Here is a 56,575-nt window from a genome sequence, read left to right on the forward strand (position 1 = left end):
AAGATCAGCAGGCATCCAACAGATCCTGCCGACACAACACCCAACTGCCAAGCCCCACAACACATTTCATTCTGAAATGATCAGTTAGGAGCAGGCGAGGTCGGCCCGCAGTCGCCCAAAGGACGGACGCCCATGAAGACCCATGAATCCGATGGAAGCCAGGGCGCGGGCGCTGCATGATTCACTGCGGAACGAAGACATGCGCAACAAGACATCTCGCTGGACGAAGACATCTCGCTAACGGCGACAAGGGGAGGCCGCTCGTGGCCCACGAGGTCGATCAGTCATTCCTGGCACTGCCACTGCGTGCCCTGGCCGACGCCGCGCTCGCACGCGCGCGGGCGCTGGGCGCCGAGCACGCGGACTTCCGGTTCGAGCGGGTGCGCAGCGCGTCCTGGCGGCTGCGGGACGCCAAGCCCGCCGGGTCGTCGGACACCACGGACCTGGGGTACGCGGTGCGGGTGGTGCACGGCGGGACCTGGGGGTTCGCGTCGGGCGTCGATCTGACGATGGACGCCGCCGCGAGGGTGGCGTCGCAGGCCGTGGCGATGGCGAAGCTGTCGGCCCAGGTGATCAAGGCGGCCGGGTCCGACGAGCGCGTGGAGCTGGCGGACGAGCCTGTGCACGCGGAGAAGACGTGGATCTCGTCGTACGACATCGACCCCTTCTCCGTGCCGGCCGAGGAGAAGGCCGGGCTGCTCACGGACTGGAGCGCGCGGCTGCTCGCGGCCGACGGGGTCAGCCATGTCGACGCCTCGCTGCTGACCGTGCACGAGAACAAGTTCTACGCCGACACCGCCGGGACCGTGACCACGCAGCAGCGCGTACGGCTGCACCCGCAGCTCACCGCCGTCGCCGTCGACGAGTCCAGCGGCGAGTTCGACTCGATGCGGACCATCGCGCCGCCGGTCGGGCGCGGCTGGGAGTACCTGCAGGGCACCGGCTGGGACTGGGAGTCCGAGCTCGGGCGGATCCCGGAGCTGCTCGCCGAGAAAATGCGGGCGCCGAGCGTCGAGGCGGGGGTGTACGACCTCGTCGTCGACCCCTCCAACCTGTGGCTGACCATCCACGAGTCCATCGGGCATGCGACGGAGCTCGATCGTGCGCTCGGCTACGAGGCCGCGTACGCCGGGACCTCCTTCGCCACCTTCGACCAGTTGGGCAAGCTGAAGTACGGCTCGGAGCGGATGAACGTCACCGGTGACCGCACCGCCCAGCACGGGCTCGCGACCATCGGGTACGACGACGAAGGGGTGGAGGGACAGTCCTGGGATCTGGTGAAGGACGGGACGCTCGTCGGCTACCAGCTGGATCGGCGCATCGCCAAGCTCACCGGCTTCGAGCGGTCCAATGGGTGTGCGTACGCCGACTCCCCCGGGCACGTGCCCGTGCAGCGCATGGCCAATGTGTCGCTGCAGCCGGATCCCGCGGGGCTCTCGACGGAGGATCTGATCGGGGGCGTGGACCGCGGCATCTATGTCGTGGGTGACCGGTCGTGGTCGATCGACATGCAGAGGTACAACTTCCAGTTCACGGGTCAGCGGTTCTTCAAGATCGAGAACGGGCGGATCACGGGCCAGCTGCGGGATGTCGCGTATCAGGCGACCACGACCGACTTCTGGGGTTCCATGGCCGCGGTGGGCGGCCCGCAGACCTATGTCCTGGGCGGTGCCTTCAACTGCGGCAAGGCCCAGCCGGGCCAGGTCGCGGCGGTCTCGCACGGCTGCCCGTCCGCCCTCTTCAAGGGTGTCAACATCCTCAACACCACGCAGGAGGCCGGTCGATGAGCTCCCGTACGAACAAGCCGCACGAGGTCGTCGAGCGCGCCCTCGAGCTCTCCCGCGCCGACGGTTGCGTCGTGATCGCCGACGAGCAATCGACTGCCAACCTGCGCTGGGCGGGCAACGCGCTGACCACGAACGGAGTCACGCGCGGGCGCACGCTGACCGTCATCGCGACCGTCGACGGCCGCGAGGGCACGGCATCCGGCGTCGTCTCGCGCGCGGCCGTGACCGCGGACGAGCTGGAGCCGCTGGTACGGGCCGCGGAGGCGGCGGCTCGCGGTGCGGGTCCCGCCGAGGACGCCCAGCCGCTGGTCACGGGCGTGCCCGAGTCCCCCGACTTCACGGATGCGCCCGCCGAGACCTCGTCCGCCGTCTTCACGGATTTCGCTCCGTCGCTCGGCGAATCGTTCGCCCGCGCGCGGGAGGGCGGGCGCGAGCTGTACGGGTTCGCCAACCATGAACTCGTCTCCAGCTATCTCGGTACGTCGACGGGGCTGCGGCTGCGGCACGACCAGCCCAACGGGACCCTGGAACTCAACGCCAAGTCGCCGGACCGTACGCGGTCGGCGTGGGCGGGGCGGTCGACGCGGGACTTCAAGGACGTCGATCCGGCGGTGCTGGACGCCGAGCTGGCCGTACGCCTCGGCTGGGCGGAGCGGCGGATCGACCTGCCCGCGGGGCGCTACGAGACGCTGCTGCCGCCGACCGCCGTCGCGGACCTGCTGATCTACCAGATGTGGTCGGCGGCGGCCCGGGACGCGGCCGAGGGCAGGACGGTCTTCAGCAAGCCCGGCGGCGGCACCCGCGTGGGCGAGAAGCTCACCGAGCTGCCGCTGTCGCTGCGCAGCGACCCGAACGAGCCGGGGCTCGAGAGCGCCCCCTTCGTGCTCACGCACTCCTCCGGCGACGACGCGTCCGTCTTCGACAACGGGCTGCCACTGTCCGCGACGGACTGGGTACGGGAGGGCACGCTGACCCATCTGTCCACCACCCGGCACAGCGCGGGCCTGACCGGGCTGCCCGTCGCACCGACGATCGGGAACCTGATCCTGGACGGTGGCGCGGACCGTTCCCTGGAGGAGATGGTCGCCGCCACCGAGCGCGGACTGCTGCTGACCTGCCTCTGGTACATCCGCGAGGTCGACCCGGCGACGCTGCTGCTGACCGGGCTGACCCGGGACGGTGTCTACCTCGTCGAGAACGGCCAGGTCGTCGGCGAGGTGAACAACTTCCGGTTCAACGAGTCGCCGGTCGACCTGCTCGGGCGGGCGACGGAAGCGGGGCGGACGGAAAAGACGCTGCCCCGTGAGTGGAGTGACTGGTTCACTAGGGCTGCGATGCCTGCGCTGCGGGTGCCGGACTTCAATATGAGCTCTGTCAGCCAGGGCGTATAACCTCGTACCTGATTCACGAGACGCTTTCGCAAGACCATCCAAGGAGATACGAGAACCGTGACGGACATCGTCGACGAGCTGAAGTGGCGGGGGCTGTTCGCCCTGTCCACTGACGAAGATGCTTTGCGCAAGGCGCTCGCGGACGGTCCCGTCACGTTCTATTGCGGCTTCGACCCGACCGCGGCCAGCCTGCACGTCGGCCACCTGGTGCAGGTCCTCACCATGCGTCGCCTCCAGCAGGCGGGCCTACGCCCGCTCGCCCTGGTCGGCGGCGCGACGGGCCAGATCGGCGACCCGCGCCCGACGGCCGAGCGCACGCTGAACGACCCGGAGACGGTCGCGAACTGGGTGACGCGCCTGCGCTCGCAGATCGAGCCGTTCCTTTCCTTCGAGGGCGAGAACGCCGCGGTCATGGTGAACAACCTCGACTGGACGGCCGGCCTGTCGGCCATCGAGTTCCTGCGGGACATCGGCAAGCACTTCCGCGTCAATAAGATGCTGACGAAGGACTCCGTGGCCCGACGCCTGGAGTCCGAGGAAGGCATCAGCTACACGGAGTTCAGCTACCAGCTGCTGCAGGGCATGGACTTCCTGGAGCTGTACCGACGCTACGGCTGCACGCTGCAGCAGGGCGGCAGCGACCAGTGGGGCAACCTCACCGCGGGCCTGGACCTGATCCACCGCCTGGAGCCGCACGCCAACGTGCACGCGCTGGCGACGCCGCTGATGACCAAGGCGGACGGCACCAAGTTCGGCAAGACCGAGGGCGGCGCCATCTGGCTCGACCCCGAGATGACGACGCCGTACGCGTTCTACCAGTTCTGGATGAACGTGGACGACCGGGACGTCTCGACGTACATGCGGATCCTGTCCTTCAAGTCCCGCGAGGAACTGGAAGAGCTGGAGAAGCAGACCGAGGAGCGCCCCCAGGCCCGCGCTGCCCAGCGCGCGCTCGCCGAGGAGCTGACGACGCTGGTGCACGGCGCCGATCAGACGGCCGCGGTGATCGCCGCGTCCAAGGCCCTCTTCGGCCAGGGCGAGCTGGCCGAGCTGGACGAGAAGACGCTGACCGCGGCCCTCTTTGAGGTGCCGCACATCCAGGTCGCCGAGCTCGGCCCGGTGGTGGACCTCTTCGCGGAGGTCGGCCTGGTGGCCAGTAAGTCGGCCGCGCGCCGCACGGTCAAGGAGGGCGGTGCGTACGTGAACAACGCGAAGGTCGCCGCCGAGGACGCGGTCCCCGCCAAGGAGGACCTGCTGCACGGGCGCTGGCTGGTGCTGCGCCGGGGCAAGAAAAACCTCGCGGCGGTGGAGGTCACAGGGGCCTAGGCACGATGAGGGGGCGGTTTCCCGCGAGGGAGGCTGCCTCCTTCGTCGTCCCTGCCCTCAGGCTCTCCGCTTGGTGCCCCGCAGCGCCATGTACGCCCTGTCACCGAGGAAGACGATGATGATCGCCGCCACGAGCTGGAAGGCATGGCGGCTCCAGTCGATTCCTCGGGTCTCGGCGACGCCGAGACCCTCGGCGATCGCGTTGCCGGCGATGGCTCCGAGGATGCCGAAGACAGTGGTCAGCCAGAGCGGGCTGTGCTGCTTGCCCGGCAGGATCGCCTTGGCCAGCAGGCCGAGTATGAATCCCACGATGATCGCCCACAACCAGCCCATGTCTGCCTCCTAGTACGGCTCTGCGTGAGCATTACGCCCAGTGTCGGCCTGCCCTCCATACGGCGCATGTCGGGCGCGGCCATACGCGGTACGACGCATCATGTCCCCCCTGACAGCAGTCGACCCGGTCTCGAAGGCGGCGCAGCCGCGGCGTAACGTGGAAGCTGTTCGGGCCTGCTTCCCTGACCGGCGTCGGACCGGGTACGGGCCGGGGAGAGGCCGACACAGGCAGGTGGTGGAACGTGATGCGGAAGCAGAGCAACAGCCAGGTCTTCCGGATCACCGGGGCCAGGCAAGGGCTCGACGAGGACGTCCGCCGCAGGCAGCGCCGCTACGTCATCTCGATGTCCGTGCGCACGGTCTCCGTGATCCTCGCCGCGACCCTCTGGAACGTCGAACGCCACGTCGCGCTCGTCGCGCTGGTCCTCGGGATCCTTCTCCCCTACATCGCCGTGGTGATCGCCAACGCCGGCCGCGAGAACGCGCCGTCGCTTCCGTCGACGTTCATCAATGTCCCCCACCCTCCCATGATCGCGCCGCCACGGCCGGACGACTCCGCGGAATCCGTCCAGGAGGACTTCGTGACCGACCCGGGGGCGCGGCTGCAGGGCGAGCCGCAGGAGCGGACCTGACCCCGATCGGGCCTTGCCCTGACCACCGAGGACCTTCGGAAAACGGAATCCAACGGCTCGCCAAGCTCAAGAAAAGCTCAGATCAATCACGTTGTTCCGGTGCCGGGCAGCAGCCCACCCGTGACATACTTCGTACGCGCTCCGCATCCCCCGTCGGAGCGACAGACCGACGCCGGGCAGCTCCCCCCGTGGCTGCTCGGCGTCGCCTTTTCCGAGCCGTCCAGGGTTGAAGAGGCGTCTAGGGTTGAGGAGTGAACTTCCCGCTCTTCCCCGATACGTCTTCCGCCCCCACCACTCCGCAGTGCTCGGCCAAGGGCTGTCGCACCGCCGCTGTGTGGGTGCTTGCCTGGAACAACCCGAAGCTGCATACGCCGGAGCGGCGCAAGACGTGGCTCGCTTGCGAGGAGCATCGCGAGCACCTGTCGAAGTTCCTGGGTGTGCGTGGGTTTTTGAAGGATGTGGTCCGGCTGGAGGAGTGGGTGGAGCCTGCGGGGTGAACTCACCCCTTGGGGGGTGCCGCCTCAGCCGCCGATCGCCGACATCGGCCTCTCCGGCTGCAGGAACGACGGGTCGTCCAGGCCCGAGCCCGCCTTCTTGCCCCACATCGCGAGGCGCCAGATGCGGGCGAGCTCCTCGTCGGGGGCGTCCGCGCGGAGTGCCGCGCGCAGGTCGGTCTCCTCGCTGGCGAACAGACACGTGCGTATCTGCCCGTCGGCCGTCAGGCGCGTGCGGTCGCAGGCCGCGCAGAACGGGCGGGTGACCGAGGCGATCACGCCGACGCGGTGCGGGCCGCCGTCCACGAGCCAGCGCTCGGCCGGGGCGGAACCCCGCTCGTCGGAGCCCTCCTCGGTGAGCTCGAAGCGGGTACGCAGTGAGGCGAGGATGTCGCCCGCGGTGACCATGCCCTCGCGCTTCCAGCCGTGCTGGGCGTCCAGGGGCATCTGCTCGATGAAGCGGAGCTCGTAGTCGTGCTCGACGGCCCAGGCGAGGAGGTCGGGGGCCTCGTCCTCGTTCAGCCCCGGCATCAGGACCGAGTTGACCTTGACCGGGTTCAGGCCTGCGTCGCGGGCGGCTTCGAGGCCCGCGATGACGTCCTTGTGGCGGTCGCGGCGGGTGAGGGTCTTGAAGGCTTCGGGGCGAAGGGTGTCCAGCGAGACGTTCACCCGGTCCAGGCCCGCCGCCTTCAGGGCGGTAGCCGTGCGCTGGAGGCCGATGCCGTTGGTGGTCAGGGACATCTGAGGGCGGGGGGTGAGCGCGGCGACCCGCTCCACGATGCCGACCAGGCCGGGGCGCAGCAGGGGCTCGCCGCCGGTGAAGCGGACCTCGGTGATACCGAGGCCGGTGACCGCGATCTCTATCAGGCGGACGATCTCGTCGTCCGTGAGCAGGTCGGGCTTGGCCAGCCACTGCAGGCCCTCTTCGGGCATGCAGTACGTGCACCTCAGATTGCACCGGTCGGTGAGCGAGACGCGCAGATCGGTGGCCACTCGGCCGTAGGTGTCGATGAGCACGTGGGCCCCCTCCCTCGATGCGGATCACTGCCAGACACGATCGAGCCTACGTGACGGGACCGACATCGAGAGCGGCCGGATCCCACGAGGTACGACGCGGCCGCGTCGTAGGGATCTACGACGCGGCCGTGAGCGGTGTCGAGTCAGTGCGCTCCGGTGCCCGTGAGGGACCGCACCTCCAGCTCGGCGTACTTGCCGGTGTCCGGTTCCTCCTTGGACAGGATCGTGCCCAGCCAGCCCAGCAGGAAGCCGACCGGGATCGAGATGATGCCCGGGTTCTCCAGCGGGAACCAGTGGAAGTCGACGTCCGGGAACATCGACGTGGCCTTGCCCGAGACCACCGGCGAGAACAGCACCAGGCCGACCGCCGTGGTCAGTCCGCCGTAGATCGACCAGAGCGCGCCCTGGGTGGTGAACCGCTTCCAGAAGAGGCTGTAGAGGATCGTCGGCAGGTTGGCGGAGGCGGCGACCGCGAAGGCGAGCGCGACCAGACCGGCCACGTTCAGGTCGCGGGCGAGGGCGCCGAGGCCGATGGAGACGATACCGATGGCGACCGTCGCGTAGCGGGCGGCGTTGACCTCTTCCTTCTCGGTGGCCTGGCCCTTCCTGATGACGTTCGCGTAGATGTCGTGTGCGAAGGAGGAGGACGAGGCCAGCGTCAGACCCGCGACGACCGCGAGGATCGTGGCGAAGGCGACCGCCGAGATGGTGGCGAGCAGGATCGCGCCCCAGGCCGAGTCGACACCGCCGAGGTGCAGCGCGAGCAGCGGGGCCGCCGTGTTGCCCGCCTTGTTGGAGGCGATGATCTCGTCCTGCGAGATGAGGGCGGCCGCTCCGAAGCCGAGCGCGATGGTCATCAGGTAGAAGCCGCCGATGATGCCGATCGCCCAGTTCACGGACTTTCGCGCGGCCTTGGCGTTCGGCACCGTGTAGAAGCGGATCAGGATGTGCGGCAGGCCCGCTGTGCCGAGGACCAGCGCGATGCCCAGCGAGATGAAGTCGATCTTCGAGGTGGTCGTGAGGCCGTACTTCAGACCCGGTTCCAGGAAGGCCGAACCCTTGCCGCTGTTCTCCGCCGCCGAGCCGAGCAGGTCGGAGATGTTGAAGTTGAACTTGAGCAGCACCAGGAAGGTGATGAGCAGGGTGCCGCCGATGAGCAGGACGGCCTTGACCATCTGGACCCAGGTGGTGCCCTTCATGCCGCCGATCGTCACGTACACGATCATCAGGATGCCGACGAGCGCCACGATGCCGACCTTGCCCGCGTCGCTGGTGATGCCGAGCAGCAGCGAGACGAGGACGCCCGCGCCCGCCATCTGGGCCAGCAGATAGAAGATCGACACGACGATCGTGGAGGTTCCGGCCGCCGTACGGACCGGGCGCTGGCGCATGCGGTACGCGAGGACGTCGCCCATCGTGTAACGGCCGGAGTTGCGCAGTGGCTCGGCGACCAGCAGCAGCGCCACCAGCCAGGCGACGAGGAAGCCGATCGAGTAGAGGAAGCCGTCGTAGCCGAAGAGGGCGATGGCGCCGGCGATGCCGAGGAAGGACGCCGCGGACATGTAGTCGCCGGAGACGGCGAGCCCGTTCTGAAAGGCGCTGAACTGGCGCCCGCCCGCGTAGAAGTCGGCCGCGTCCTTGGTCTGACGGCCCGCCCAGACGGTGATGACGAGGGTCGCGACGACGAACACCGCGAACAGGGAGATGATCAGCGGCCGGTGTTCGCTTGCTTCACCGGCCGCGAGAACGATCGAGGGGCTCATGCGCCGCCCTCCATCCGGGACTTGATGGCTTCGGCCTTGGGGTCGAGATTCGCGGCGGCGTGCCGCGAATACCACCAGGCGATGAGGAATGTGGTGAGGAACTGGGCGAGGCCCAGCACCAGGGCGACATTGATGTTGCCGAACAGCTTGGTGCCCATGAAGTCGCCCGCGTAGTTGGAGAGCAGGACGTAGAGCAGGTACCAGGCGATGAAGGCTACGGTCAGCGGAAAGGCGAAGGAGCGGTAGGAGCGGCGTAGTTCACCGAACTCCGCGCTCTCCTGCACCTCGACGAACTCCGCGGTCGAGGGGAGCTGGGGATCTGTCTTCGAGGGGGGCGGTGCGTCGGTAGCCACGGAGTCTCCTGGCGTTGCGGGTGCGGTTGCGACGGTGGACGAGGGCGAGTGGGGGTTCGCAGACCGGGACGGGTTGGGTACGGGCATGGCGTTCTGACCTCACGGCGACACGGATCACGTTGACCGGATGGCGAGGGTGTGCCCCGGGCGTGATCCAACAGGGGGCTCGATCGTGCTCGGGCTCCCTGCTCAACGTCACGGCGCCACGCATGGACCGGTTCAACTCCGGGGACTTCTTTCGGAAGTCGTCTCCGGCTTCTTGGGAAGTCATGTCCGGAAGTCGTTGCTGGCCGGCGCGGCCGGGAGATAGCTTCAGCCTGCACCACTCGTCATGCACCTGCCCGAGCACCACCTGTGTTCGGGCTCCTTTCGTTTCGGATGATGTGGAGATCCCATGGCTCATCTGCGCTCCAGACGCCGGCTCGCCCTCGCGGTGCCGGTCGTCCTGTCGCTCACCGCCTCGCTCGGTTTCCTGCCGGGCGCCGCGTCGGCCGCACCACTCACCGCGCCCGCCGCCCCGAGCGCGGACGGCCCCGATCTGGCGTACGTGGTCAACACCAAGACGGACCGTCACACGATCGGCTCAGTGGAGAAAGCGATCGCTGCGGCCGGCGGCACCGTCGTGATCTCGTACGAGAAGATCGGTGTGATCGTCGTCCACTCGGCCAACCCCGACTTCGGCCGGCAGATCCGCGCCGTGCGCGGAGTGCAGTCGGCGGGTGCGACGCGGACGGCGCCGCTGACGCCCTCGGGGACGACGGAGGAGGGCACGGCGCAGGTGCTGTCGGCCGCGCAGGCCGCCGAGGCCGCGAAGAGCGCCACCGCGGGCGAGGAGCCTCTCGAGGCCGACCAGTGGGACCTGCGCGCGATCGGCGCCGACAAGGCCGCGAAGATCAACCCGGGCAGCAGGAGCGTGACGGTCGCCGTGATCGACACCGGCGTCGACGACACCCACCCGGACATCGCCCCGAACTTCTCCCCCTCGCAGTCCGCGAACTGTGTGGGCGGCAAGGCGGACACCACGTACGGCGCCTGGCGTCCCGTGGACGCCGACCACTACCACGGCACGCATGTCGCGGGCGAGATCGCCGCGGCCCGCAACGGCGTCGGCGTCGCGGGCGTCGCGCCCGGCGTGAAGGTCTCGGGCATCACGGTGGCCGAGCCGGACGCGGGCCAGCTCTTCTTCCCGGAGAGCGTCGTCTGCGCCTTCGTGTTCGCCGCGGACCACGGCGTGGAGATCACCAACAACAGCTACTACGTGGACCCGTGGCTCTACAACTGCCTGGACGACCCCGACCAGCGGGCCATCGTCGACGCGGTGAACCGGGCCCAGCTGTACGCCCAGAAGAAGGGCGCCCTCAACGTGGCCGCGGCGGGCAACTCCAACCACGACCTCGACGCGGACGCCATCGTGGACGACTCCAGCCCCGACGACTCGACCCCCGTGACCCGGACGGTCGACCCGCACACGTGCTTCGACGTACCGACCCAGCTGCCGGGCGTCGTCACCGTGAGCGCGACCGGCGTCACGAACGCCAAGTCGTACTACTCCAGCTACGGCAAGGGTGTCATCGACGTCGCGGCACCCGGCGGCGACCGGTACAAGATCCCGGACACGCCGTCGCAGAACGGCCGCATCCTGTCCACCCTGCCGAACAACCAGTACGGCTTCCTCCAAGGTACGTCGATGGCGACGCCGCACGTCGCCGGAGTGGCCGCGCTGCTGAAGTCCAAGTACTGGTGGGCCACCCCCGCCCAACTCCAGGCGCTTCTGAAGGCCGAGGCGGACAACCCGGGTTGCCCGAGCGAGCCGTACGACGGGAACGGCGACGGTGTCGTGGACGCCACCTGCGAGGGCGGTAAGCGCCTCAACGGCTTCTACGGATCCGGGATCGTCAACGCGCTGCGGGCGGTCAAGTAACCACGGTTCAGGTAACCACGGTTCAAGTAACCACGGTTCAAGTAACCACGCTTGTCCACCCTTGAGCTTCCGCACGGCTCGTACAGCTCGTACCGCGAACGAACTGGAGAATCCATGACCGCGCCTCGTATGCGCTCCCGTCGCGCCATAGCCATTCCGCTGGGGATGGCCACCGCGACGGCTCTCGCCTTCCTGCCGAACGTCAGCGCCTCGGCAGCTCAGGCACCCGGGCAGGTCGCCACCGACGCGACCTCCCTCAGCTACATCGTCAACGTCAGCCCGGGGCACGGCACTTCTTCCTCCATCAAGAAGGCCATCACCGCAGCGGGCGGCACGATCGTGACGTCGTACGACCGGATCGGCGTGATCGTCGTCCACTCCTCGAACGCCGACTTCGCCAAGACGATCCGTGGCGTCCGCGGAGTGCAGTCTGCCGGTGCCACCCGCAACGCGCCGCTGCCCGCGCAGTCGACCACCGACGTGGGTACGCCCCAGGTGCTCAGCGCGCAGCAGGAGCAGGCCGCGAGCGCCGAAGCCGCCGCCGGGCAGGACCCGTTGGAGCCCCTGCAGTGGGATCTGCCCGCCATCAAGGCGGACAAGGCGCATGAGAAGACGCTCGGCAGCGACAAGGTCACCGTCGCCGTGATCGACACCGGCGTCGACGACACGCACCCCGACATCGCCCCGAACTTCGACCGGGACGCGTCGGTCAACTGCGTGACGGGCAAGCCGGACACGACCGACGGGGCCTGGCGTCCGAGTGCGGCGGAGAGCCCGCACGGCACGCATGTCGCGGGCGAGATCGCGGGCGCCAAGAACGGTGTCGGCATCACCGGTGTCGCGCCCGGCGTGAAGGTCGCCGGCATCAAGGTGTCCACGACGGCCGGCTACTTCTACACGGAGGCGGTCGTCTGCGGCTTCGTGTGGGCCGCCGAGCACGGCGTCGATGTCACCAACAACAGCTATTACACCGACCCCTGGTACTTCAACTGCAAGGACGACCCGGACCAGAAGGCCCTCGTCGACGCGATCACCCGCGCCTCGCAGTACGCCGAGAAGAAGGGCACGGTCAACGTCGCGGCGGCGGGCAACGAGAACTACGACCTGGCGGCCGACTCGATCACCGACCCGGTCTCCCCGAATGACGCGACACCTTCGGAGCGGGTCATCGATCCCTCCAAGTGCTATGACATCCCCACCCAGTTGCCGGGTGTGGTCACCGTGGCCGCGACGGGCGCCAAGGGCCTCAAGTCGTCGTTCTCCAACCACGGCCTGGGCGTCATCGACATCGCCGCGCCCGGCGGCGACTCGACGCGCTACCAGACCCCGGCCCCGCCCGCCACCAGCGGTCTGATCCTCGGCCCGCTCCCCGGCGGCGGGTGGGGCTACATGGCCGGTACGTCGATGGCGTCCCCGCACGTCGCCGGTGTCGCCGCGCTCATCAAGTCGACCCACCCGTACGCCCCCGCCGCCCTGGTGAAGGCGCTGCTGTACGCCGAGGCCGACGCCACGCCGTGCACCGATCCGTACGACATCGACGGCGACGGCAAGATCGACGCGGTCTGCGAGGGCACCAAGAACCGCAACGGCTTCTACGGCTGGGGCACCGCTGACGCGCTGGACGCGGTGACGAAATAACTCTCGTGCAACTCCCGTGAGGGGGTGGGGCCGGGTGATCGCCGAAGCCCGTCCCCACCCGCCATGTTGACTCAGTACACCCGGCATAGTGCTTGTATGACGCCATCAGATGCTGGTGCGGAGACGGAGTTCGTGTGGGCGGCGCTGGGCGGGGACCCCGCGCTTGTGTCCCGGGTGTCGACGGTCGCACGGACGGGCGCGCTTGACGCCCGGCTGCCCGTACGGGAGTTGGCGCGGGCGTGCGTCGGGGCGTGCGCTCTCGCGGGCGCCGAGTTGACCGCCCTTCGCTCCGGGCGGGACGTGCCCGAGGTGCGGGTCGACGACGGGGCCGTGGCCACGGCGTTCGTGAGCGAGCGGCACCTGTTGATCGATGGACGGGCGCCCGTCAACTTCGCGCCGTTGTCACGGTTCTGGCGGACCGCCGACGGCCGGGTGCGGACGCACGCGAACTATCCCCACCATCGGGCGCGGCTGCTGAGCGCGCTGGGGCTGCCCGGCGACGCGTCGGTGGACACCGTCGCCGCTCATCTCGCGGAGCGGTCCGCCGTGGACGTGGAGGACACCGTGTACGCGGCCGGTGGCCTCGCCGTCGCCCTGCGTACGGCGAAGGAGTGGGCGGCGCACGAGCAGGGCGCGGCGGTGGCGCAGAAGCCTCTGCTGACCTCGGAGCGGATCGGCGACGCGCCGGTACGCGCGCTCGCGCCGCTCGCCGGTGCCCCGCTGCTGCCCGCGGCGGGCGTCCGCGTCCTGGACCTCACGCGGGTCATCGCGGGCCCGGTCGCCACCCGCACGCTCGCCCTGCTGGGGGCCGACGTCCTGCGCGTGGACGCACCGCGGCTTCCCGAACTCCCCGACCAGCACGCCGACACCGGCTCCGGCAAGCGTTCCACCACTCTCGACCTGGCGACCGACCGGCGCGCCTTCGAGGAACTGCTCGCCGAGGCCGATGTCGTGGTCACCGGATACCGGCCCGGGGCGCTGGACCGGTTCGGGCTCACGCCTCGGGCGCTGGCCGAGCGACGGCCCGGGCTGGTGGTGGCGCAGTTGTCGGCGTGGGGCGGGTACGGGCCGTGGGCCGAGCGGCGGGGCTTCGACAGTCTGGTGCAGGTCGCCACCGGGATCGCGGAGATCGAGGGTTCGGCGGAGCGGCCGGGCGCGCTGCCCGCGCAGGCCCTCGACCACGGCACGGGGTATCTGCTCGCGGCCGCCGTGCTCCGGTCGCTCACCGCACAAGCGCAGGAGGGTGGGACACGGCTCGTGCGGCTGGCGCTGGCCCAGACGGCGGCGTGGCTGGTGAACGGGCTTGTGCGGGAGAGGAGTTCGGCGGGGACCGCGTACACACCGGATCCCTGGCTCGCCGAGCGGGACAGTGCTCTGGGGCGGCTGCGGTACGCCCTGCCGCCGGTCTCCTTCGCGGACGGGCCGGAGGACTGGTCACGGCCGCCGAGCCCCTGGGGGACCGATTCCGCCCGGTGGGCTTGAGTACCGGGTCGGCCGGACACGTACGTATGGGCGGAATACCGTTCTGCCAGTTGTTTCACCTTGCTTGCCCGGATCTGTGTCGACTGGTGAAGTCTTGAGGTGACGTTGATACGACCGAGAGCCGAGGGGGTCGACGCGAGTGGCCCGGGGCGGCGGCCCGCCGTCGGACGGGCCGTCGCCGTACTCGCCCTGGTGGCCGTGGCCGCGCTGATCCCGCTGCTCGGCCCACGTGCCGCGCTGTCCGACACCGGCGAGGCCGCGGCTCCCGGAGTCGGCGGCATCGCCCTGCTGCGTGCGGTCCTGTTCGCGGCGCTGTGCGTCCCGGTCGGCGAACTGTTCGCGGCCAGGCTGGCCCGCCGGGTGCCGGGCGCGCCCCTGGGGGAGGCGCCTCGCAGTTGGGCGACCTACGCCGCCGCGGCCGGCTTCGTCGCCGCGCTGGGGCTCGCCTCGGTCGTGGCCACCGGCAATCTGCTGCCGCACCACCTCTCCGACATGGACATCGGCGGGCTCTACCGGACCCGGGACGGCAAGCTCGCGCTCCTGGAGGTCAACGCGTTCGCCGCGGCCGGACTGTGCGCTCGCTCGCGTCGACCGGCCACCCAGGTGTGGCCGCTGGCCGCGGTGGCCGTCGCGGAGGCGCTGCGTGCCCACCCCGCGACGGAACACAGCCCGCTCGTCGGCTCCGGCCTGACGCTCGTTCATGTGACGTGCGCGGCGCTGTGGGTGGGCGGTCTGCTGCACGTCCTGCGGATGCTGCGGAAGTGGCGTAATTCGGAGGCGGGTGTGGCACTGCTCGGCCTCTACGCGCGCGTGGCGGCCGTCCTGTTCGCGGCGGTCACCGCGACGGGTGTCTGGAGCGGGCTGCGCCGGATGCCGTCCGGCACAGTCCTGGACCAGCTGACGGACACGTCGTACGGGCGCACCCTGCTCGCCAAGCTGGTGCTGGTGGCCGCCGTCGCCGTGCTGGCGCTGCTCGCGCGGCTGCGGTTGCGCCGGACCACGGACCGGCTCAGTGCCTACGTGCCCGCGCGCGCGGAGGTGGTGGCACTGGGCCTGGTCGTGGCGGCATCGGGGCTCCTGACGGCGCTGCCGCTGCCGATCAGGTGGTGACCCTCGGTCGGCAGCCTCGGTCGGTGAACTCAGTTGGCGACGAGGACCTTGAGGGCCGTGCGCTCGTCCATGGCCTTGTAGCCCTCCGGCACGCCTTCGAGTCCGACGGTCCGGTCGAAGACGGGCGACGGGTCGATGGTCCCGTCGAGGACGTCGGGCAGCAGCTCCGGAATGTAGGCGCGCACGGGCGCGACACCGCCGCGCAGCGCGATGTTCCGGTCGAACATCACCCCGAGGTCGAGACCCGTACCGCTGCCGTGCGGCACCCCGACGAAGCCGATGGCGCCGCCGTCGCGGGTGATGTTCACTGCCGTCCGCATGGACTGCTCGGTGCCGACCGCCTCGACGACGGCGTGCGCGCCCTGGCCCCGGGTCAGCTCGCGCACGGCCTCGACGGCCGCCTCGCCGCGCTCGGCGACGACGTCCGTGGCACCGAATCGGCGCGCGATGTCCGTACGCACCTGGTGGCGTCCGAGCGCGATGATCCGCTCGGCGCCGAGCCGCTTGGCTGCCAGCACGGCACACAGCCCGACGGCCCCGTCCCCGACGACGGCGACGGTGGTGCCCTTCTGGACCCCCGCGCCGAGGGCCGCGTGGTGGCCCGTGCCCATGACGTCGGACAGCGTCAGCAGCGCCGACAGCAGGTGGTCGTCGGAGGCCGCGTCCTTGGGCAGTTGTACGAGGGTGCCGTCGGCGAAGGGCACGCGCACGGCCTCGCCCTGCCCGCCGTCGTACCCCACGGAGCCCCAGAAGCCGCCGTGCTCGCACGAGGTGGTAAGTCCCTCACGGCAGTAGTCGCAGACGCCGTCGGACCACATGAAGGGCGCGACCACCAGGTCACCGCGTCGCACGCCGGTCACATCGGAGCCGGTCTCCTCGACGATGCCGAGGAACTCATGTCCGATCCGCTGCCCCGCCTGCCGGGCGGCCTCGCCGCGGTACGCCCACAGGTCGCTGCCGCAGATGCAGGACCGCAGCACCCGGACGACCGCGTCGGTGGGCAGCCGCACCACGGGCTCGGGCACGTCCTCCACGCGCATGTCGTACGGGGCGTGGATGGTGGTGGCGCGCATGGAGAGGGTCCTTCTCGTGCGGGGCGTCAGTGGGTGTGCTCAGGGGGTGGTTGAGCGCCTCTCACCGTACGCCGCCGCGGGCGCGGGTCGCTCGCCGAGGGTGCCCAGCACCCCGCGGACCAGCAGAAACTGGGCGGCGGCATACGTGAGCATGATCCAGAAGTCCGGCCTCGGCAGCTGTGGCCAGGTGGCGACGCCGGTGGCGATGAGCGTGTCCGAGACCATGAAGAGGGCGCCGCCGAGCCCTGCTACGGGCCCGAGCCGCGTGGCCCCGTACGCCATCGCCGTCAGCAGCAGGCTGTAGCCCGCGACGGGGACGCGGAGACCGGCGGGCAGGTCGGGCCACAGGAGGGTGACGGTGGCGACGAGGGCGACCGCATACCCACCGGCGAGCCAGGCTCCACGCGCGCGTGGAGTGCTCTTTTCGAAGGGCCTCTCGAAGAGTTCGAAGGGTTTCTTGAAGAGCAGGAGATAGCAGACATGTCCGGCCGCGAAGGAGGCCATCCCCACGAGGAAGGCCGGGTCGGCGTCGGAGAGGAGCAGAACGTCGCCGCCCCAGCCGCAGAGCAGCGCGGCGACCAGCAGGCGCGGGCCACCGCGTACGGCCACGTGGGCGGCGAGGAGAGGCATCAGGAGCGGTTTGGCGACCATGTGCCCGGCATCGAACCCGACGGCGAGCGAGACGAGGTCCACCACCGTCGCGACACCGAAGGAGACGAGCAGCACGCGCGCGTGGCGTTCGGTCACGCGACGGGCTCCGTGACCGACGTCTTCGCGGCGGCCACCGGCGTGGGCTGCCAGCCGGGCCCCCTGAACACCCGCCCCGCCCGCTCGCGCCAACTCGTCGCCGCCTTCAGGTCCCTGGCGATGGCGGCGTACTCATGGGTGGCGACGCGCAGGGGGTTGTACGTGGCGATGTTCTTGGTGAGCCCGTAGAGGGGGCGCTCGGTCTCCGGGACGAACGATCCGAAGAGCCGGTCCCAGACAATGAGGATCCCGCCGAAGTTGCGGTCCAGATAGCCGCCCTGGGAGGCATGGTGGACGCGGTGGTGGGACGGGGTGTTGAAGACGAACTCGAAGGCGCGGGGCAGCTTGTCGATGCGCTCGGTGTGGATCCAGAACTGGTACACGAGGTTCGCGGACGAGCAGAACGCGAGTGCGGCGGGGTGCACGCCCAGGGCGATGAGCGGCACGTAGAAGGGCCAGACCGTCCAGGTCGTCCAGGGCTGGCGCAGCGCGGTGGTGAGGTTGAACTTCCGGCTGGAGTGGTGGACCACGTGGCAGGCCCAGAGGATGCGGATCACGTGGTGTCCGCGGTGGGACCAGTAGTAGAAGAAGTCCTGCGCGAGCAGCATCAGCGGGATCGTCCACCACAGGACGGGCACCCTGAGGGGGGTCAGTTCGTGGATCGCCGTGTAGACGGCGACGATCGGGATCTTCCACAGGAAGTCGAAGGCGAGACTGCCCAGTCCCATGCCGAGGCTCGTCGCGGCGTCCTTCGTCTCATAGCCCGCGGCATCGTCGTCCGGGTGGATCCTGACGCTCACCATCTCGATCACGGTGAGCAGCACGAAGGCGGGTATCGACCAGACCACGACATCGGGGAGGTTCGGCATGGGTGCACCGTAGAACCGCTGGTCCGCTGCGGCTAGGGGTTGTTACCCACAAGTATTACCGGCGGTACGCGCTTGCTTCTTGGTGATCTCCGCCAACTGTCAGGGGCACGCCGCGCGGTGCGTTCACGCCCCCGCCGCTCCCAGCAGGGCCCCCGCCGCGTACGTCACCGCCATCGCCAGCGCTCCTCCGGCCACGTTCCGCAGCACCGCCCTCCTCGCGTTCGCCGCCCCCAACCGCGCGCTGCTCCACCCGGTGAGGACGAGCGCGGCCAGCACCGAGACGACCGTGACCCAGAGCCGCCAGTCCACCGGCGGCAGCACGATCGCCAGCAACGGCAGCAACGCCCCCACGGTGAACGCGAGGAAACTCGCCCCCGCCGCGTTCCACGGGTTGGTGAGCGCGTCGGGGTCGATGCCGAGCTCCACGCGCGCGTGAGCCTTCAACGCGTCCCGTTCCGTCAGCTGAACCGCTGCCTCATGAGCCACCTCCCGCGACAGGCCCCGCCCCTGAAGCAACTCCGTCAGCTCCTCCAGCTCGGCCTCCGGCTGCTCCTTGAGCTCCCGTTTCTCCATCGCGAGGGCGGCCAACTCCGAGTCCCGCTGGGTGGAGACGGACACGTACTCGCCCGACGCCATCGACATGGATCCGGCCAGCAGCCCGGCGAGGCCGGCCGTCAGCAGGGTCGAGCGGTCGTCCGTCGCTCCGGCCACACCGACGACGAGACCCGCGGTGGACACGATGCCGTCGTTCGCGCCCAGGACCGCCGCCCGGAGCCAGTTCAGTCGGGACCCCAGCGCCTCGCCGTGAGCCTCGTCGTGCGTGGGTTCGGTCACCTCCGGAGGATGGCATCCCGGAGGTCACCAGACACGTACCGACCCTCCCCTCGCGAAGACCGGGCTCGTCGCGTCCGCGGGCGGGTCTCCCAGCGGCTGTGCCAGTTCGTCCACCGTCGGTCCCGTCTTCGCCGCGAGCAAGTCCAGGTACGCCAGGTCGAAGCCGTACACGCGGGCCGCGTTGCCGCCGACCATGGCCGCGATCTCCTCCCGCGGCAGGCCCGCGTAGGCGATGCGCAGGCCCTCGCGGGAGTAGGGGTAGGTGCCCTCGTCGTGTGGGTAGTCGCTGCCCCACATGATCTTGTCGAGGCCGATGCGGTCCCGGAGCGGTACCTCGTGCGGGCGCATGAAGCTGGCGCCGACGAAGCAGTTGTCCCGCCAGACTTCCGAAGGGCCCTTGCCCATCGCCGCGGCCAGTCCCGCGCCGAATTTCGACTCGGCCGTCGACGCCTTCGTCGCGGCTGCGACCAACCGGCCGTGGTAGTAGTCCAGCATGTCGAGCACCCCGGGGATCCAGCCCGAGCCCTGCTCGGTCAGCACCAGCTTCAGGGCCGGGTGACGGCGGAAGGCGCCGCCGAACACCAGGTGCCACAGCGCCCGGTGCGAGAACCACGTCGTCTCCACCATGAAGACCGCCCGCGCGGCCGGCTCCTCGCCCAGGGGCGGCGACGCCGAGCCCGCGTGATGGTTCACCGGCACGCCCAGCTCCGCGCACACCGCCCAGATCGGGTCGTACGCCGACGAGTACAGCTCGGGCAGGCCCGAACCCGGGGGTGTGCCGGGCAGCAGGAGACCGCCCGTGAGCCCCGCGTCCGCCGCCCAGCGGATCTCCCGCACGGCCTCGTGCACGTCGTTCAGGAGGATCTGGAAGACGCCCGCCCGGCGGCCCGGCGCGGCCGCGCAGAAGTCCGCGAGCCACCGGTTGTGGGCACGCAGTCCGGCCCACCGCCGCTCGAACTCCTGCGCCGTCGGCGCCGGCGCCATCAGGGAGGCCGACGGGAAGAACGGCGGGATGGTGTTCGGGAAGACGACCTCCGCGACGATCCCGTCCGCCTCCAGCTCCGCGAGGCGCCGCTCGGAGTTCCAGTTCTTGTCGGCCGTGTCGGCGAGCAGGTCCTCGTAGGGATTGACGTACGTGGCCGCCCACGCGTCGAACGCCTCGTGGTGTTCCTTCGCCAAGTACGGCCGGTAGTCCAGGAGATCGGCGCCCGCGTGGCAGTCGGCGGAGATCACCGTGTACCGGTCGTGCCGGTCGTCGGTCAGGCCGTACCGGTCGTCGGTCATGGGGTCACCCCCAGGGCCGGGAAGTCGTGGTCGGTCAGCCAGTGCCGTCCCACCTCGCGCGAGCGCGCCCACGACGCCTCCACGGCCGTCTGGTCGTCGCTCTGGCCGAGATCGGCGGGAGTGGGGCCGATACGCCGGGCGAGCGGGGTCAGCCGCTCGACGTCGAAGCCGAAGACGTCCGCGGCCGCGAGACCGAGGATGCGGCGGGTCTCCGACACGGGGATGTCATGGAAGGTTTTCGACAGCCACGCGCGCGTGTCGGGCCAGGTGCCCTCGGGGTGCGGGAAATCGCTGCCCCAGAGGATGTTGTCGACGCCGATCTCGTAGCGCTGGGCGAGTTCGCGGCGCTTGGTGTTCGTCGCGCAGATGAAGATCTGCCGGTCCAGGTACTCGTGCGGGGGCCGCTTCAGCTCCGCGAAAGGCGAGAGCTTCTTGCCGCCGTGCGCGCCGAGATAGAGGCGGTCCATGAACCAGAGGAGGTTCGGCAGCCACCAGCAGCCCGACTCCGCGACACCGAACTTCAGTCCCGGATGGCGTTCGAAGACACCCGACCAGAGCAGGAACCAGAAGGGGCGGGCGGGCCACCACGTCACCTCGCTGACGTAAATGCCCAGGTGGTCGCCGTACTCGTGGCGCGGCGCCGCCCCGGAGTGGGTGACCACCGGCATCCCGCACTCGGCGGCCGCGGCCCACACGGGGTCGTAACGGCGGTCGTGGTACGGCTCCTTGTCGACCCACATGGAGGGGATCATCAGCGCGCCGAGGCCCGACTCCTTGGCGCGGTACACCTCCGCGACGACGGTGTCGGGCGAGGCCGTGATGGGCAGCAGGGCGACACCGCAGTGCCGTTCGGGGTGCTCGGAGACGAAGTCGGCCAGCCAGCGGTTGTGCGCCTGCGCGCCCGCCATGCCGAGCTGCGGGTCCTGGTCCCCGGAGAGGCCGAGGCCCACGCCGAAGGGAGCGGCCGTCCGGCTGTCCACGGCGTCCGCGTCGGGGAAGACCACCTCGCCCGCGACGCCGTCGCCGTCCAGTTCCTTGAGGCGCTGCGCGGTGTCCCAACCGCCGCGCAGCCCCTCCTCGTTGTCCTGGAACCACTTGCTCGCGAACGCCTCGTTGCGGACGCCGAGCCGCGTCATCTCCTCGCGGCGCCGGTCGCGGCCCGCGAGGAATTCGTCGAAGTCCCGGTGGAAACGGGAGTCCAGATAGGGCCGGTACTCCTCGGTGGGGAGCCCGGCATGGCAGTCGGAGGAGATGATCAGATAGGGGTCCCGGTCGGTCATCGCCCGCCTCCTCAGTCCAGAATGAAGTTCTCCAGGTACGACGGGTCGGCGCGGTCGAGCATCGACTGCGACCGCGCCCGGATCTGCCGGTCGCTGTGCTCGCTCTCGGGCAGCAGCCAGAACCGGTCCGCGCGAATCCCCTCGGCTACGAGGTCGGCGACCTCCTCGACCGGCGTGAACCGCACCTCCTGCCCCGCCTCCTTCATCGCGGCCTCCCATTGGTCGAGGCTGCGGTACGGGGTCTTTCGCGGCTGCTGTTTCGCGTACCGCGACGGCCGGTTGCGGTACGACTCCCACAGGCCCGTACGGAGCATGTGGGGCCCCGGGAACAGCACGGACGCCCCCACGCGCGCGTGCTCCGCCTTCAGCTGCGCGTACAGGGACTCGGTCATCGTCACCACGGCCGCCTTGGTGACGGCGTACACCGACGCGGTGGGCAGCGGGGCGATCCCGCCGTCGCCCGACGAGGTGTTGACGACATGGCCCGGCTCTCCCCCGGCGATCATCCGCGGGACGAACGCCTGGATGCCGTGGAAGACGCCCCAGACATTGACGGCGAAGGCCCACTTCCAGTCGTTCGGGTCGTGCTCCCACATGCGGCCCTCCGCACCGGAGCCGACGCCGGCGTTGTTGCACAGGACGTGCACGGCGCCGTACTTCTCGTACGTGTCCGCCGCGAGCGCGAAGACCTCCTCGCGCTCCCCGACATCCACCACGCGCGCGTGCACGTCGGCGCCGTCCGCCCGCAGTTCATCGGCCGCCTTCCCCAGGGCGCCCTCCTCGACGTCCGCGAGGACCACCTTCAGCCCGTCCGCCGCGAACCGCCGTGCCATCGCCAGCCCGATGCCGCTCGCCGCACCGGTGACGACGGCGACCTGTCCTGCTCGAAGATCCATCAGAGACTCCCTTCGGGAGGCCCGTCGAGGATCTGCCGCGGGTCGTCGTAGCGCTGGTGGATGTACGGCAGCAACGCCTGTGCGCTGACCCGCTCGGCCACCTTGCCCCGCTGGTCGGTGGTCTTCTCACCGAGGGTGATCTCGACGAGTTCGCGTACGGGGAGGTCGGCGACCGGGTCGTACATCGACTCGCGCAGGACGACGTCCCCGGTGACGCGCTCCAGCTTGCGCACCTTCTCGTTGCGCAGGCAGTGCACGAGCACGGGGTCCGCGTCGAAGCCGGAACCGTCCACCGCGGGAAGGAACTTGAAGTAGAAGTCGGTCCTCTGGGCGGGCTCCGGGAGGGGCAGGTCGCCGCTGATGGCACCGCGTACCTCGACGAAGGCGATGCCGTGCCGGGCGAGCGCGGCGCGTACGAGGAGACCGTCGCGCTCGACGGTCACCTCGCCGAGCTTCTTGGGCTCCCCGAAGACCTCGCGGCCGCCGATGAGAGCCCGCTCGTGGGTCATCGGCATGACGAGCGGGTACCAGCCCTCGACGCCGTCATGCGCCGCGGCGACGGCGAACGAGCCCGCTCCCAAGGGGTACCCGGGCAGATCCACCTTGCTGATGTTCACCCGCACCAGGGGCCGCCCGGTGGGTTTGAGCGGGGGCGGCAGAACCGCCGCGACCGCGTCCGGATCGCTCTCCCAGACGGCCACCACTCCGGTGGACCAGATGTCGGGGAGCTTGGCGCTCGCGGTGCGCGCGGCGTCGATCTCCGCCTCGGTCCGTGCTCCGTACCGCACTCGTGCCATGGTTCCGTACCACCCTTCGTGGGCCGTTACCTGCTGGTGGCGCGCAGCACGGTTGCAGCACCCGGGCCAAAGGTCCATAGCCGTGCGCCTCGGGGCTTGCACCAACCGAAACCAAGAGGAACCAGGCGGAACCACCAGATGACCCTGGCCCCAGAAAGGCTCGGTGGCCCCGGAGGGCACGACCGGGCCCGTGCAGCGGCGGCCGGCGGGTGGGCGTGGCGTCAACTTCGGTATGGTTCGGTGCGATTGCGCGGTGCACGCGCGCGTGGCCGCGTCCCAGGCCCTCGGAGGCCCGCGTTCCGGTAAGGCGGGGGCCGGACTGTCAGTCGCGGCCCGTATCCTCAGTGACCATGCTCGAAGACCTGACGACCGCAGCGTCACCAGTCTCCTGGCCGGCCGCGTATCCGCAGGGGTACGCGGTCGTCGACGTGGAGACCACCGGCCTCGCCCGGGACGACCGGATAATCTCGGCCGCCGTCTACCGGCTGGACGCGCGCGGCGAGGTCGAGGACCACTGGTACACGATGGTCAACCCGGAGCGGGACCCGGGCCCGGTGTGGATCCACGGTCTGACGAGCGACGTGCTCGAAGGTGCCCCGCTCTTCCAGGACATCGCCGAGGAGTTCGCCGACCGGCTCGCCGACCGCGTGCTCGTCGCGCACAACGCGGTCTTCGACTGGTCGATGATCGCCCGGGAGTACGCGCGCGCGGAGCGTGAGGCGCCGGTGCGCCAGCGGCTGTGCACCATCGCGCTCGCCAAGGAGCTGAACCTTCCGCTGCCCAACCACAAGCTGGAGTCGCTGGCCGCGCACTTCGGCGTCGTACAGCAGCGGGCGCACCACGCGCTGGACGACGCGCGCGTGCTGGCCGAGGCGTTCCGGCCGAGCCTGCGGGCCGCCGCGCGCGACGGGATCCGGCTGCCGTTGCTGGAGTGCCGACCGCTCAAGGAGTGGTCCGACAGCGCCGCGGCACCGCGGATCGGGCGGCAGTCCGGTGGCGACTCATCCAGCGGTTACTCGTCCGGTGGATACCCGTCCGGGAGTTGGCGCCCCTCGCGCAAACGCCCCGCATGCCCCTACCCCAACCCAGGTCGGTACGAAGAGGGCAAACCGCTCAAGCAGGGCATGCGGGTCGCCTTCTCCGGGGACACGTCCGTCGACCGCGAGCTGCTGGAGGACCGCGCCGTCGAGGCCGGGCTGCATGTCGCGACGAGCCTGTCCCGGCTGACCAGCCTGCTCGTCACGAACGATCCGGACTCCAGTACATCCAAGGTGGTCAAGGCCAGGCAGTTCGGGACCCCGGTGATCGACGAGGCGGCGTTCGGCCAGCTGCTGCGGGATGTGGAGCCCGCGTCACAGAAATGACCGGGCCACCGGCATGGCCGAGGCCGCCGACGTGACCGGGGCCCTGACGTGCCGGAGGACCGCTGACGGACGACGGGAGCGTACGGGTGATTGGCGGACGACTCGCCCGGCGTTCGCTAGCCCGCGCCGCGTCGACGCCCCACCCTGTGGCGCATGGCGAGATGTGAAGTTTGCGGCAATGACTACGGCATGACGTTCGAGGTGCACGCACAGGGCTCGGTGCACGTCTTCGACTGTTTCTCCTGCGCGATCCACCGGATGGCCCCCATCTGCGAGCACTGTCGCGTCCAGATCATCGGCCAAGGGGTCGAGGTCGAGGGCCACTGGTTCTGCGGCGCCCACTGCGCCCGCGCGGAGGGGAAGGTGGGGATCATCGACAAGGTGTGAGGGCACGCGGGGGTGTGGCCCTCGACGGGACCCTCCCGTCGAGGGCCAATTGGTGCGGGGTACCGTCAATGGGGTGTACCGCTTCCTGTTGTCCCGGCAATGGGTGATCCTCACCCTTGTGACGCTCCTGCTCATCCCGACGATGATCCGGCTGGGCTTCTGGCAGCTGCACCGTCATGAGCACAAGGTCGCGCTGAACGAGGTGATCTCGCAGTCGCTGGCGGCCGATCCGGTGCCCGCCGAGTCGCTCACGGCGCCGGGGCAGCACGTGGAGCACGAGGACCTGTACCGCCGGGTGACCGCGAAAGGCACGTTCGACACCGCGGACGAGGTCGTCGTACGGCGTCGTACGAACGCCGACGGCGAGGTCGGCTACCACGTCCTGACCCCGTTCGTCCTGGACGACGGCCGGGTGCTGATCGTCAACCGGGGCTGGATCCCCTCCAACGGCTCGCAGACCGCGTTCCCGAAGATCCCGGCGCCCACGAAGGGCGAGATCACCGTCACCGGGCGGCTGATGCCGGACCAGACGACCGGCGACAGCGGCATCAAGAACATCCAGGGCCTGCCCGACCGCCAGGTCATGCTGATCAACAGCGAGCAGCAGGCGAAGAGCCTCGGCAAGCAGGTCCTCGGCGGCTACATCGAGCAGACCTCGCCCGAGCCCAAGGGCGACTCCCCCGAGCTGATCCGCGACCCCGAGCACAACGACATCGGTCCGCACATGGCCTACGCGATCCAGTGGTGGCTCTTCTCGGCGGGCGTGCCCGTGGGCTGGATCATCCTCGTCCGCCGCGAGCGCCGCGACCGGGCGGCAGCCGCCGCGTCGGAGGTCCCTCGGGAGCCGGCCACGGCGGCCGTGTAGCTCGGCGTCTCGAACCGCCCCCCGAACCCGACCCCCGCGTCACCCGGTCGGCCCCCGCGCAGATTGACCCCGTCTCTTGCCGGGAACTCGCCCCACGTGCACCCACGCATCGAGGACTACGCGCTCATCGGGGACGAACAGACCGCCGCTCTGGTGGGCCGGGACGGGTCCGTCGACTGGCTCTGTCTGCCACGGTTCGACTCGGCGGCCTGCTTCGCCGCGCTGCTGGGCGACGAGGAGAACGGCCACTGGCGGATCGCACCCACGGGCGCGGGCCCGTGCACCCGGCGCGCGTACCGGCCGAACACGCTGGTGCTCGACTCCGAGTGGGAGACGGACGAGGGCGCGGTCCGTGTCACCGACTTCATGCCGCAGCGCGAACACGCGCCCGATCTCATCCGCATCGTCGAAGGCCTCAGCGGCCAGGTGACGGTGCACAGCACCCTGCGGCTGCGCTTCGACTACGGCTCGGTCGTGCCGTGGATGCGCAGGGCGGACGGCCACCGGGTGGCCGTCGCGGGCCCCGACTCGGTGTGGCTGCGCAGCCACCCCCAGGTACGCACCTGGGGCAAGGACTTCCGTACGCACTCGGAGTTCACCGTGGAGCCGGGCGAGCAGGTCGCCTTCGTACTGACCTGGCATCCCTCGCACGAGTCGCGCCCACCGCTCGTCGACCCGTACGAGGCGCTGCGCTCCAGCGTCGACGACTGGCAGGCGTGGGCGGCGCGCTGCCGTTACGACGGTCCGCACCGGGACGCCGTCGTCCGCTCCCTGATCACCCTCAAGGCCCTCACCTACGCGCCGACCGGCGGGATCGTGGCCGCCCCCACCACCTCGCTCCCGGAGGAACTCGGCGGCCTGCGCAACTGGGACTACCGCTACTGCTGGCTGCGCGACTCCACGCTCACCCTCGACGCGCTCCTGTCGGCGGGGTACCACGAGGAGGCCGAGGCCTGGCGCGACTGGCTGCTGCGCGCGGTCGCGGGCGACCCGGCGGACCTGCAGATCATGTACGGCCTCTCCGGTGAGCGCCGGCTGCCCGAGTTCGAGCTGCCGTGGCTGCCCGGCTTCGCCCGCTCGTATCCGGTCCGGATCGGCAACGAAGCCGTGAAGCAGTTGCAACTGGACGTGTACGGCGAGGTCATCGACTCGCTCTCGCTGGCCCGGCGTTCGGGCCTGCCTTCCAAGCCGCACATGTGGCGGCTGCAGTGCGCCCTGATGGAGTTCCTGCGGACGGCCTGGCGGCAGCCGGACGAGGGGATCTGGGAGGTGCGCGGCCCGCGTCGGCACTTCGTGTACTCGAAGGTGATGGCGTGGGTGGCCGCGGACCGCGCCGTACGCGCGCTGGAGAGCGACTCGACCCTCACCGGCGACCTGGACGGCTGGCGCGCGATGCGCGAAGAGGTGCACCAGGAGGTGTGCGAGCGCGGTTTCGACGCCGAGCGGAACACCTTCACGCAGTTCTACGGTTCACGCGAACTGGACGCCTCCCTGCTGCTCATCCCGCGCGTCGAATTCCTGCCGCCCGACGATCCACGGGTCGTCGGCACCATCGACGCGGTGCGCGCGGATCTCGAACGCAACCGCTTCCTGCTGCGCCGCTACAGCGACGAGGGAACCGACGTCGACGGGCTGCCGGGCGGCGAGGGCGCCTTCCTCGTCTGCTCGTTCTGGCTCGCGGACGCGCTGCATCTGACGGGCCGTACACAGGAGGCGCGCGCGCTGTTCGAGCGGCTGATCGGGCTGGCCAACGACGTGGGGCTGCTGTCCGAGGAGTACGACCCCGTCGCGCGCCGCCAGCTCGGCAACTTCCCGCAGGCGTTCAGCCACCTCGGCCTGGTGGGGACCGCCCTCAACCTGTTCGGGGGCGGGAAAACGGGATAGGGGAGGATGGGGGCATGGATCTTGGACTGAAGGACCGGGTGTACGTCGTCACGGGAGCCACCCGTGGCCTGGGCAACGCCGCCGCGCGGGAGCTCACCGCCGACGGCGCGAAGGTGATCATCACCGGGCGGGACGAGAAGACGGCCGCCGACGCGGCGTCCACGCTCGGCCCGAACGCGGTCGGGGTGGCCGCCGACAACGCCGACCCGGGGACCCCGGCCCGGCTGATCGCCGCGGCTCGCGAGCACTTCGGCGGATTCGACGGCATTCTGATCAGCGTCGGCGGCCCGCCGCCGGGGTTCGTCGCGGACAACACGGACGAGCAGTGGACGGCCGCGTTCGAGTCCGTCTTCCTGGGCGCGGTCCGGCTTGCCCGAGCGGCCGCCGCCGAGCTCGGCGAGGGCGGTGTCATCGGCTTCGTCCTGTCCGGCTCGGTGTACGAGCCGATCCCGGGGTTGACCATCTCCAACGGTCTGCGCCCGGGCCTCGCGGGCTTCGCCAAGTCCCTCGCGGACGAGCTGGGCCCGCGCGGCATCCGCGTCGTCGGCCTGCTTCCGGCCCGTATCGACACGGACCGCGTGCGCGAGCTGGACGGCTTCTCCGCAGACCCGGAGGCCACCCGCGCTGCCAACGAGGCCCGTATCCCGCTGCGCCGCTACGGCACCCCGGAGGAGTTCGGCCGCACGGCCGCGTTCCTGCTCTCACCGGCGGCGTCGTATCTGACGGGCCTCATGCTGCCGGTGGACGGCGGCGTGCGGAACGGGTTCTAGATCCTTTCACCGCGATCGATCCCTTCGATGCGATCACGGTCAACTCACCCGCTCGGCCCGGTGCTTGACCCCGCGGAGGCGTACCTCCGCGGGGAGCGCGGCGAGGCCCGCCGAGTCCCGCGCGTGCGCGAGCGCCTCCGTCGTCAGCAGATGCAGCGCCTGCCCGGGGTCCACATGCGGTTCCAGCAGGAGCCGCATCCGTGTCCCAGGGGTGCTGCGCCGCCCGGTCAGCTGGACCTGTGCCCGCTCGACGCCGTCCAACCGCCCGGCCTCATCGGCCAGTACGCCCTCCAGGGCACGCCCGCGCAGCAGCGCCCCCTCGCCGTCGCCGGTGTCGACGAGCACCTCCGCGAGCCGGCGCCGCCGCAGCACGGCCGACAGCCACCACAGGGCTAGCAGCACGAGGACCGCGAGGACGGCGAGGACGGTCGGCCACCACCAGCCGTCGTCCCGCCACCGGGTCCGCTCGGCCTCGCTGAGCAGCACATCGCGCCGTCCGTCGTGAATCCACCACGAGGGCGGCCGCACACCGAGGCCGACGGCGAGCACGGAACCGCCGAGGAGGACCAGCGCCAGACCGATGATCCCGAGCAGCAGACGGTTGACGATCCTGAGCACCGCGCTCACCCCTTCCGTCCGGGGCGCGCCACGTGCACCGACAGGGCGGGCGGCCGGGCGAGCCCGAGCCCACGGATCCCGTCGGCGAGCGCGGCGTCCAAGTCGGCGCGTACGTCGTCGAGTTCGCGGAAATGCGAGACCGCGCGGACGTCGACCTTGGTCCGTCTCGTCCGGACCCGGACCGATCGCACCCCGGAGACCTCCATGGCCCGGTCGCGCAGTGCCGTCGCGGCGGCGCCCCGGTCCAGACCGGCCCGTACGTCGGGGTGGACGCGCCGCATCGGCAGGATGTCGCGCAGCCCCGGCGTCACCGCGAGGACGATCAGCAAGAGCCCGACGGCCGCCGCGACCCCGGCGCCGACGAGCACCCAGGTGTCGTCGAGGGGGCGTTCGGCAAGCTGCCGGGCGAGGGACCTGCGCCAGTGCGTGGCGGGCTGGTCGGCGCGTACAGCGGCGATGTCGTACAGGAAGACGCCCGCGCCGACCAGGATCAGCAGCGCGACGATCCCGGCGGGGACCCGGCGCACCGACCAGAACCTGCCCTGGCCGCCGTCCTCGTCGGCGGTGGGCAGGGGGTCGTAGGCAGCCGCGGAGGCGGACTGGCCGAGCTCGCTCGCGGCCTCCTTCTCCATGACGGGCATGCGTCGGGTGGTGCTGTCGGAGCCCTGGGGCTCGCTCATTGCGTCCTCCCGTGTGCCGTGCCGGGCGCCGGTGCCAGGTGCAGCCGCTCCACCTGGACGGTCACCTCCGGCACTTCCATCCCCGCCAACGCCCTTACCCGCTGAGCGACATGGCGACGCACCGCCTGGCACCGGCCACCGACGTCGGAGGGGTAGTCGAGTTCGAGCTGGACGCGGACGCGGGCGCTGTCGTGGTGGACGGCGACCGTCGCGTGCGGGGGCATGGCGTCGGGGGGCAGCGTCTCCAGTGCCTCACGGGCCGCCTGTGCGGCGATCTTCGCCACGACCCGGTCGGCGATCCGGGTCGCGCCGCGCTCGGCCGCCGCGACGGCCGTCTCGGGCCGCCGGGTCTCCCCGGGCCGACCGGTCACGGGCGTCACCGTCACGGTCACCGTCGCCGGTCGTCGCGAGGACGGAAGAAGTTTCCGAGATCCATATCTCCTTCGAGGAACCGCCCGACGACGAAGCCGACGGCACCCAGGGCGGCCACCAGAAGGAAGGCCCCAAAGCCCCCGAAGTATCCGGCGAAGCCCAACGCCATTCCGGCGATCATGCCGATCACGGCCAAGCTCATGTGCGCTCCTCAGCTGTTCGGTGGCCGGGCCGGTCACTGGAGCCGCGACTCCGACTCCTCTTCTTCTTCCTCGGGAAGCTTCACATCACTCACCGCGATATTGACCTCGACGGCCTCAAGACCCGTCATGCGCTCGACAGCGGCGATGACGTTCTCGCGGACGGCGCGGGCGACATCCGCGATCGACACGCCGTACTCGACGACGATCTCCAGGTCGAGTGCGGTCTGCATTTCCCCGACCTCGGCCTTGACGCCCCTGCTGACGGACTTGGAGCCGCCCGGCACCCGGTCGCGCATCGCCCCGAAGGTCCGGCTCAGCCCGCTGCCCATCGCATACACGCCGAGGACCTCCCGGGCGGCGAGCCCGGCGATCTTCTCCACGACCCCGTCGGCGATCGTGGTCCGCCCCCGGCCCGCGGGATCACCGCCGCCCCGCCTGGTGGGCTTACGGGTCTGGGGCGACTCCTTCTCGCCCTCGGGGTTCTGCGTCCGGTTCGGCTCCGTCATGTCGGTCATCGCCGTACGTCCCTTTCGGTCGTTCCCCTATCGCCCACAGTAAGCGGGGTTGCACGGTCTCGCGCCGTGGATGCGGCAGGCTGGAGGAATGACGGCGGACCGATGGACACAAGCGGTACGGCACCAACTCCGGCTGGGGCGCCTCCTCCCCCTCGGACTCCCGCAGGACGGCGCGTGGATCACGGAGAGGGCGGCCGACGGAGTGCTACGGCGCACGGCGGCCGGCCTTCGCGGCATCCGCCTCGGCGCGCTCCGGATCTCCCTCGCGGACCCGGGCCAGGTGTACGACCCCGTCGTACCGCCTCCGCCCAGCGCGCTGCCACCCGGTGAACTCCGCGTCACCGCCGAGTTCACCGCCTCGACGGACCCGACGGCCCCTGACGTCGAGCCTCTCCCCACCACCGCGGCCCGCCTCCGCCTGGCCCTGGCCGCGGCAGCGACGGAACGTCTCGGCCTGACGGTCACGGAGGTGGACCTACGGGTGACGGAGCTGCTCGACGAGGAGGAGCCCCCTGTCGCCGTAGGCCCCGATGACCTGCGACCGGCCGCCGAGCCGAAGGACTCCGAGGAGTCGCGGGCGGCGGCCGCCGCCCTGTCCGTACCAGGCGTGCTCCATCTGACGAACACCCTGGGCCGCCCGGTCCACATCGAGGACGCGCCGGGCGGCGACACCGCCCTGCCCCGCCGCCATGTCCGCATCGAACTGGCCGTCTCGGCGAACGAAAGGGCGGTGGAGGTGGCACGGGCAGTCCGGGCAGCCGTCACGGACACGTCGTCGGTGACTGTGCTCGTGACAGCCGTGCAATGAAGCGCCCCGTCATGGGCGCGGGGCTGTGACCTGTGCGGCTCCGCCGCGTGGCCGCGACCAGCCTGCACCGCCCCGAAGCCAAAAGACGCCCTCAGTCCCCCACTCCCGCAAGGTCCCGCAGGCGCCGCGCCTGCGCCGCCCGCTCGGCAACCCGCTGCTCCTCGTACGACCGCCCCTGCGCCCCCCGCAACAACGCCTTCGTCTCGATGACCGCGTCCCTCGGCGCGGACAACAGCGCCGCGGCAAGGTCCCGTACGGCGTCGTCGAGCTGTTCGACGGGCACGGCGAGGTTGGCGAGACCGGTGCGCTCGGCCTCCTCGGCCAGGACGAATCGACCCGTGGCGCAGATTTCGAGCGCGCGGGCGTATCCCACCAGGCTCACCAGCGGATGCGTCCCCGTGAGGTCGGGCACCAGCCCCAGGCTGGTCTCGCGCATGGCGAACTGCACGTCGTCCGAGACGACGCGCAGGTCACACGCGAGCGCGAGCTGGAAACCCGCCCCGATGGCATGCCCCTGGACGGCGGCGACGGACACGATGTCGCTGCGCCGCCACCAGGTGAACGCCTCCTGGTACTCGGCGATGGTCGCGTCGAGCTCGGCGTCGGCGCCGCGCGCGAGGTCGATGAACGACGGCTCGCCGTCGAAGCCCTCGGGCGTGAACGCCTGCCGGTCGAGCCCGGCCGAGAACGACTTGCCCTCGGCACGCAGCACGACCACACGGACGGAGCCCGGCAGTGACCGTCCGGCTTGCGTCAACGCCCGCCACAGAGCAGGATTTTGGGCGTTGCGCTTGGCCGGGTTGGTCAGCGTCACCGTGGCGATCGCATCGTCAACGGTGAGCCGTACGCCGTCCTTGTCGAGTACAGGGTCGAGCGAAACCATGGGGTGCCTCCGATGGGTGCGGCCGGATCAGGCGCGTACCCACGAGAGACGCACCTAAGTGACTGCACAGTAACCACCCGGCCGATCAACCGACCGGCCGGGTGGTCACCACCGAAGCCGATGGGGACGCCCGGCCTCAGGCCGAGGCGGCCTTCTTGCCCCGCGTCGCTCCGCCACGCCCTCGAAGCGTGACGCCCGATTCGCTGAGCATCCGGTGCACGAAACCATACGAGCGGCCGGTCTCTTCGGCCAGCGCTCGGATGCTCGCACCGGAGTCGTACTTCTTCTTCAGGTCTGCCGCGAGCTTGTCGCGCGCGGCGCCGGTCACCCGGCTGCCCTTCTTCAGAGTCTCGGCCACCCGTGCCTCCTCATGGGAAGTGCGCTCTGGACTTCTCATGATCACCCCTCAAGGGCTCCATGGCCACCCATTCGGCAAGGTCCGTGAGACAAGGTTTTGACGACGGGAGCCCGTCCCCACAAGTGGAATCAAAGGTTCCGGGCACCTCTGTCCGTACGACCGAACGGGTTGATCCACGAAGTAGCAGGTCAGCGACGCAAGACGGCCGAGCCCTTGGAAGTAACGGGCTCGGCCGCGCAATCGATGTAGGACACACCTCGGTACGAGGAGATCTCACACAGATGATGGATCACGGATCGGCCGAATGATCCATACGCAGTGGATCAGTCATTCGATCACGCCGGGCTGACACCCGGCGAAACGGTGTCCCGACTCAGGCGAGGGCCACCAGGTCCGCGTAGTCGGCGCCCCACAGGTCCTCGACGCCGTCCGGCAGCAGGATGATCCGCTCCGGCTGGAGCGCCTCGACCGCACCCTCGTCGTGAGTGACGAGGACGACGGCGCCCTTGTAGGTGCGCAGCGCGCCGAGGATCTCCTCGCGGCTGGCCGGGTCGAGGTTGTTCGTGGGCTCGTCGAGGAGGAGAACGTTCGCGGAGGAGACCACGAGGGTCGCGAGCGCGAGCCGGGTCTTCTCGCCGCCGGAGAGGACCCCGGCGGGCTTGTCGACGTCGTCGCCGGAGAACAGGAACGAGCCGAGCGTCTTGCGGACGTCGACCAGGTCGAGGTCGGGGGCCGCGGAGCGCATGTTCTCCAGGACCGTGCGCTCCGGGTCGAGGGTCTCGTGCTCCTGCGCGTAGTAGCCGAGCTTGAGACCGTGGCCCTCGACGACCTCACCGGTGTCGGGCGTCTCGACGCCGCCGAGGAGCCTGAGGAGGGTCGTCTTCCCGGCACCGTTCAGGCCCAGGATGACGACGCGCGAGCCCTTGTCGATGGCCAGGTCGACGTCGGTGAAGATCTCCAGAGAGCCGTACGACTTCGACAGACCCTCGGCGGTGAGCGGGGTCCTGCCGCAGGGCGCCGGCTCGGGGAAACGCAGCTTGGCGACCTTGTCGGAGGCCCGTACCGCCTCGAGGCCGGCGAGCAGCCGGTCGGCGCGCTTGGCCATGTTCTGCGCGGCAACCGTCTTGGTGGCCTTGGCGCGCATCTTGTCGGCCTGCGAGTGGAGGGCGGCGGCCTTCTTCTCGGCGTTCTGCCGCTCGCGCTTGCGGCGCTTCTCGTCGGCCTCGCGCTGCTGCTGGTAGAGCTTCCAGCCCATGTTGTAGACGTCGATCTGGGCGCGGTTGGCGTCCAGATAGAAGACCTTGTTGACGACCGTCTCGACGAGGTCGACGTCGTGGGAGATCACGATGAAGCCGCCGCGATACGTCTTCAGGTAGTCGCGCAGCCAGACGATCGAGTCGGCGTCGAGGTGGTTGGTCGGCTCGTCGAGCAGCAGCGTGTCCGCGTCGGAGAACAGGATCCTGGCCAGCTCGATACGGCGTCGCTGACCGCCGGAGAGCGTGTGCAGGGGCTGGCCGAGCACGCGGTCGGGGAGGTTGAGCGCGGCGGCGATGGTGGAGGCCTCGGCCTCGGCGGAGTAACCGCCCTTGGTGAGGAACTCCGTCTCCTGGCGCTCGTACTGCCGCATCGCCTTGTCTCGGGTGGCTCCCGAGCCGTTGGCGATGCGCTGTTCGTTCTCGCGCATTTTGCGCAGCAGTACGTCCAGGCCGCGTGCGGAGAGGATGCGGTCGCGGGCCAGGACGTCGAGGTCGCCGGTGCGCGGGTCCTGCGGCAGATAGCCGACCTCGCCGGAGCGGGCGACGGTGCCGCCGGCGGGGATGCCCTCGCCGGCGAGAACCTTGGTGAGGGTCGTCTTGCCCGCGCCATTGCGGCCGACCAGGCCGATGCGGTCGCCCTTGGCGATACGGAAGGTGGCGGACTCGATGAGGATGCGGGCGCCGGCGCGCAGCTCGATACCGGAGGCGGAGATCACGGACAGACTCCAGGGCAGGGGTTGGCGGGATGGGCGGCTGAGGACGTTCCCGCCGTCTATTGCGCGAGGAGACAGGCCATGGGCCAAGTCTAACGGCGCCGTGCAACCACTTTTCCTGTGTGCGGGGGTTCGGCACTGTGACGCTCATTGCCCAGCGGTTCACGGCCCGGGGCGATTTCGCCCAGGTCATCCACGGCGACGAGCTGCGTGGTCCAGATGTCGGTGGTGGCGCAGGGCTGGGCGATCAGGAGAGCGCCGACGTGACGTACCGCACGCTCGGGGGCGAAGGCGCAGCCGGGGCGGGCGGGCAGGCTCCAGCGCAGATCGCCGTCGGCGATGCGATAGGCGGCGATGCGCTGGGGAGTGACCACGGCGAGCATGTGGGCACCCAGGGGACGCAGAACGCCGGTCGCCTCGTGGTCGGCGAGCCACCGGACGAGCCCGGGAAGGGCCCGGTGCCAGCGCACGCCGCCGTTGCCGCGCGCGGTGTCGGTGACCAGTCCGTCGTCCCAGAGGGTGATCGCGTGCTCGCGCGCGGGGAGCACGGCGAGCGGACGGCGGCCTTCGCGGGCGTAGGTCCAGCGGGGGTGGCCGGTCGTCTCGTCGTAGGCCTCGACGGTGGCTCTCGTCGTCCGCAGCGGGGGCCGCTGTATGGCGTGCGCGCGCTCCACGCGCGCGTGGAGCGTGAGGCGGTCTCCGTAGGGGGCGCGGCGGGCTTCGTGGGCCGCGTTGAGGAGGGGAGCGGCGAGGAGCAGGGTGAGAGCGACGGGCAGCAGCGCACGAGCCGTACGGCGGCGGGGGGCGGGGGGCGGGATCTGGGCGGCCTCGGTGTACGCGGCGGCCTCGGTGTACGCGACAGCCACGGCGTCCGTGACGGTCTCGGTGTTCGTGGCAGTCGCGGTGTTCGTGACAGGCGCAGTGCTCGTGACAGGCGCGGTCTCCGCGACGGCCTCGGGACGGGCGGCTGCCTCGGTGTCCGTGGTCGGCGGGACGGCCGGTCCGGCATCTGTCGCCTCGAACGGCACAGCGATCACTTTGCCCCTTTCGCCACCACGGCCCACGAATCAGGCGGAGAGCGTAGGCGCGGGCGGCCGGAACGGCCGTCAGGACACGGCGGACCGCCGGCGCGTCCCCCGTTCGGACCTCCGCCCGGCGCCGGGGCCCGGGGTGCGTACGAGGATGGCGCCACAGAGCGACGTACGCAGACGTACGCAAAGGGTGGTGTGCCCATGCAGTTCGACGACGACGCCGACCTGGACACCTCCGAGGTGCAGGATGTGCGCGGCAGTCGGATTCCCGGCGGCAAGGCGACCGTCGGCGGCGGCATCGCCGGTCTGATCGCCCTGCTCCTGGGGCTTTTCTTCGGGGTCGGGCCGGAAGAGCTCGGCCTCTCCTCCGGCGACGACCAGCCCGCGGCGACCTCCTCCTCGCTCGCCCAGGTCCAGCAGAGCTGTCGGACCGGACAGGACGCGAACACCAGGGAGGACTGCCGCATCGTGGCGGTGGTCAACAGCGTGCAGGACTTCTGGACGGAGGAGTTCCGGCGGCGCGGCGGTACGTACACACGGTCGCCGACGGTCTTCTTCAGCCAGCGGGTCGGTACCGCGTGCGGCACCGCGACCTCGGCGGTCGGGCCCTTCTACTGCCCTGCCGACCGCAAGGTCTATCTGGACCTGGGCTTCTTCGACGATCTGCGCACCAAGTTCGGCTCCACGGGCGGGCCGTTCGCGCAGGCGTACGTGGTGGCCCACGAGTACGGGCACCACGTGCAGGACCTGATGGGAACCCTGGGCAGGGCCCAGAGCGGCGTCACGGGGGCGAACAGCAACTCGGTGCGGTTGGAGCTGCAGGCCGACTGCTACGCCGGGGTGTGGGCGCACCATGCGACGACGACGAAGGACGAGTCGACGGGCAGGCCGCTGATCACCGACCTCACGGCCGCCGACATCCGCGACGGCCTGAACGCGGCGGGGGACGTCGGTGACGACCGGATCCAGGAGAGGTTCCAGGGCCGGGTGACCCCGGAGACCTGGACGCACGGCTCGGCGGCGCAGCGGCAACAGTGGTTCTACCAGGGCTATCGCACCGGCGACATGGCGCAGTGCAACACCTTCCGCTGACCCGTGCGTTCGCTCGGCGGAGCGTTGTCAGTGCCCGGTGCAAGACTGGGCAGCGGGTGACATTCCGGCGGTGGGACGGGCTTTGACGGCAGGACAGGTCCCGGCCGCGAGACGAGAAGGAGTGATCGGCATGGCAGGCATGGACGGCGGGCGCCCGAGCATCTACCCGACACTGTTGTACGCGGACGCGAAGGCAGCGATCAGGCAGCTCACCGAGGCCTTCGGCTTCAGCGAACAGTCCGTGTACGAAGGCGAGGACGGCTCGGTGCTGCACGCCGAGCTGGTGCAGGGCAATGGCGCGATCATGCTCGGCTCCAAGGGCCGGGGCGGTCGCTTCGACGAGGCGATGAAGAGCGCGGGGCCCTGTGGGGTGTACATCGTCGTGGACGACGTCGACGCACACCACCAGCACGCCGTGGACCACGGCGTGGAGATCCTGATGCCCCCGACGGACCAGGACTACGGCTCGCGTGACTACATGGCCCGGGACGCCGAGGGCAACATCTGGAGCTTCGGCACGTACGCCCCCGAGATAGCGGGCTGACGGCAGCTCTGTCAGCCAGGACCTGTCCGGCCGGTCAAGTCGCAGGAGAGCGGCGGTGCCTGCGAAGCGCCGCGTCTGCGGCATGATCGGCCGGACAGGTCCTAGTTGCCCCCGGTGTGCACCTGGAAGGCGGCTCGGCGTACGGCCTTGGCGAGCGCCGGGTCCGGGTGGGCGGCGGCGAGCGCGACCAGGACCTGGACGGTGCGGGGATGGCCCACGGCGCGCACCTCGTCGAGGAGCGCGGGCACGGTGGGCTGCACCGCGGACTCCAGGTGGCGCACGAGGAGCGGGGCCTCACCGTGGTCGGCGACGGCGGCGGCGGTGTCGACCCAGAGCCAGGTGGCCTCTTCGCGGGTGAGCACCGCGTGGGCGTCCTCGGGGTCGTGGCCGTCGTGCTCGGCCAGCCACAGGAGGGCGTAGGGGCGCAGCGAGATCACCTCGGCCACGGCGCGCACGTCGGGTTCGGCGGGGGCGCCGACCACGCGCAGCGCCTCGAAGGCGAGGCCGCGGGTGAGGGCGTCCTCGCCGCGGGCGGCTTCGAGGAGCTCGGTGACGGCACTGCCGACGGGGCGGGCGGCGAGCCAGGCGCGGTACTCGGCGCGAGCCGCGTTCGGTCGCAGCTGGGCGCAGCCGCGGAGCATGTCCGCGGCGGGCTGCTCGATGTTCCCGGCGGGGCTCTGCGCGGCGACGCAGATCTGCTCGAGCTTGACCCAGACCGCCCAGCTGCCGAGCGGGGTGAGCGTGGCCTGCCCGTCGGCGCAGGTGAGCGCGCCCACGGAGGCGAGGGCGTGCAGGGCCCAGTCGAGGAGGGGGGCGAGCGGGGCGTCCGCGGCCTCGGCGGCGTCCGGGGCGGGCTCCGGCTGGGGGCCGTACGGGATCTCGCAGCGCTCGGTGCGCAGCTCGGTGACGCGCTGTTCGAGGAGGTCGAGGAGTTGTTCCACCGGGACCGGCCCGGCGGAGAGCTGGAGGAAGGAGAGCACCTGGGGCATCGCGGAGACCACCTCGGCGACGGAGGACGCCTCGCGGTCGGCCGGCTCCGGATGGGCGAGGGACCAGGCGTCGAAGAGGGCGACCCAGCCGCGCAGTACGGCGCTGTCGTCGCGGTTCCAGGCGCGCAGTCGCCAGCCGGGGCGGGCGATGTCGCCGTGCACCTCGACGAGGCCGGCGAGGCGCGCGGTGTCCCAGTCCGCGCGGACCTGAGCCGGGGTCAGGCCCAGCTCCTCGGCGGCCCGTTCGGCGGTCGCGTCGGAGAGAGTGCCCTTGTCGTCGGGGGTCGCGCCGTCGCGCCCCGCGCCGAGGGCGGCGTCGGCCCAGCGGGCGACGCGGGCCGCAGCGGCCAGGCCGGTGCGGGCCATGCGGGCCAGTTCCGTGGGCGGCGGGGTGCCCTCGGGGGGCCGGGGTGCGGGTCGGCGCGAGCTGCGCTGGGTCGCCGCTCGGGGTGCGGTAGCCAGGGGGCGCGGGCGGACGAGTCGGAGCCTGGAGTCGCGCGGGTTACGGGACGTCACGGGTGCAGTCTTCCGGTTGACGGTCCGAAAACCCAAACGGAATGTCACAGCAGGCGACGGAGGCGGCCAATGCACGGGGTTCCGCGAGGGCTCGACACGTGTGAGCGAAGCCTCGTCCGAGTTGACCGCGGCCGAACCGGAAGCGCGCCGGCGGCTTCGCACGAGCCCCGGGCGAAGGCCGGTGATCGGCCCCTCACGGTCCCTGCGGGGGGGGGGGCCGCGGGGCGCGGAGCGCCGGCCGCCAGGACGCCGGACCATCGGAACACGAACCGCGGGGCCGCTGCCGAACCGCGGGGCCGCTGCCGGACCACCGGGCCGCCGGGACGCCGGGAGCCGGGCCGCCGGACCATCGGACTACCGGGCCGCAGGACCACCGGACCGCAGGACCGGGCCGCAGGACCATCGGGCCGCAGGACCACCGAGACGCCGGGAGCCAGACCGCCGGGATGCCGGGAAGTCCGCGGGTGCGGGCGGCGAGGTGTCTACATCAGCGGGATGAAGAAGCGGCGCAGGGCTTCTTCGTAGCCTGCCGGGTCGGCGTTCCACATGGCGCCGTGCGGGGCGTGCGGGACCGTGTGCAGGGTGACCAGGTCCGGGCGGCGCTTGGCGAGGCGGCGTGAGAAGGCCCAGGGGGCGATGGTGTCGTCCGGACCGTGCAGCACCAGGGTCGGCACCTTGAGCTGGTCGGGGTCGGCGGCCTCCTTGATGCGCTCGCCGTACAGTCCGGTGCGGCCCTGGGCGGCACGGACCGCGAGGGGCAGCAGCACACTGGGGGTGCGGCGGGCCGCGGCGAGGGCGCGCAGCGTGGCCTCCCAGTCGAGGACGGGCGAGTCCAGGACGAGCCCGGAGATGCGCTCGCGCAGCGCGGAGCGCGCGGCGGCGCGCAGGGCCATGGTGGCCCCGATGGACCAGCCGTACAGGACGATGTCCTTGGCGCCGTAGCGCACGGCGTGGCGCAGGGCCGCGTCCAGGTCGCGCCACTCGGTCTCGCCGAGGTGGCCGAGGCCGTCCGGGGAGCGGGGTGCGCCGAGGTCGCCGCGGTAGGCGAGGTCGAGTACGGGGAGCCGGCTGCGGTGCAGGAACTCCATCACGTTCATGGGGAGTTCGCGAGTGGTGCCCAGGCCGTGCACCGTGATCACCCAGGTGTCGCGGATGCCGGGCACGAACCAGGCGGGCAGGGGGCCGAACTCACCGGGAATGTCCACGTCGGCGTGGTCGAGGCCGAGTGCCGTGCTGGGGTTGCCGATGTGCACGTTCGGGGTGAGCCACACCTTGTCGCCGGGCTCGAGGCTGCCGTGAGTGACGCGTTCCAGGCGGCGTACGACCGTGTCGGCAGTGTGGGGTGCGGCGTCCAGGACGGGACCGACGACCGCGTGCGAGCCGTCGCCGGCGAGGCCGTACATCCCCGGGCGCAGGGAGGCCAGGTCCCGGGAGAGGGTGATCTGACCCGCGGCCGTGGCGTGCACGGTGAGCCGGGGTTCGGTGGGCAGCGGTCTGCCGGACGGCGCCTTCAGTGCGGCGCCACTGGCGTACCGGCCCGCCGCCACGGAGGCTGCGGCCGCGCCCAGGGCTACGGTGACGGCAGCGGCCGTCGCTTTGACTGTACGCACGGTTTCAGTCTCCCGGGGCAGCCCGCTGTCGGCCAGCGGGAGCGGGGGGCGGGATGACTCTCCGGGCGGATCCGGGGGCTCGTTCTCAGGTGGTACGGCACTCCCGCACCGCCGAGCCGGTACGGCCGCGCCGGTACGGCGGAGGGAACCCCGCATCGGCCGAGCGAGCGAACACTGGTGCGTTGGCGCACCCCGCGCACCGCCCGCTACCCCCCTTGCCCGTACGTCCGCAATCGCTCCCCCGCCTCCCCCACCTGCTCCCCCGACAGGAGCGTGGGGGTCAGTCCCGGCACGGACGACGCCAATAGCCACACGCGGCACATCCATTCCAGCTGGGCGGTGCGGTCGTACGCCTGGTTCAAAGAGTCTCCGTAGGCGATGGTGCCGTGGTTCTGGAGGAGGCAGGCCGTGCGCTGGGTGAGGGCCTGGAGCATGTTCTCGGCCAACTCGGTGGTGCCGTATGTCGCATAGGGGGCAACACGGACCGGTCCACCGAGGGATCCCGCCATGTAGTGGATCAGCGGGAGCTCGGGGACGAGCGTCGAGACGGCCGTCGCGTGCGGGGCGTGGGTGTGAACGACGGCACGCGCGTCGGTGGCGCGGTAGATCGCGAGATGCATCGGCAGTTCACTCGTCGGAAGGAGCGAACCGAGCACCTGCCGGCCGTCGAGGTCGACACCGACGACGGCATCGGGCGTCAGCCGGTCGTACGGCACTCCCGTCGGCGTGACCAGGACGGTACCGCCGATCCGTACCGAGACATTGCCGGATGTACCGACGACCAGCCCGTCGGCCACCGTCCGGCGGGCCGTCGCGACGAGCTCGTCCCACGCGTCCGCCACCTCCCGCGCACGCCCACCCTGTGCGCCCTCCCCCACGTCACCCGTATCCCGCGCGTCCCGCCGCTGCTCAGCCATGCCGCGATCCTGCCAGGCACGGGCGTCGATCCGCCGTCGGCGAGGGCACTGTAGGGCGGAACCTGCACGTCCGGAAGGTCGCATATCGCCATAGATCCCCCCTCCGGCAGCGATTGGCCGACGACCGACGGGCTGCCGATGATCTTCAGTTAATCTCTGGGGGATTTGTCGTGCACACTGCCATTCCGGGGGGAAATGTGGCTCGTGATCACAAACCATTCCGTCGTCATGCCCGCGTCATCGCGGCATCGGCCACCGTGGCGGCGCTGACCGCCGGGGGGACCGCCCTCGCCGGGTTTCCGGTCTCGGCGGCGAGCAAACCCAAGGGACATGACGTCTCCTCACACCAGAAGAACGTCAACTGGCAGAGTGCGAAAGCAAAGGGCGCCCGGTTCGTCTACGTCAAAGCGACCGAGTCCCACACGTACCGCAATCCGTATTTCAGCCAGCAGTACAACGGGGCGCGCAACACGGGGATCATCCGCGGCGCCTATCACTTCGCGCTGCCGAACAAGTCGTCCGGCACCGCCCAGGCCGCGCACTTCGTGCGCAACGGCGGCACCTGGCGCGCGGACGGCTGGACGCTGCCGCCCGCGCTCGACATCGAGTACAACCCGTACAGCAAGAAGAAGTGCTACGGCCTGAGCAAGGCCAAGATGGTGAGCTGGATCAAGGCGTTCAGTGCCGAGGTCAAGCGGGAGACCGGGCGCCGTCCGGTGATCTACACGACCACGCACTGGTGGAACACCTGCACCGGCGGCAGCCGCGCCTTCGCCGCGAACCACTCCCTGTGGCTCGCCCGCTACGACTCGGCGGACGCGGGGACACTGCCCGCCGGCTGGTCGTTCTGGACGTTCTGGCAGTACGACAACAGCGGCACCCTGCCGGGTGACCAGAATCTCTTCAACGGATCCCTGACTCAGCTCAAGAAGTTCGCCAAGGGCTAGCGGAGCCCAGTATTCCGCCTCCGTTCGAGTCACAGGGCCGCCCCTCCGGCATCATCGCCATCACAAGCGGAGGGGCGTTCCGCCGTTTGAGACACCCCAAAGCCTGCCTCAGTTCATCTTCCGTTCACCCAGGTTGCCTACGGTCCCCCTGCCACTGACGTCCAAGAGAAGCCTGGGTAAATGGAACACATCACGCTGCTCCTTGCTGTCGTGATCGTGACCGCTCTCGTGTTCGATTTCACGAACGGTTTCCACGACACTGCCAACGCGATGGCGACGACCATTTCGACCGGTGCTCTCAGACCCAAGACGGCGGTGGCCATGTCCGCCGTGCTGAACCTCGTCGGTGCGTTCCTCTCCGTGGAGGTCGCCAAGACGATCTCCGGCGGGATCATCAACGAAGAGGGCATTCGCACCGAAGTGATCTTTGCGGCGCTCGTCGGCGCCATCCTGTGGAATCTGCTGACCTGGCTTCTGGGTCTGCCCTCCAGTTCCTCCCACGCACTCTTCGGCGGCCTCATCGGCGCCGCGGTCATGTCGGCCGGCTGGTCGTCGGTGAACGGTTCGACCGTCGTCACCAAGGTGCTGATCCCCGCGGTCGCCGCGCCCATCGTGGCCGGACTCGCCGCGATGCTGGCCACCCGGCTGACGTACCGGATCGGCAACCGTGCCGACGAGAAGGCGACCGCCAAGGGCTACCGCGCGGGCCAGATCGCCTCCGCCGGACTGGTCTCCCTGGCCCACGGCACCAACGACGCGCAGAAGACGATGGGCATCATCACCCTCGCTCTGGTCACCGGCGGTGTCATCGCCCCGGGCTCGAACCCTCCCGTCTGGGTCATCGTCTCGGCCGGTGTGGCCATCGCGCTCGGCACCTACCTGGGCGGCTGGCGCATCATCCGCACCATGGGCAAGGGCCTCACCGACCTCGCGCCGCCGCAGGGCTTCGCCGCCCAGACCAGCGCCGCGAGCGCCATCCTGGCCTCCTCCCACATCGGCTTCTCGCTCTCCACCACCCAGGTCTGCTCCGGCGCCGTGATGGGCTCGGGCCTGGGCCGCAAGGGCGGTGTCGTCCGCTGGTCGACCGCGACCCGGATGTTCGTCGCGTGGGGCCTGACGCTGCCCGCCGCCGGTCTGGCCGGCGCCTGCGCCGAGTTCCTGACCAAGCAGGGCACGTGGGGCATCATCCTCACCGGCGCGCTGCTCGTGGCCGGCTCCGGCACCATCTGGACGCTCTCCCGCCGCCAGCCGGTCACCGTCGACAACGTCAACGAGGTCGCCGCCGAGCCCGCGGGCGTCGTCACCACGGCGATCGCCGCGGTCACCCCGCCGCCCGCCGGCACCGTCACCGACGACCTGAAGGCCACCATTCCGTCCCCGGGCACGGAGCCCACCCAGCCGGCCACGGTGTAAGGAATCAACAGCATGCACATCGACTGGGCAGCCCTGGGCTCCGTCTTCGGAGTCAGCCTCGTGACCACCGTGGCCCTCGTCGGCCTCTTCACCCTCGGCATCGTCGGCCTCTCCAAGCGCGAGTCGGCGTCGGCGCAGGGCGGCTCGGCCACGCTCGCGGTCACCGGCGCGTACGTCTGCTTCGCGGCGTGCGCGGCGGCGGTGTCGTACGGGATCTATCTGATCGTGGCCTGACAACCCGCGCGCTCCTGGCCGCGCCACACGCCCCTCGCCGCCCTGTTCATCGGTCGCCCTTTCCGGGCGCTGGTGAGCAGGGCGGTTCCTTTTCCGCGTCGGCGGGAAAGCGGCGGGACAGCTCGGCGTACCGCTCCCGTACCTTCGCGCAGAGCGTCGTGCCGAGCGCGAGCCACGACTCGTCCGGGCCGTCGGCCGACATCATCCCGGCGACGTTTACCACTGCTCGCGCCAGGAATTCATGCCAACTCGGTCTCGGCGGGCAGGTCGGCGTGGTGGCGGTGTGGGCCTCGGCACACTCTCCCCGCGCAGGTCAACAGCAAGTTGACGGGTCTTCCAGCCCCGTGGTGGACTGCCGGAGCCAAGTACGGCGACAGGAGAGGAAGCCGGTGTGAATCCGGCGCGGTCCCGCCACTGTCACCGGGGAAGGAAGTCCCCGGGAGCCAGGAACTCTCATCGCCGTCTCGTCGAACCAGGGCGTGGACACCCTGAGTGAGGACATATCGCCATGCGCGGCTGCCCAAGTGCGTTGTCTAGGACGCGAACGACCCGAACGACGGTTGTGCCCGACCTGACGGCCGGCTGAACCGATGCGTGCCGATCGCGTCTTCGCGTACGGCGCCGCCGCCGGACTCATCGGTGACCTGCTGCTCGGCGATCCGCGCCGCGGGCATCCGGTGGCCGCGTTCGGGCGGGCCGCCGGTGCCGTGGAGCGGGTGCTGTGGCGCGACCACCGCGGGTGGGGCGCGCTGCACACGGCCGTGTGCGTGGGCGGCGCCGCCGGGATCGCGGCGCTCGCGAGCCATTCCGTACGTCGATCTCGTACCGCTTCCGTCGCGCTGACCGCCGCCGCCACCTGGGCCGTCGTCGGAGGGACCTCCCTCGGGCGGGAGGCCCGGACGATCGGCGACGCGCTCGCGGTCGGTGATGTCGAGGCGGCCCGGGAGCGGCTGCCGCATCTGTGCGGGCGGGATCCCCAGGCTCTGGACGCGGACGGCGTCGCGCGGGCCGTCGTCGAGTCCGTCGCCGAGAACACCTCCGACGCCGTCGTGGGGGCTCTGGTGTGGGGGGCCGTGGGGGGCGTTCCCGGGCTGGTCGCCTTTCGTGCCGTGAACACGCTCGACGCCATGGTCGGGCACAGGTCCGCCAAGTACCGGCGGTACGGGTGGACTTCCGCGCGGCTCGACGATGTCGCGGGATGGCCGGGGGCGCGGCTCACGGCCGTACTCGCCGCTGCGGCCGGAGGGGATCCGCGGGGCGCCGTGCGCGCCTGGCGTGCGGACGCCGGCAAGCATCCGAGTCCCAACGCCGGGCCCGTGGAGGCCTCGTTCGCCGGGGCGCTCGGGGTGCGGCTCGGCGGGACCCTCTCGTACGGAGGAAGGGTCGAGCACCGGCCCGTACTCAATGACACGGGTCGCGCCGTCCGAGTCGACGACATCGAGCGGGCGGTACGGCTGTCGCGGCGCGTGAGCCTGCTCGCGCTCGGCGTGTGCACTGTCGGACGGATGCTATTCAAGGGAGACAAGTCATGAGCGGCGGTCTCCTTATCGCCGGCACCACCTCCGACGCCGGCAAGAGCGTCGTGACCGCCGGGATCTGCCGGTGGCTGGTGCGGCAGGGTGTCAAGGTCGCGCCCTTCAAGGCGCAGAACATGTCGCTGAATTCGTTCGTGACGCGTGAGGGCGCCGAGATCGGGCGGGCGCAGGCCATGCAGGCGCAGGCCGCGCGCGTCGAGCCCACCGCGCTCATGAATCCCGTACTGCTCAAGCCCGGCAGCGACAGGAGCAGTCAGGTCGTCCTCATGGGCAAGCCCGTGGGTGAGATGACCGCGCGTGGCTATCACGGCGGGCGGCAGGAAGCCCTCCTCGGGACCGTGCTGGACTGCCTCGCCGCATTGCGGGGCACGTATGACGCGGTGATCTGTGAGGGGGCCGGCAGTCCTGCCGAGATCAATCTGCGGCGGACCGACATCGTGAACATGGGGATCGCCCGGAATGCCCGGCTGCCCGTGCTCGTCGTCGGCGACATCGACCGCGGCGGCGTGTTCGCCTCGTTCTTCGGCACGGTCGCGCTGCTGAGCCCGGAGGATCAGGCGCTCGTCGCCGGGTTCCTCGTCAACAAGTTCCGCGGCGATGTGTCCCTGCTGGAACCCGGGCTCGACATGCTGCACGGCCTCACCGGGCGCCGCTCGTACGGCGTGCTGCCCTTCGCGCACGGCCTGGGTATCGACGAGGAGGACGGGCTGCGGGTCTCGCTGAGGGGTGCGGTGCGGGAGTCCGTGGTCGTTCCCCCCGTCGGCGAGGACGTGCTGCGCGTCGCCGTCTGCGCGATCCCCCTCATGTCCAACTTCACGGACGTGGACGCCCTGGCCGCCGAGCCGGGTGTCGTCGTGCGGTTCGTGGACCGGGCCGAGGAACTGGCCGACGCCGACCTCGTCGTCGTACCCGGAACCCGGGGGACGGTGAAGGCACTGGAGTGGCTGCGCGAGCGCGGACTCGCGGACGCCATCGAGCGGAGAGCCGCACAGGGCCGTCCCGTCCTCGGAATCTGCGGTGGCTTCCAGATCCTCGGCGAGCACATCGAGGACGAGGTCGAGTCGCGCGCCGGTCATGTCGACGGGCTCGGACTGCTCCCCGTACGCGTGCGGTTCGCGCGCGAGAAGATCCTCACCCGGCCCGTCGGGGAGGCGCTCGGCGAGCATGTCGAGGGGTACGAGATCCATCACGGCGTCGCCGACGTCACCGGCGGGGAAACCTTCTTGGACGGCTGCCGGGTCGGCGCCGTCTGGGGCACGCACTGGCACGGTTCGCTGGAGTCGGACGGGTTCAGGCGGGCCTTCCTGCGCGAGGTGGCGGCCGCTGCGGGCCGCCGGTTCGTGCCGGCCGCCGACACGTCGTTCGCGGCGCTGCGCGAGGAGCAGCTGGACCGGCTCGGCGATCTGATCGAGGAACACGCGGACACGGACGCGCTGTGGCGGCTCATCGAGTCCGGCGCGCCTTCAGGACTGCCTTTCATTCCACCGGGAGCGCCCGCATGAGCACAGTGTTGTTGTTGTCGACCGCCGACACGGATCTGCTGGCGGCCCGTGCCTCCGGCGCCGCGTACCGGATCGGCAATCCGACCCGCGTGGATGTCGCGGGCGAGCTGCCCGGACTTGTCGAGGGCGCGGACATCGCCGTCGTACGGCTGCTGGGCGGCAAGCGCGCCTGGGAGGACGGGCTCGCCTTCCTGAAGGCGTCGGGCATTCCGACCGTGCTGCTCGGCGGGGAGTCCGTACCGGACGCCGAGCTGATGGCCGAGTCGTCCGTGCCGGCCGGTGTCGTGGCCGAGGCACTGCGCTATCTCGTCGAGGGCGGCCCGGACAACCTGACCGAGCTGGCCCGCTTCCTCTCCGACACCGTCCTGCTCACCGGCGAGGGCTTCGAAGCGCCGCGGAAGATGGCCGAGTACGGCGTCCACGGCGAGCATGCGTTCGTCGAGGGCCGCCCGACGATCGGCGTGCTCTTCTACCGGGCGCACGAGCTGTCCGGCAACACCGCCTTCGTCGACACGCTGTGCGACGCGATCGAGGCACGAGAGGCCAACGCCCTTGCCGTGTACTGCGGTTCGCTGCGCGGCGCCGACGCGGGACTGTACGAGATCCTCAAAAAGGCCGACACGCTGGTCGCGACCGTGCTCGCGGCGGGCGGCACACACGCCTCGCAGGCATCCGCAGGCGGTGACGAGGAGGCCTGGGACATCGGGGCGCTCGGCGACCTCAACGTCCCTGTTCTGCAAGGACTTTGCCTCACCTCCTCGCAGGCCGCGTGGGAAGCGTCGGACGCCGCCCTCTCCCCCATGGACGCGGCGATGCAGGTCGCGATCCCGGAGTTCGACGGGCGGCTCATCACCGTGCCGTTCTCCTTCAAGGAGCAGGGCCCGGACGACGTTCCGGTGTACGTCGCCGACCCCGAGCGGGCCGCGCGCGTCGCCGGAATCGCCGTACGCCACGCCCGGTTGAAGCACAAGCCGAACGCGGACAAAAAGCTCGCGCTCGTCTTCACCGCCTACCCGACCAAGCACTCCCGGGTCGGCAACGCGGTGGGGCTCGACACGCCCGCCTCGGCGGTGCGGGTGCTGGACGCCCTCAAGGACGCGGGGTACGTGGTCGAGGGCCACCCCAACAACGGCGACGAGCTGATCCACCGGCTCATCAACGCCGGTGGCCACGACGTCGAATGGCTCACCGAGGAGCAGTTGGCGGCCGCTCCCGCACGCGTTCCGCTCGCCGACTACCGGGCCTGGTTCGACAAGCTCGACCCCGAGCTGCGCAACGGCATGCTCGAGGCGTGGGGCGAGCCGCCGGGCTCCCTCTACGTCGACGGGGACGACATCGTGCTGGCCTCCCTCCAGTTCGGGAACGTCGTCGTGATGATCCAGCCGCCGCGCGGCTTCGGCGAGAACCCGATCGCGATCTACCACGACCCGGACATGCCGCCGTCGCACCACTACATGGCGGCGTACCGGTGGCTGGAGAATTCTTTCGGCGCCGATGCCGTCGTGCACATGGGCAAGCACGGCACGATGGAATGGCTGCCGGGCAAGGGCCTGGGGCTCAGTGGCGGGTGCGCGCCGGACGCCGTCCTCGGCGAACTCCCGCTGATCTACCCCTTCATCGTCAACGATCCCGGCGAGGGCACCCAGGCAAAGCGGCGCGGGCACGCCACCGTCGTCGACCACCTCGTACCGCCGATGGCCCGCGCGGACACGTACGGCGATCTGGCGAAGCTGGAGCAGCTGCTCGACGAGTACGCCCTCGTGTCCGACCTGGACCCGACGAAGGCGCCGGCCGTGCGCGCCCAGATCTGGACGCTCGTGCGAGCTGCGGAGCTCCATCACGACCTGCATGTGGACGACCAGCCGGACGACGACGCGTTCGACGAGTTCGTCATGCACATCGACGGCTATCTGTGCGAGATCAAGGATGTGCAGATCCGGGACGGCCTGCACATTCTCGGCGGCGGCCCGGAGGCCGAACCGCGCGTGAACCTCGTGCTGGCCGTGCTGCGGGCCTCCCAGGTGTGGGGTGGCACGGCGAACGCGCTGCCCGGTCTGCGGGCCTGCCTCGCCGAGCACTTCGGCCTGATCGAGAAGGAGTTGCTGGCCGAGCCGGGGGCTCCGGTGAAGCTGCCGGTCGAGCTGACGGAACTCGTCGACGGGCCCGCGCGGACCGGCGCCGACGCCATCGACCTCCTTGAGCAGCTGTGCCGCCGGATCGCGGAGGGCATGGAGGAGCGCGGCTGGGTGACGTCCGAGAGCACCGCTCTCGTACGGGAGGTCCTCGGCGTCGAACTCCCGGACGCCATCGCGGTGGTGGAGTTCGCGTGCGACGAGGTCGTGCCCCGGCTCGCGAAGACGACCGACGAGATCGGTCACATCCTGAAGGCGCTCGACGGCGGTTACGTCCCTGCGGGCCCGTCCGGATCGCCGACGCGCGGACTCGTCAACGTCCTGCCGACCGGCCGCAACTTCTACTCCGTCGACCCCAAGGCGATCCCGTCCAGGCTGAGTTGGGAGGTCGGCCAGGCGCTCGCCAACTCGCTGGTGCAGCGGTATCTGACCGACACCGGCGAGTACCCGAAGTCCGTAGGCCTGACGGTCTGGGGTACGTCGGCCATGCGGACGCAGGGCGACGACATCGCCGAGATCCTCGCGCTCCTCGGCTGCCGTCCCGTGTGGGACGACGCGTCGAGGCGGGTGACCGGGTTCGAGATGGTGCCGGTGGCGGAGCTGGGGCGGCCTCGTATCGACGTCACGGTGCGTATCTCCGGGTTCTTCCGGGACGCGTTCCCGCACGTGGTCGGGCTGATCGACGACGCGGTACGGGCGGTCGCAGAACTGGACGAGCCCGCCGAGTCCAACTTCGTGCGGGCGCACGTGGACGCGGATGCCGCCGAGCATGGTGACCGACGGCGGGCGACCGCTCGTATCTTCGGCTCCAAGCCGGGGGCTTATGGCGCCGGGTTGCTGCCGCTGATCGATGCGCGGAACTGGAGGAGCGACGCGGACCTGGCCGAGGTGTACGCGGTGTGGGGTGGTTACGCCTACGGGCGGGGGCTCGATGGGCGGGCTGCCCGGGGGGACATGGAGACGGCGTTCCGGCGGATCGCGGTGGCGGCGAAAAATGTCGACACGCGGGAGCATGATCTTGTCGACGCCGACGACTATTTCCAGTACCACGGCGGCATGGTCGCGATGGTGCGGCATCTGACGGGGGCGAGTCCGGAGGCGTACGTCGGTGACTCCGCCACGCCCGACCAGGTGAAGACCAGGACGCTGGGCGAGGAGACCCACAGGGTTTTCCGGGCCCGGGTGGTGAACCCGCGCTGGATGGCGGCCATGCGGCGGCATGGGTATAAGGGCGCTTTCGAGATGGCCGCGACCGTGGATTACCTGTTCGGGTACGACGCCACGGCCGGGGTCGTGGACGACTGGATGTACGAGAAGCTCAGCGCGGAGTACGTCTTCGATGCCGAGAACCAGGAATTCATGCGGAAGTCCAACCCGTGGGCGTTGAGGGGGATCACCGAACGGCTACTGGAGGCCGCCGACCGCGGACTGTGGGCGGAGCCGGACCAGGAGACCCTGGACCGGCTCCGGACGACCTACCTCGAACTTGAGGGCGATCTGGAGGGAGATGCGTGATCTCCCGCGAAACCCCCGCGTCGGCGGGGAGCACACACGGGATGGCCGTGAGGGCAATCTCGTGCTCGGAACACCCCCGCGTCGGCGGGGAGCAGGCCTCGACCATGGCGTGGCTGCGATCAGAGTGTGAACCGCTCTGCGACACCTCACCCGAAGGAGTGATCAACGCGTGAGCACGCCCTACCCGTTCACCGCCCTTGTCGGTCAGGACGATCTGCGGCTCGCGCTGCTGCTCAACGCGGTATCGCCGCGCGTGGGCGGTGTGCTGGTACGCGGCGAGAAAGGCACCGCCAAGTCCACGGCCGTACGCGCGCTTTCGGCGCTGCTGCCCGGGGTCGACGTCGTCGCCGGGTGCCGGTTCTCGTGCGATCCTGGCGGGCCCGATCCGGCCTGCCCCGACGGGCCGCACGAGGCGGGCACCTACGAGTCCCGGGCCGCCCGCATGGTCGAGTTGCCCGTCGGCGCCTCCGAGGACCGCCTCGTCGGTGCCCTCGACATCGAGCGGGCGCTCGCGGAGGGCGTGAAGTCCTTCGAGCCGGGGCTGCTGGCCGACGCGCATCGCGGGATCCTGTACGTCGACGAAGTGAACTTGTTGCACGACCACCTCGTCGACCTGCTCCTGGACGCGGCCGCGATGGGGGCGTCGTACGTGGAGCGCGAGGGTGTCTCCGTACGGCATGCCTCGAAGTTCCTGCTCGTCGGGACCATGAATCCCGAGGAAGGCGAATTGCGACCCCAATTGCTGGACCGTTTCGGGCTGACCGTCGAGGTCTCGGCCTCGCGGGAGCCCGAGCAGCGGGTGGAGGTCGTACGGCGGCGGCTCGCGTACGACGACGATCCGGCCGGATTCGCGGCGCGTTGGGCGGACGAGGAGGCTACTGCACGGCAACGTATCGTCGCCGCACGGGAGTTGTTGCCGTCGGTGCGGCTTGGCGACGGTGCGCTGCGGCAGATCGCGGCGACTTGTGCTGCCTTCGAGGTCGACGGGATGCGCGCCGACATCGTGATGGCGCGGACGGCGGTCGCGCTGGCCGCCTGGGCCGGGCGGACCGACGTACTCGCGGAGGATGTGCGGCAGGCCGCGTTGCTCGCCCTGCCTCATCGGCGGCGGCGGAATCCCTTTGACGCGCCCGGACTTGACGAGAACAAGCTCGACGAGACGCTGGAGGAGTTCGGCGGACAGGGCGGCAGCGAGGACGACGATCCGGATCCGGACGGGCCCGGTGGCGGCGGGCAGCCTCCGCAGGACGGGCCGGAAGGCGACTCCCCCGCCGGTGACGTCCCGGCGCAGGGCGAGCCCTCGGAGGACGGACAGGCGCCGGCCACGCAGGGCGGCGGCGAGCAGTCTCCCGTACGGGCCGCCGAACCCTTCCGTACGAAGGCGCTGAGCGTGCCCGGTATCGGCCAGGGTGCCGCCGGACGGCGTTCGCGGGCGCGGACCGAGCATGGGCGGACGACCGGTGCACGGCGGCCTCAAGGTGCGCTCACCAAGCTGCACTTGGCTGCGACCGTGCAGGCTGCCGCACCGCACCAGCGGGCGCGGGGGCGCACTGGATCTGGGCTTCATCTGCGCCGTGACGATCTCAGGCAAGCGGTGCGCGAAGGCCACGAATCCAATCTCGTGTTGTTCGTCGTCGATGCTTCCGGGTCGATGGCCGCCCGGCAGCGGATGAGTGCCGTGAAGGGGGCTGTCCTTTCGCTGTTGCTCGATGCCTATCAGCGGCGGGACAAGGTGGGGCTCGTGACCTTTCGGGGGGCGGGTGCCGAGGTCGCGTTGCCTCCTACCTCGTCCGTCGACGCGGCTGCGGCTCGGCTGGAGTCGCTGCCCACCGGTGGGCGGACTCCGCTCGGCGCCGGGCTGCTCAAGGCGCATGACGTACTGCGGGTGGAGCGGCTGCGGGATCCGGCGCGGCGGGCGCTCGTCGTGGTCGTGACGGACGGGCGGGCGACCGGGGGGCCGGAGCCGGTCGCGCTGGGTGCGCGGGCGGCTCGGCTGTTCGCGGCCGAGGGGGTTGCTTCCGTGGTCGTCGACTGCGAGTCGGGAGTTGTTCGGCTGGGGCTTGCGTCGCAGCTCGCCGGTGACCTGGGGGGTACCGCTGTGACGCTCGATGAACTGCGGGCCGACTCAATTGCCGGGCTGGTCAAGGACGTTCAGGGCAACAGGAGGGCCGCGTAATGCCGCAGGGGCAGCCGAGTGTCGTGCCGGACGACGGGCTGACAACACGTCAGCGGCGTAACCGGCCTCTCGTCGTGGTGCACACGGGGATCGGCAAGGGCAAGTCGACGGCCGCGTTCGGGCTGGCGCTGCGCGCCTGGAACCAGGGGTGGCCCATCGGGGTGTTCCAGTTCGTCAAGTCGGCGAAGTGGAAGGTCGGGGAAGAGAACGCGCTGCGTGTGCTGGGTGCGTCCGGTGAGGGCGGGTCCGTCGACTGGCACAAGATGGGCGAGGGCTGGTCGTGGGTGCAGCGCGACTCCCAGATGGACAACGAGGAGAAGGCCCGCGAGGGCTGGGAGCAGGTCAAGCGGGACCTCGCCGCCGAGACGTACAAGCTGTATGTCCTCGACGAGTTCGCCTACCCCATGCACTGGGGGTGGGTGGATGTCGACGAGGTGGTGGCCGTGCTGCGGGATCGGCCGGGGACTCAGCATGTCGTGATCACTGGGCGGAACGCCCCGGAGAAGCTCGTCGAGTTCGCTGATCTTGTGACGGACATGTCCAAGGTCAAGCACCCGATGGACGCCGGTCAGAAGGGTCAGAGGGGCATCGAGTGGTGACACCCGTCCCTCGGCTGGTCATTGCCGCGCCCGCTTCGGGGAGCGGCAAGACCACCGTTGCCACGGGGTTGATGGCGGCCTTCGCCTCGCGGGGGCTTGCCGTGTCCCCGCACAAGGTGGGGCCCGACTACATCGATCCCGGGTATCACGCGCTCGCCACCGGGCGGGTGGGGCGGAATCTCGACGCGTATCTGTGCGGGGCGGAGTTGATCGCGCCGTTGTTCGCGCAGGGGGCGCGGGGGTGCGATCTCGCTGTTGTCGAGGGTGTGATGGGGCTGTACGACGGGGCCGCCGGGCAGGGAGAGCTGGCCTCGACGGCTCATGTCGCGAAGCTGCTTCGGGCGCCGGTGGTGCTTGTTGTGGATGCCTCGTCGCAGTCTCGGTCCGTGGCCGCGCTCGTGCATGGGTTTGCCTCCTGGGATCCCGAGGTGCGGGTTGCGGGGGTGATCCTGAACAAGGTCGGGTCCGATCGGCATGAAGCCATGCTGCGGGAGGCTCTCGACGAGTCGGGGGTGCCGGTGCTCGGCGTGCTGCGGCGCGCCTCGCAGGTGAGTACGCCCTCGCGGCATCTGGGGCTGGTGCCTGTTGCCGAGCGGCGTGGGGAGGCGCTGGAGGCCGTGACCGCGCTGGCCGAGCAGGTACGGCGCGGGTGTGACCTTGATGCGCTGTTCGCGCTGGCGCGGAGTGCGCCCGCGTTGTCCGGCGCGGCTTGGGATGCGGCTGAGGTGGTGGGTTCCTCGCCCCCGCCGCCCCTTCCCGTTCCCAAGCTTGGGGGCTCCGCCCCCAACCCCCCGGTCGCCCGAAGGGCTCGTCCTCAAACGCCGGACGGGCTGGATGGTGCCCGGCGCGGGCTGCACAAGGCACCCGTAGTCGCCGTTGCCGGTGGGGCCGCCTTCACTTTCTCCTACGCCGAGCATGCCGAATTGCTCGCCGCCGCCGGTGCCGAAGTCGTCACCTTCGATCCGCTGCGAGACGAGCAACTGCCCGAAGGAACAGGCGGGTTGGTCATCGGGGGCGGGTTCCCCGAGGTGTACGCGCCGGAGCTGTCGGCCAACGAGCCGCTCCGTAAGGCCGTGGCCGAACTCGCGCTCGGTGGGGCGCCCGTCGCCGCCGAGTGTGCCGGGCTGCTGTATCTCTCCCGGGAGCTCGACGGGCAGCCCCTGTGCGGGGTGCTCGACGCGACGGCCCGGATGAGCGAGCGGCTCACCCTGGGCTACCGGGACGCGGTGGCCGTCAGCGACAGCGTGCTCGCCCCCGCCGGGACCCGGATGCGCGGTCACGAGTTTCACCGGACCGTCGTCGAACCCGGTGCCGGGGCGGCGCCCGCCTGGGGGGTGCTCGCCCCTGAGCGGCGCGTCGAAGGTTTCGTACAACAAGGTGTGCACGCGAGTTATCTGCACACGCACTGGGCGTCCGAGCCCGGTGTCGCCCGTCGGTTCGTGGAGAGGTGCCTGACGTCATGAGCAGCAAGCTGATCGGAGTCGGGGTCGGGCCCGGTGACCCGGAGCTGGTGACCGTCAAGGGCGTCAACGCGCTGCGCGCCGCCGAGGTCGTCGTCGTCCCGGTCATGGACAGCGGTGAGCGGGGACGCGCCGAGGCCACCGTCCTGCACTACGTGCCCGAGGACAAGGTCGTACGGGTCGTGTTCGCGCTCAACGAGCGGACCGACCGGGGGCGCCGTGAGGCCGCCTGGGATGCGGCCGGCGCGCGGGTCGCCGCGCTGCTGCGCGCGCACACCACCGTCGCCTTCGCCACCATCGGCGATCCCCACGTGTACTCGACCTTCACCTATCTCGCGCTGACCATCGGGGAGCTGGTACCGGGCACGGAGATCGAGACCGTGCCCGGCATCACCGCCATGCAGGATCTGGCGGCGCGGTCGGGAGCCGTGCTCACGGAAGGGACCGAGCCTCTCACTCTCGTGCCCGTCACCGCCGGGGCCGCCGTGCTCAAGGACGCGCTGAACGGGCCCGGCACCGTCGTCGCGTACAAGTTCGGGCGGCAGGCGCAGGAGGTGGTGGAGGCGCTGCGGGAGACCGGGCGGATCGACGGTGCCGTGTGGGGCTCGGCGCTCGGGCTCGAGGGCGAGTCCATCCGGCCCGCGGCCGACCTCGACGGCGGGCCGCTGCCGTACCTCTCCACGCTTATCGCGCCCGCCCGGCGCGACGGCGGGCGCGGCGGGAAACTGTGAACGCCGGAAGATCACCCGGCGATGCCCACCACCAGCCAGATGAAGGCCGTCCCCGCGATCGTGCACAGCAGGGTCGAGCGGGCGGGGTGCTCGTGGTGCGCCTCGGGAAGGATCTCGGCGGCAGCGAGGTAAAGGAGTGCGCCGCCGAAGAGGCCGAGGTAGCAGCCGAGCAGTCGCTCCGGGATGTGGAAGAAGAGCGTGGAGGCCGCGCCCACCACCGGGGCCGCCGCGTCCGCGAACAGCATCATGATCGCCTTGCGGCGCGCATTCCCGTACAGGCTGGTGATCGTGTACGTGTTGAAGCCGTCCGCGAAGTCGTGGGCGATCACCGCGAGGGCGACGGCCAGGCCCATGCCGCCGCCGACCTGGAATGCGGCGCCGATCGCCACCCCGTCCATGGCGCTGTGACCGACCATGGCGGCCGCTGCCGTGAGGCCCACCTCGGGCGCGCGTCCACCGTTCTCCTCGCCACCGTGCGCGGCCTGCCGGTGGGCCAGCAGGCGTTCCACCAGGTGGGCCAGCAGGAACCCGGCGACGAACAGCAGCAGCGCGGCCGGTACGCCGAAGACCTCGTCGCCCGCCGCGTCCAGCGCCTCCGGCAGCAGGTCCAGGCCGACCACGCCGAGCATCAGCCCGCCGGCCAGGCCCAGCACCAGATGACGGCGGTCGGTCACGCGCAGTGCCGTCCAGCCGCCGGCCAGCGTCATCAGGAACGCGCCGAGCGCGACGAGGACCGCCATAAGCCCTTGCTATCCGATCAAGGCCCGCTCGCGCACGTCCGACGGCCGCGCGCCCACTGACTTCTCGTAGTAATCGCACTTGGCAGTCATCGCACTTGTAGGAGAGGACCGAATTTCCATGGCCGATGCCCCCACCGGCAAGGTGACCTTCGTCGGGGCCGGGCCCGGCGCCGCCGACCTGCTGACGTT

54 protein-coding genes and 1 riboswitch (1 of these 55 cut by a window edge) are annotated in these 56,575 nt (G+C 70.7%); of the genes, 28 read left to right on the plus strand and 26 right to left on the minus strand.

The window, feature by feature from the left end; all coding sequences use genetic code 11:
• The first annotated feature begins 263 nt into the window (after window positions 1–263).
• Genes ACX28W_RS32595 through tyrS form a run of 3 tightly spaced genes read left to right on the plus strand, consistent with a single transcriptional unit; the run spans window position 264 to window position 4,504 of the window.
• Window positions 264–1,787, plus strand: a complete 1,524-nt coding sequence (locus ACX28W_RS32595) for a TldD/PmbA family protein (RefSeq protein ID WP_459003568.1) — start codon at window positions 264–266, stop codon at window positions 1,785–1,787.
• Complete coding sequence (locus tag ACX28W_RS32600; RefSeq protein WP_459003569.1) at window positions 1,784–3,178, plus strand: metallopeptidase TldD-related protein; 1,395 nt, start codon at window positions 1,784–1,786, stop codon at window positions 3,176–3,178. Before ACX28W_RS32595 ends, ACX28W_RS32600 begins: the two co-directional genes overlap by 4 nt.
• Window positions 3,179–3,235: 57 nt before the next feature.
• Complete coding sequence (gene tyrS / locus ACX28W_RS32605; protein WP_459003570.1) at window positions 3,236–4,504, plus strand: tyrosine--tRNA ligase; 1,269 nt, start codon at window positions 3,236–3,238, stop codon at window positions 4,502–4,504.
• Window positions 4,505–4,561: 57 nt separating this feature from the next.
• Here the strand turns inward: tyrS and ACX28W_RS32610 are convergent, their stop codons facing one another.
• On the minus strand, window positions 4,562–4,837 hold the full coding sequence (locus ACX28W_RS32610; RefSeq protein WP_459003571.1) for a GlsB/YeaQ/YmgE family stress response membrane protein: 276 nt from the start codon (window positions 4,835–4,837) through the stop codon (window positions 4,562–4,564).
• Window positions 4,838–5,082: 245 nt separating this feature from the next.
• Here ACX28W_RS32610 and ACX28W_RS32615 point away from each other — a divergent pair, with 245 nt between their 5' ends.
• Window positions 5,083–5,469: a DUF3099 domain-containing protein gene (locus ACX28W_RS32615; protein ID WP_459003572.1), complete on the plus strand. Its 387-nt coding sequence runs from the start codon at window positions 5,083–5,085 to the stop codon at window positions 5,467–5,469.
• A 251-nt stretch (window positions 5,470–5,720) separates the two neighbouring features.
• Window positions 5,721–5,966, plus strand: coding sequence for a hypothetical protein (locus tag ACX28W_RS32620; protein WP_459003573.1), 246 nt, complete (start codon window positions 5,721–5,723; stop codon window positions 5,964–5,966).
• Window positions 5,967–5,990: 24 nt separating this feature from the next.
• Here ACX28W_RS32620 and moaA read toward each other — a convergent pair whose 3' ends face one another.
• From moaA to ACX28W_RS32635, 3 genes are all read right to left on the minus strand, one after another.
• A complete protein-coding gene (gene moaA / locus ACX28W_RS32625; protein WP_459003575.1) occupies window positions 5,991–6,980 on the minus strand; it encodes a GTP 3',8-cyclase MoaA in 990 nt (329 codons plus the stop codon).
• 143 nt (window positions 6,981–7,123) lie between these two features.
• Complete coding sequence (locus tag ACX28W_RS32630) at window positions 7,124–8,743, minus strand: solute symporter family protein (RefSeq protein ID WP_362084461.1); 1,620 nt, start codon at window positions 8,741–8,743, stop codon at window positions 7,124–7,126.
• Entirely contained in the window at window positions 8,740–9,096 is a 357-nt protein-coding gene (locus tag ACX28W_RS32635; RefSeq protein WP_459003577.1) for a DUF485 domain-containing protein, read from the minus strand. Before ACX28W_RS32635 ends, ACX28W_RS32630 begins: the two co-directional genes overlap by 4 nt.
• 394 nt (window positions 9,097–9,490) lie before the next feature.
• On the opposite strand from ACX28W_RS32635, the gene ACX28W_RS32640 reads away from it, so the two are divergent.
• From ACX28W_RS32640 to ACX28W_RS32655, 4 genes are all read left to right on the plus strand, one after another.
• A complete protein-coding gene (locus ACX28W_RS32640) occupies window positions 9,491–11,017 on the plus strand; it encodes a S8 family serine peptidase (protein WP_459003579.1) in 1,527 nt (508 codons plus the stop codon).
• A gap of 114 nt (window positions 11,018–11,131) precedes the next feature.
• Window positions 11,132–12,655, plus strand: a complete 1,524-nt coding sequence (locus ACX28W_RS32645; RefSeq protein ID WP_459003581.1) for a S8 family peptidase — start codon at window positions 11,132–11,134, stop codon at window positions 12,653–12,655.
• A 96-nt stretch (window positions 12,656–12,751) separates the two neighbouring features.
• Window positions 12,752–14,137, plus strand: a complete 1,386-nt coding sequence (locus ACX28W_RS32650; RefSeq protein WP_459003583.1) for a CoA transferase — start codon at window positions 12,752–12,754, stop codon at window positions 14,135–14,137.
• 99 nt (window positions 14,138–14,236) lie between these two features.
• Complete coding sequence (locus ACX28W_RS32655; RefSeq protein ID WP_459003584.1) at window positions 14,237–15,247, plus strand: CopD family protein; 1,011 nt, start codon at window positions 14,237–14,239, stop codon at window positions 15,245–15,247.
• Between the two features lie 29 nt (window positions 15,248–15,276).
• On the opposite strand, the gene ACX28W_RS32660 is transcribed toward ACX28W_RS32655, so the two are convergent.
• The 8 genes from ACX28W_RS32660 to ACX28W_RS32695 all read right to left on the minus strand — a co-directional run bounded on the left by ACX28W_RS32660 (window position 15,277) and on the right by ACX28W_RS32695 (window position 23,027).
• Complete coding sequence (locus ACX28W_RS32660; protein ID WP_459003586.1) at window positions 15,277–16,320, minus strand: zinc-dependent alcohol dehydrogenase family protein; 1,044 nt, start codon at window positions 16,318–16,320, stop codon at window positions 15,277–15,279.
• A 39-nt stretch (window positions 16,321–16,359) separates the two neighbouring features.
• A complete protein-coding gene (locus ACX28W_RS32665) occupies window positions 16,360–17,067 on the minus strand; it encodes a lysoplasmalogenase (protein WP_459003587.1) in 708 nt (235 codons plus the stop codon).
• On the minus strand, window positions 17,064–17,936 hold the full coding sequence (locus ACX28W_RS32670) for a sterol desaturase family protein (RefSeq protein WP_459003588.1): 873 nt from the start codon (window positions 17,934–17,936) through the stop codon (window positions 17,064–17,066). Before ACX28W_RS32670 ends, ACX28W_RS32665 begins: the two co-directional genes overlap by 4 nt.
• 123 nt (window positions 17,937–18,059) lie before the next feature.
• The gene (locus tag ACX28W_RS32675; RefSeq protein WP_459003589.1) at window positions 18,060–18,770 is read right to left on the minus strand and encodes a VIT1/CCC1 transporter family protein; all 711 of its coding nucleotides are present in this window, start codon (window positions 18,768–18,770) and stop codon (window positions 18,060–18,062) included.
• A gap of 24 nt (window positions 18,771–18,794) precedes the next feature.
• Window positions 18,795–20,054, minus strand: a complete 1,260-nt coding sequence (locus tag ACX28W_RS32680; RefSeq protein WP_459003591.1) for an amidohydrolase family protein — start codon at window positions 20,052–20,054, stop codon at window positions 18,795–18,797.
• Window positions 20,051–21,334, minus strand: a complete 1,284-nt coding sequence (locus tag ACX28W_RS32685; RefSeq protein WP_459003593.1) for an amidohydrolase family protein — start codon at window positions 21,332–21,334, stop codon at window positions 20,051–20,053. The genes ACX28W_RS32680 and ACX28W_RS32685 overlap by 4 nt, the downstream gene beginning before the upstream one ends.
• A gap of 11 nt (window positions 21,335–21,345) precedes the next feature.
• Window positions 21,346–22,230: an SDR family NAD(P)-dependent oxidoreductase gene (locus tag ACX28W_RS32690; RefSeq protein WP_459003595.1), complete on the minus strand. Its 885-nt coding sequence runs from the start codon at window positions 22,228–22,230 to the stop codon at window positions 21,346–21,348.
• A complete protein-coding gene (locus ACX28W_RS32695; RefSeq protein ID WP_459003596.1) occupies window positions 22,230–23,027 on the minus strand; it encodes an acetoacetate decarboxylase family protein in 798 nt (265 codons plus the stop codon). Before ACX28W_RS32695 ends, ACX28W_RS32690 begins: the two co-directional genes overlap by 1 nt.
• 350 nt (window positions 23,028–23,377) lie before the next feature.
• Between ACX28W_RS32695 and ACX28W_RS32700 the strand changes: the two genes are divergently transcribed.
• From ACX28W_RS32700 to ACX28W_RS32720, 5 genes are all read left to right on the plus strand, one after another.
• Window positions 23,378–24,391: a DEDDh family exonuclease gene (locus ACX28W_RS32700; protein WP_459003598.1), complete on the plus strand. Its 1,014-nt coding sequence runs from the start codon at window positions 23,378–23,380 to the stop codon at window positions 24,389–24,391.
• A 153-nt stretch (window positions 24,392–24,544) separates the two neighbouring features.
• Entirely contained in the window at window positions 24,545–24,778 is a 234-nt protein-coding gene (locus ACX28W_RS32705; RefSeq protein ID WP_078629285.1) for a hypothetical protein, read from the plus strand.
• Window positions 24,779–24,851: 73 nt separating this feature from the next.
• Window positions 24,852–25,643: an SURF1 family cytochrome oxidase biogenesis protein gene (locus ACX28W_RS32710; RefSeq protein WP_459003600.1), complete on the plus strand. Its 792-nt coding sequence runs from the start codon at window positions 24,852–24,854 to the stop codon at window positions 25,641–25,643.
• A 96-nt stretch (window positions 25,644–25,739) separates the two neighbouring features.
• Window positions 25,740–27,527: a glycoside hydrolase family 15 protein gene (locus ACX28W_RS32715; protein ID WP_459003602.1), complete on the plus strand. Its 1,788-nt coding sequence runs from the start codon at window positions 25,740–25,742 to the stop codon at window positions 27,525–27,527.
• Window positions 27,528–27,541: 14 nt separating this feature from the next.
• Window positions 27,542–28,297, plus strand: coding sequence for an SDR family oxidoreductase (locus ACX28W_RS32720; protein ID WP_459003603.1), 756 nt, complete (start codon window positions 27,542–27,544; stop codon window positions 28,295–28,297).
• Between the two features lie 39 nt (window positions 28,298–28,336).
• On the opposite strand, the gene amaP is transcribed toward ACX28W_RS32720, so the two are convergent.
• From amaP to ACX28W_RS32745, 5 genes are read right to left on the minus strand one after another with little or no spacing between them, the layout of a single operon-like run.
• Window positions 28,337–28,924: an alkaline shock response membrane anchor protein AmaP gene (amaP, locus tag ACX28W_RS32725; protein WP_459003605.1), complete on the minus strand. Its 588-nt coding sequence runs from the start codon at window positions 28,922–28,924 to the stop codon at window positions 28,337–28,339.
• Window positions 28,921–29,595, minus strand: a complete 675-nt coding sequence (locus tag ACX28W_RS32730; RefSeq protein ID WP_459003607.1) for a DUF6286 domain-containing protein — start codon at window positions 29,593–29,595, stop codon at window positions 28,921–28,923. Before ACX28W_RS32730 ends, amaP begins: the two co-directional genes overlap by 4 nt.
• Window positions 29,592–29,966: an Asp23/Gls24 family envelope stress response protein gene (locus ACX28W_RS32735; protein WP_459003609.1), complete on the minus strand. Its 375-nt coding sequence runs from the start codon at window positions 29,964–29,966 to the stop codon at window positions 29,592–29,594. Before ACX28W_RS32735 ends, ACX28W_RS32730 begins: the two co-directional genes overlap by 4 nt.
• 17 nt (window positions 29,967–29,983) lie before the next feature.
• Window positions 29,984–30,169 (minus strand): hypothetical protein, encoded by a 186-nt coding sequence (locus ACX28W_RS32740; RefSeq protein ID WP_459003611.1) that lies wholly within the window; start codon window positions 30,167–30,169, stop codon window positions 29,984–29,986.
• A gap of 33 nt (window positions 30,170–30,202) precedes the next feature.
• Window positions 30,203–30,685: an Asp23/Gls24 family envelope stress response protein gene (locus ACX28W_RS32745; protein ID WP_459003612.1), complete on the minus strand. Its 483-nt coding sequence runs from the start codon at window positions 30,683–30,685 to the stop codon at window positions 30,203–30,205.
• 88 nt (window positions 30,686–30,773) lie between these two features.
• Here ACX28W_RS32745 and ACX28W_RS32750 point away from each other — a divergent pair, with 88 nt between their 5' ends.
• Window positions 30,774–31,493: a nucleopolyhedrovirus P10 family protein gene (locus tag ACX28W_RS32750; RefSeq protein WP_459003614.1), complete on the plus strand. Its 720-nt coding sequence runs from the start codon at window positions 30,774–30,776 to the stop codon at window positions 31,491–31,493.
• A 91-nt stretch (window positions 31,494–31,584) separates the two neighbouring features.
• Here ACX28W_RS32750 and ACX28W_RS32755 read toward each other — a convergent pair whose 3' ends face one another.
• The 4 genes from ACX28W_RS32755 to ACX28W_RS32770 all read right to left on the minus strand — a co-directional run bounded on the left by ACX28W_RS32755 (window position 31,585) and on the right by ACX28W_RS32770 (window position 35,740).
• Complete coding sequence (locus tag ACX28W_RS32755) at window positions 31,585–32,376, minus strand: enoyl-CoA hydratase/isomerase family protein (RefSeq protein ID WP_459003615.1); 792 nt, start codon at window positions 32,374–32,376, stop codon at window positions 31,585–31,587.
• A 136-nt stretch (window positions 32,377–32,512) separates the two neighbouring features.
• On the minus strand, window positions 32,513–32,734 hold the full coding sequence (locus tag ACX28W_RS32760) for a helix-turn-helix domain-containing protein (protein WP_006123601.1): 222 nt from the start codon (window positions 32,732–32,734) through the stop codon (window positions 32,513–32,515).
• A gap of 373 nt (window positions 32,735–33,107) precedes the next feature.
• The gene (locus ACX28W_RS32765; protein WP_459003616.1) at window positions 33,108–34,706 is read right to left on the minus strand and encodes an ABC-F family ATP-binding cassette domain-containing protein; all 1,599 of its coding nucleotides are present in this window, start codon (window positions 34,704–34,706) and stop codon (window positions 33,108–33,110) included.
• A gap of 89 nt (window positions 34,707–34,795) precedes the next feature.
• Complete coding sequence (locus ACX28W_RS32770) at window positions 34,796–35,740, minus strand: PQQ-binding-like beta-propeller repeat protein (protein WP_459003617.1); 945 nt, start codon at window positions 35,738–35,740, stop codon at window positions 34,796–34,798.
• Between the two features lie 195 nt (window positions 35,741–35,935).
• Between ACX28W_RS32770 and ypfJ the strand changes: the two genes are divergently transcribed.
• On the plus strand, window positions 35,936–36,826 hold the full coding sequence (ypfJ, locus tag ACX28W_RS32775; protein ID WP_459003619.1) for a KPN_02809 family neutral zinc metallopeptidase: 891 nt from the start codon (window positions 35,936–35,938) through the stop codon (window positions 36,824–36,826).
• A 130-nt stretch (window positions 36,827–36,956) separates the two neighbouring features.
• Window positions 36,957–37,370 carry a VOC family protein gene (locus tag ACX28W_RS32780; RefSeq protein WP_459003620.1) on the plus strand — a complete coding sequence of 138 codons (414 nt, stop codon included), beginning with the start codon at window positions 36,957–36,959 and terminating at the stop codon, window positions 37,368–37,370.
• Between the two features lie 101 nt (window positions 37,371–37,471).
• On the opposite strand, the gene ACX28W_RS32785 is transcribed toward ACX28W_RS32780, so the two are convergent.
• The 3 genes from ACX28W_RS32785 to ACX28W_RS32795 form a co-directional block, all read right to left on the minus strand.
• Window positions 37,472–38,875 carry a hypothetical protein gene (locus tag ACX28W_RS32785; RefSeq protein WP_459003622.1) on the minus strand — a complete coding sequence of 468 codons (1,404 nt, stop codon included), beginning with the start codon at window positions 38,873–38,875 and terminating at the stop codon, window positions 37,472–37,474.
• A 482-nt stretch (window positions 38,876–39,357) separates the two neighbouring features.
• Window positions 39,358–40,485: an alpha/beta hydrolase family protein gene (locus ACX28W_RS32790; RefSeq protein WP_459003624.1), complete on the minus strand. Its 1,128-nt coding sequence runs from the start codon at window positions 40,483–40,485 to the stop codon at window positions 39,358–39,360.
• Window positions 40,486–40,691: 206 nt separating this feature from the next.
• Window positions 40,692–41,402 carry a class II aldolase/adducin family protein gene (locus ACX28W_RS32795; RefSeq protein WP_459003625.1) on the minus strand — a complete coding sequence of 237 codons (711 nt, stop codon included), beginning with the start codon at window positions 41,400–41,402 and terminating at the stop codon, window positions 40,692–40,694.
• A 197-nt stretch (window positions 41,403–41,599) separates the two neighbouring features.
• Between ACX28W_RS32795 and ACX28W_RS32800 the strand changes: the two genes are divergently transcribed.
• The 3 genes from ACX28W_RS32800 to ACX28W_RS32810 all read left to right on the plus strand — a co-directional run bounded on the left by ACX28W_RS32800 (window position 41,600) and on the right by ACX28W_RS32810 (window position 43,996).
• Window positions 41,600–42,349 (plus strand): lysozyme, encoded by a 750-nt coding sequence (locus tag ACX28W_RS32800; RefSeq protein WP_459003627.1) that lies wholly within the window; start codon window positions 41,600–41,602, stop codon window positions 42,347–42,349.
• Window positions 42,350–42,529: 180 nt separating this feature from the next.
• Window positions 42,530–43,762: an inorganic phosphate transporter gene (locus tag ACX28W_RS32805; protein WP_459003629.1), complete on the plus strand. Its 1,233-nt coding sequence runs from the start codon at window positions 42,530–42,532 to the stop codon at window positions 43,760–43,762.
• Between the two features lie 12 nt (window positions 43,763–43,774).
• A complete protein-coding gene (locus ACX28W_RS32810; protein WP_362085116.1) occupies window positions 43,775–43,996 on the plus strand; it encodes a hypothetical protein in 222 nt (73 codons plus the stop codon).
• Window positions 43,997–44,042: 46 nt separating this feature from the next.
• Here the strand turns inward: ACX28W_RS32810 and ACX28W_RS32815 are convergent, their stop codons facing one another.
• The gene (locus ACX28W_RS32815) at window positions 44,043–44,201 is read right to left on the minus strand and encodes a hypothetical protein (RefSeq protein WP_459003631.1); all 159 of its coding nucleotides are present in this window, start codon (window positions 44,199–44,201) and stop codon (window positions 44,043–44,045) included.
• 126 nt (window positions 44,202–44,327) lie between these two features.
• A riboswitch (cobalamin riboswitch) is annotated at window positions 44,328–44,468 on the plus strand.
• 118 nt (window positions 44,469–44,586) lie between these two features.
• Between ACX28W_RS32815 and ACX28W_RS32820 the strand changes: the two genes are divergently transcribed.
• The 7 genes from ACX28W_RS32820 (at window position 44,587) to cobI (ending at window position 55,646) form a co-directional block, all read left to right on the plus strand.
• Window positions 44,587–45,528: a cobalamin biosynthesis protein gene (locus tag ACX28W_RS32820; RefSeq protein ID WP_459003632.1), complete on the plus strand. Its 942-nt coding sequence runs from the start codon at window positions 44,587–44,589 to the stop codon at window positions 45,526–45,528.
• Window positions 45,525–47,033, plus strand: coding sequence for a cobyric acid synthase (locus tag ACX28W_RS32825; protein WP_459003634.1), 1,509 nt, complete (start codon window positions 45,525–45,527; stop codon window positions 47,031–47,033). The genes ACX28W_RS32820 and ACX28W_RS32825 overlap by 4 nt, the downstream gene beginning before the upstream one ends.
• Window positions 47,030–50,680 (plus strand): cobaltochelatase subunit CobN, encoded by a 3,651-nt coding sequence (gene cobN / locus ACX28W_RS32830; RefSeq protein WP_459003635.1) that lies wholly within the window; start codon window positions 47,030–47,032, stop codon window positions 50,678–50,680. Before ACX28W_RS32825 ends, cobN begins: the two co-directional genes overlap by 4 nt.
• A 169-nt stretch (window positions 50,681–50,849) precedes the next feature.
• Entirely contained in the window at window positions 50,850–52,856 is a 2,007-nt protein-coding gene (locus ACX28W_RS32835) for a putative cobaltochelatase (protein WP_459003636.1), read from the plus strand.
• Entirely contained in the window at window positions 52,856–53,455 is a 600-nt protein-coding gene (cobO, locus tag ACX28W_RS32840; protein ID WP_362085131.1) for a cob(I)yrinic acid a,c-diamide adenosyltransferase, read from the plus strand. Before ACX28W_RS32835 ends, cobO begins: the two co-directional genes overlap by 1 nt.
• The gene (locus tag ACX28W_RS32845) at window positions 53,449–54,918 is read left to right on the plus strand and encodes a cobyrinate a,c-diamide synthase (RefSeq protein ID WP_459003637.1); all 1,470 of its coding nucleotides are present in this window, start codon (window positions 53,449–53,451) and stop codon (window positions 54,916–54,918) included. The genes cobO and ACX28W_RS32845 overlap by 7 nt, the downstream gene beginning before the upstream one ends.
• Window positions 54,915–55,646 (plus strand): precorrin-2 C(20)-methyltransferase, encoded by a 732-nt coding sequence (gene cobI / locus ACX28W_RS32850; RefSeq protein ID WP_459003639.1) that lies wholly within the window; start codon window positions 54,915–54,917, stop codon window positions 55,644–55,646. The genes ACX28W_RS32845 and cobI overlap by 4 nt, the downstream gene beginning before the upstream one ends.
• Window positions 55,647–55,657: 11 nt before the next feature.
• Here the strand turns inward: cobI and ACX28W_RS32855 are convergent, their stop codons facing one another.
• Window positions 55,658–56,386: a ZIP family metal transporter gene (locus ACX28W_RS32855; protein WP_459003640.1), complete on the minus strand. Its 729-nt coding sequence runs from the start codon at window positions 56,384–56,386 to the stop codon at window positions 55,658–55,660.
• Between the two features lie 118 nt (window positions 56,387–56,504).
• Between ACX28W_RS32855 and cobM the strand changes: the two genes are divergently transcribed.
• Window positions 56,505–56,575, plus strand: partial view of a precorrin-4 C(11)-methyltransferase gene (gene cobM / locus ACX28W_RS32860; protein WP_362085143.1) — the start only. 754 nt of this gene lie beyond the right edge of the window; the window shows 71 of its 825 coding nt (coding positions 1–71); its start codon is at window positions 56,505–56,507; the stop codon falls past the right edge of the window.

It is taken from the genome of Streptomyces sp. SD15, from assembly GCF_054462255.1.

Bases quoted from the DNA above. Each gene is read 5' to 3' on its own strand.
- ACX28W_RS32600 (WP_459003569.1), top strand. From the start codon at position 1,784: ATGAGCTCCCGTACGAACAAGCCGCACGAGGTCGTCGAGCGCGCCCTC.
- ACX28W_RS32610 (WP_459003571.1), bottom strand. From the start codon at position 4,837: ATGGGCTGGTTGTGGGCGATCATCGTGGGATTCATACTCGGCCTGCTG.
- ACX28W_RS32615 (WP_459003572.1), top strand. From the start codon at position 5,083: ATGCGGAAGCAGAGCAACAGCCAGGTCTTCCGGATCACCGGGGCCAGG.
- ACX28W_RS32630 (WP_362084461.1), bottom strand. From the start codon at position 8,743: ATGAGCCCCTCGATCGTTCTCGCGGCCGGTGAAGCAAGCGAACACCGG.
- ACX28W_RS32640 (WP_459003579.1), top strand. From the start codon at position 9,491: ATGGCTCATCTGCGCTCCAGACGCCGGCTCGCCCTCGCGGTGCCGGTC.
- ACX28W_RS32645 (WP_459003581.1), top strand. From the start codon at position 11,132: ATGACCGCGCCTCGTATGCGCTCCCGTCGCGCCATAGCCATTCCGCTG.
- ACX28W_RS32650 (WP_459003583.1), top strand. From the start codon at position 12,752: ATGACGCCATCAGATGCTGGTGCGGAGACGGAGTTCGTGTGGGCGGCG.
- ACX28W_RS32660 (WP_459003586.1), bottom strand. From the start codon at position 16,320: ATGCGCGCCACCACCATCCACGCCCCGTACGACATGCGCGTGGAGGAC.
- ACX28W_RS32670 (WP_459003588.1), bottom strand. From the start codon at position 17,936: ATGCCGAACCTCCCCGATGTCGTGGTCTGGTCGATACCCGCCTTCGTG.
- ACX28W_RS32680 (WP_459003591.1), bottom strand. From the start codon at position 20,054: ATGACCGACGACCGGTACGGCCTGACCGACGACCGGCACGACCGGTAC.
- ACX28W_RS32685 (WP_459003593.1), bottom strand. From the start codon at position 21,334: ATGACCGACCGGGACCCCTATCTGATCATCTCCTCCGACTGCCATGCC.
- ACX28W_RS32690 (WP_459003595.1), bottom strand. From the start codon at position 22,230: ATGGATCTTCGAGCAGGACAGGTCGCCGTCGTCACCGGTGCGGCGAGC.
- ACX28W_RS32695 (WP_459003596.1), bottom strand. From the start codon at position 23,027: ATGGCACGAGTGCGGTACGGAGCACGGACCGAGGCGGAGATCGACGCC.
- ACX28W_RS32700 (WP_459003598.1), top strand. From the start codon at position 23,378: ATGCTCGAAGACCTGACGACCGCAGCGTCACCAGTCTCCTGGCCGGCC.
- ACX28W_RS32705 (WP_078629285.1), top strand. From the start codon at position 24,545: ATGGCGAGATGTGAAGTTTGCGGCAATGACTACGGCATGACGTTCGAG.
- ACX28W_RS32720 (WP_459003603.1), top strand. From the start codon at position 27,542: ATGGATCTTGGACTGAAGGACCGGGTGTACGTCGTCACGGGAGCCACC.
- ACX28W_RS32730 (WP_459003607.1), bottom strand. From the start codon at position 29,595: ATGAGCGAGCCCCAGGGCTCCGACAGCACCACCCGACGCATGCCCGTC.
- ACX28W_RS32740 (WP_459003611.1), bottom strand. From the start codon at position 30,169: ATGAGCTTGGCCGTGATCGGCATGATCGCCGGAATGGCGTTGGGCTTC.
- ACX28W_RS32745 (WP_459003612.1), bottom strand. From the start codon at position 30,685: ATGACCGACATGACGGAGCCGAACCGGACGCAGAACCCCGAGGGCGAG.
- ACX28W_RS32750 (WP_459003614.1), top strand. From the start codon at position 30,774: ATGACGGCGGACCGATGGACACAAGCGGTACGGCACCAACTCCGGCTG.
- ACX28W_RS32755 (WP_459003615.1), bottom strand. From the start codon at position 32,376: ATGGTTTCGCTCGACCCTGTACTCGACAAGGACGGCGTACGGCTCACC.
- ypfJ (WP_459003619.1), top strand. From the start codon at position 35,936: ATGCAGTTCGACGACGACGCCGACCTGGACACCTCCGAGGTGCAGGAT.
- ACX28W_RS32780 (WP_459003620.1), top strand. From the start codon at position 36,957: ATGGCAGGCATGGACGGCGGGCGCCCGAGCATCTACCCGACACTGTTG.
- ACX28W_RS32795 (WP_459003625.1), bottom strand. From the start codon at position 41,402: ATGGCTGAGCAGCGGCGGGACGCGCGGGATACGGGTGACGTGGGGGAG.
- ACX28W_RS32805 (WP_459003629.1), top strand. From the start codon at position 42,530: ATGGAACACATCACGCTGCTCCTTGCTGTCGTGATCGTGACCGCTCTC.
- ACX28W_RS32810 (WP_362085116.1), top strand. From the start codon at position 43,775: ATGCACATCGACTGGGCAGCCCTGGGCTCCGTCTTCGGAGTCAGCCTC.
- ACX28W_RS32815 (WP_459003631.1), bottom strand. From the start codon at position 44,201: ATGATGTCGGCCGACGGCCCGGACGAGTCGTGGCTCGCGCTCGGCACG.
- ACX28W_RS32820 (WP_459003632.1), top strand. From the start codon at position 44,587: ATGCGTGCCGATCGCGTCTTCGCGTACGGCGCCGCCGCCGGACTCATC.
- ACX28W_RS32825 (WP_459003634.1), top strand. From the start codon at position 45,525: ATGAGCGGCGGTCTCCTTATCGCCGGCACCACCTCCGACGCCGGCAAG.
- cobN (WP_459003635.1), top strand. From the start codon at position 47,030: ATGAGCACAGTGTTGTTGTTGTCGACCGCCGACACGGATCTGCTGGCG.
- cobO (WP_362085131.1), top strand. From the start codon at position 52,856: ATGCCGCAGGGGCAGCCGAGTGTCGTGCCGGACGACGGGCTGACAACA.
- cobI (WP_459003639.1), top strand. From the start codon at position 54,915: ATGAGCAGCAAGCTGATCGGAGTCGGGGTCGGGCCCGGTGACCCGGAG.
- ACX28W_RS32855 (WP_459003640.1), bottom strand. From the start codon at position 56,386: ATGGCGGTCCTCGTCGCGCTCGGCGCGTTCCTGATGACGCTGGCCGGC.